Source organism: Bacteroides clarus (assembly GCF_015555825.1).
In the GTDB taxonomy this organism is placed as follows: Bacteria; Bacteroidota; Bacteroidia; order Bacteroidales; family Bacteroidaceae; genus Bacteroides; species Bacteroides clarus.
On sequence record NZ_JADNLF010000016.1, the window covers coordinates 1 to 57671 of the forward strand.

Below are 57671 nucleotides of genomic sequence, written 5' to 3' on the forward strand. Positions count from 1 at the left end.
TCCGAACAGAGAAGTTAAGCTCAGTCACGCCGATGGTACTGCGTAACAGTGGGAGAGTAGGTAGTCGCCGTTTTTTTAGAGAAGCCCCCGTATCGATAGAAAGATACGGGGGCTTTATTGTTTTTGTCCCTTTGGGAACTTTCCTTTACCTCATTCTATTCCTTTGATGAAGGGAATATTACAATGATTAAAAGTCTTTAAAACCAGGTAATTATCCCATTGTTTTATATCTCTGTTTCATTCTTTTTTTGTACCTTTACTTCATATTAAAAGGTATGATAAAACCTTTAATCAATGAACATTTTTATTGGTTGACAAAAGAAAACAGCTATTTGGTGAAACTAAATGCAATCAGTTTATGTTTATTATGTAGATTTGTTGAACGACATGAAAACAACTGTAAAGACATTTTGGATTAGCATGCTACTGATACTCACTTGCAGTATTAGTGGAAAAGCTGTTGACTTTGCCCAAATCGGTGTAAAGTCTGCTGAAGCATGTAAAACTTCTGCTACGTTGTCTTCATGTTCATCGACCTCATCTAAAAAAATTAAACAGGAAAACTCAAGATTTGCGGATATCAGCTATTCATGGACAACAGATGTTGAGTTGGGTACCAAGCCTATTTCTGAAATTTACTCTTCTCACCAGCAGCGTATACGCAGAGTGATAGAAGATAATATATTCCTTAGAAACATATTCCTGATATTGTCCAACCATGAGAACTTGCTTGTACATGGTCGGAGCAAACAATACTTTTCGGACAAAGACCCGTACTATGCTGTGACGGGTAGTGATTACTACATCTACACGCTTCGGCGGATTTTGATTTAGCCACTGACTTCCCTTTCTAATTTCCCCCTTTTTCTTCCTTTTTCACTTGTGAAGGGAAGTAAGAGTAGGTGACCTGTGTGCGCATATGTGCTGACTGAGGTTGCAAGGATGAATTACGCCCTATTGGTCCGTAAGAGGGAAGTTATACCCCTACGCTTTATTCTCAAAATCAATTTTAATACCAACAATTAAACTTTTAATCATGGAAACAACTCAAAAAAAAGCAGCCTCTTTTAAAGGCATCAAGTCCGCCGGTTGGGTAATCGTAATTTGCTTTATCATCGCCGTGCTTATTTTTAATTTTGTTCTTGGAAATCCTTCCAACTTCATGAACAATGACCCGAACAACCATCCGTTACCCGGAAACTTCCTGGGCACTATATATAAAGGTGGCTTTATTGTTCCGGTGATTCAAACTCTCTTGCTTACCGTTATTGCTTTGAGCATCGAACGCTACATTGCTATTCGCGCCGCCTTCGGTAAAGGCTCTCTGGTGAAGTTTGTTGCTAATATTAAAGCTGCTTTGGCGGCTGGCGATATGAAAAAGGCCCAGGAAATCTGCGATACGCAACGTGGTTCCGTAGCCAATGTAGTAAACGCTACTTTAAAGAAGTATGCCGAAATGGAGAATGACACGGAGATGGCTAAAGACCAAAAATTGCTTGCCATCCAGAAAGAGCTGGAAGAAGCTACCGCATTGGAGTTGCCGATGATGGAACAAAACCTGCCGATTATCGGTACTATCACCACTTTGGGTACATTGATGGGATTGCTGGGTACGGTTATCGGTATGATCCGTTCGTTTGCCGCTTTGGCTGCCGGAGGCAGTGCAGACTCTATGGCATTGTCACAAGGTATTTCCGAGGCGTTGATTAATACAGCTTTCGGTATCTTGACCGGTGCTTTGGCGGTTATCTCTTATAACTATTATACCAATAAGATTGATAAGTTGACTTACAGCCTTGATGAGGTTGGCTTCTCTATTGTGCAGACTTTTGCCGCTACGCATAAATAAATTGGGATGTGAGATTTCTCAATTATTAATTCTCAATTTCTAATTTGAAAATTATGGGTAGAGCAAAAATAAAAAAGAAAAGTACGTTCATCGACATGACGGCCATGAGTGACGTAACCGTATTGTTGCTTACTTTCTTCATGCTGACTTCTACGTTTGTGAAGAAAGAGCCGGTACAGGTAACCACTCCGGCATCCGTTTCCGAGATTAAGATACCGGAAACGAATGTTCTCCAAATATTGGTCGATCCGAACGGAAAAGTATTTATGAGCCTGGACAAGCAGTCCGACTTGCGCAATGTGCTGGAAGCTATGGGGCAAGAATACGGGGTGACTTTTACTCCCGAGGAAACGAAAAAGTTTATGCTGGCATCCACTTTCGGCGTGCCGATGAAGAGCATGAAGCAATTCCTCAATTTGCCGCAAGACCGGCAGGACGCTGTGTTAAAGAATGAGGGAATACCTACCGACAGTATCGACAATCAGTTCAAAGCCTGGGTGCGTAATGCCCGTGCCACGAATTCCGATTTGCGTATTGCCATCAAGGCGGATGCCAACACTCCTTATTCCGTAATCAAGAATGTTATGAACTCACTTCAGGATCTTAGAGAGAACCGGTATAACCTGATTACTTCCCTAAAGACCACATCTGAAGACTAACGAAAGGAAATATTATGGCCGAAATACAAGAAAACGGTAATAAGAAAGGTGGAAAAAGCAAGCAAAAGAAAATGACCGTACGGGTGGATTTCACGCCGATGGTGGATATGAATATGTTGCTGATTACTTTCTTCATGCTGTGTACTTCACTGAGCAAACCTCAGACAATGGAGATAAGCATGCCGAGCAATGACAAGAGCATCACCGAAGAACAGCAAAGTAAAGTGAAAGCGTCGCAGGCAATCACACTGTTACTGGGAGATGCCGATAAATTGTATTACTACGAAGGAGAGCCCGACTATAAAGACTATACTTCACTGAAGGAGACTTCCTATCAGGCTGACGGTCTGCGGGCTATGCTCTTGAAACGTAATAGGACTGCTGTAAATGAGGTGAACAAGCTGAAACAGCAGAAACTGGAACTTAAAATATCAGAGGATGATTTCCGTAAACAGCTTTCCGAGATAAAGAGCGGAAAAGACACGCCTACGGTTATCATCAAGGCTACCGATGCGGCCTCGTACAAGAATCTGATTGATGCCCTCGATGAAATGCAGATATGTAATATAGGCAAGTATGTGATAACGGACATTGCCGATGCCGACCGGTTCCTGATGAAGAACTATGAAAGCAAAGGCGAGCTGTCGCAGAATATCGCCGAATAGTAACACCTAAAAACAGAAGAATATGGCTAAAGTAGATTTAAGTTCTTTGGAATGGTGTGACCTTATATTCAACGGTAAGAATAAAGCGTACGGCGCCTATAAGATGCGTGAGAATTCTCCACGCCGTCACAACATAGCCGTGATACTGGTGATAGTGATAGCCTTGATAGGTTTCAGTATTCCCACCCTGATAAAGATGGCGACTCCGAAGCAAAAGGAAGTGATGACCGAGGTAACCACCCTGTCGCAGTTGGAAGAACCCGAAGTGAAACAGGAAGAGATGAAACGTGTAGAGCCTGTTGCTCCGCCACCGCCGGCTTTGAAGAGTTCCATCAAGTTCACGGCTCCTGTCATCAAGAAAGATGAAGAAGTGAGAGATGAAGATGAAATCAAGAGTCAGACCGAATTGACGGAGACGAAAGTCGCCATCTCCATTGCCGATGTGAAAGGCAATGACGAAGCCAACGGCAAGGATATCGCCGACTTGAAGCAGGTAGTGACACAAGCTCCCGTGGAAGAGGAGAAGGTTTTTGATATGGTAGAGCAGATGCCGACGTTCCCCGGTGGTGCCGGTGAGCTGATGAAATACATTGCCGATCATTTGAAGTATCCGACGATTGCGCAGGAAAACGGTGTGCAGGGACGGGTAATCTGCCAGTTTGTGGTAGGCAGTGACGGTAGCGTACGAGATGCCAAAGTTGTAAAGACCCTGGATCCCTACTGTGACAAAGAGGCTCTTCGCGTAATTATGTCGATGCCCAAATGGATACCCGGCAAGCAGAACGGTAAGGCGGTGTCTGTGAAATATACGGTTCCTATTGTCTTTAGGTTACAATAAATTGTGTGTTATGAAAACGGTGAAGCGACTTCAGCTTTCAGGCTTGATAGTAATGCTGGTTCTGGCCTCTGCCTGCCGGCAAAAGCCCAAGGACGGATTGACGGATACCTATACTTCCGGCGTCATAGCAATTGCCGCCGACGAGAGTTTCCGGCCGATTGTGCAGGAAGAGATAGACGTGTTCGAAGGTTTGTTCCCTCTGGCGGGGATTGTGCCCCGTTACGTGACGGAAGTGGAAGCCGTCAATCTTTTGCTTAAGGACAGTTTGCGGTTGGCAATAACCAGCCGCAGGCTGACTCCGGAGGAGATGAACTCCTTCAACAGCCGCAAGTTTTTCCCGCAAGAGATAAAGATTGCGACGGATGGACTGGCATTAATCACCAATCGGAGCAATCCGGATACCTTGATTAGCGTGAAGGATTTTCGCCGTATTCTTACCGGGGATGCCGGGCGGTGGAAGGATATTTATCCGTTGTCCCGCCTGGGAGATATTCGTCTGGTATTCGATAACAAGAATTCCAGTACCGTACGTTTTGCTGTGGACTCCATAGCCGGAGGAGCACCGCTTTCGAACCAAGTGAAGGCGCTGAAAACAAACAGGGAAGTCATAGACTACGTGGCGCGCACGCCGGATGCCATGGGTGTAATCGGAGTGAATTGGCTGAGCGACCGCAACGACAGTACGGGGCTTTCTTTCAGCAAGGAAGTGCGGGTGATGTCTGTCAGCGCTGCCGACAAGGCTACGCCGGCCGACAGTTACAAGCCTTACCAGGCATATCTGTTTTACGGCGATTATCCGCTGGCGCGCAGCATCTATGTTCTATTGAATGATCCGCGGAGCGCACTCCCGTGGGGTTTTGCTTCTTTCCTCGCTTCCGACCGGGGACAGCGGATTATATTGAAGTCGGGATTGGTACCCGCCACTCAACCGGTGCGTGTGGTAAACGTCAAAGATGAATAACTAAAATGAATGCTAACATGAAACGTAAATTATTATTTTGTATGGGAGCGCTGCTGTTATCCGGTACGCTTGCTGCACAAACGCCTGTACCCGAATGGCAGGCCGGGGTAGATAAAGTAAAAAGTCTGATAAAGACGAATCCCGAACAAGCGTCCGAAACGGCCGGAGAATTGCTGAAAGGGAAAAACAAGAAAAATGTGTCGCTGATTGTCTCTGTAGCCCGCGCCTATCTGGATGCCGGTAAGCCGGCAGAGGCGGAAAACTATCTGAAAGCAGCCAAAAAGGCGGATAGCAAGGATGCAAGCGTGTCCGTACTGGAAGGAGACATTGCGCTTGCCGGAAAGGATGTGGGACGTGCCTGCCAGCTTTACGAACAGGCCATTTACTTTAATCCCGATTGCAAGGAAGCTTATCTGAAATATGCCCGTGCCTATAAGTCGGCCAGTCCCTCGCAGGCTATCGACAAACTGCAACAGTTGAAATCACTGGCTCCGGACTATTTGGAAGCGGATAAAGAACTTGCCGGGGTGTATTATGCCACCAACCGTTTCGGCAAGGCGGCAGAAACCTATGCCAAGTTCATAGACACTCCTGTTGCTACGGAAGACGATATCTTGAAATATGCTTTTGCCCTGTTCCTGAACCATGATTTTGAGAAATCACTGGAAGTGGTTCGGAAAGGTTTGCAAAAGAACGGACGTCATGCGGCATTCAACCGTCTGGCCATGTACAACTATACCGACTTGAAACGTTATGATGAAGCGGAGCAAGCTGCCAATGCTTTTTTTAACGCTTCGGACAATGCCGACTATTCGTACTTGGACTACCGATACTACGGAGCTTTGCTGAGCGCTCTAAAGAAGTACGACCAAGCCGTTGCGGAATATGGCAAGGCGCTTGAGAAGGATAGCGACCAGGTCGATATCTGGCGCGAAATAGCCGATGCGTACGAATTGAAGAATGACTATGCTCAGGCCATTACCGCCTATCAAAAGTATTATGACGCTTTAAGTCAAGATAAAAAGACGGCTGAGTCCCTGTTCCAGCTCGGACGTCTCTATTACGGCCAGGGCACATCTTCGGATACGCTCTCCGTTCGGCCTGCCGACCGTGCAACGGCATTGCAGGCTGCAGACTCTGTGTTTGCGCTGGTTGCCCGACAAGCTCCCGACAGCTATCTGGGTGATATGTGGCGCGCCCGTACCAATTCCGCCATGGACCCGGAGACTACCGAGGGGCTGGCAAAACCTTATTATGAAAAGGTGGCGGAAATGTTGCTGGCTAAGAATGAGCCGAGGTATAACTCTGCACTGATTGAGTGTTACAGCTATCTGGGATACTACTATCTGCTGAAGAGCGATTATCCGGTTTCAAAAGAGTATTGGAATAAAATTCTGGCTATCGACCCCACCAATGCCACAGCTAAAAAGGCGTTGGACGGCATCAAATAGCAATAATTTTAGTTGTTTGTCGTGTCGGGAGGAGTGGAGAGTGATTCTTAGCTCCTCTCATTTTTTATAGATATCCCCGTTCCTTGGGGTGATTTTGTGTTTGAGAAGGGGATAAAATGAAAAAAGACCGCCGGATTGACGATCTTCTTTAGTTGCGGAGGCCTGACTCGAACAGACGACCTTTGGGTTATGAGCCCAACGAGCTACCAACTGCTCCACTCCGCGATGTTTTGTGGGTGCAAAGGTACGGCTTTTATTTGAATATGCAAATAAAAGCCGGATTATTTTTCATAAAAAATGCACTAATATACATAATAGGCTGATAAATAGTCCGATAAAATATAAAACATTTCTATTCGCCAATCGGCTTGACTGTTAATAAAATGTGCTTTTGTTTGTGATATATGCGGAAATATCTTACTTTTGCACAAATTATTAAGCAATGTGCAATTAGTCTATGGCCGTATCGAAGACAAAAGCTAAATTAGTGGATGTAGCCCGTCAGTTGTTTGCTAAAATGGGTGTTGAGAATACCACGATGAATGATATTGCCCTCGCTTCTAAAAAAGGTAGGAGAACGCTTTATACCTATTTTAAGAGCAAGGAAGATATCTATATGGCTGTTGTCGAATCGGAACTGGATATGCTTTCGGATATGATGAAGCGTGTGGCGGAGAAGAACATATCGCCGGACGAGAAGATGATTGAGATGATATACACACGTCTGGACGCAGTGAAAGAGGTGGTATTCCGCAACGGCACGCTTCGGGCCAATTTCTTTCGCGACATTTGGCGGGTAGAGAAAGTGCGCAAGCGGTTTGATGCCAAGGAGATACTGCTGTTTAAGGATGTATTGCGCGAAGGAGTGGAGAAAGGCGTGTTCAGAATAGACGATATCGACATGACCGCCGAGCTGGTGCATTATTGTGTAAAAGGGATTGAAGTGCCCTATATCCGCGGCCATATCGGCGCAAAGCTGGATGACGAGACCCGCGACAAATACGTTGTGAACCTTGTGTTTGGCGCACTGCATAGAACATAAAAACATTTAATCAATAATTTAAAAACAGTATGGGATTATTAGACGGAAAAACAGCCATTGTAACCGGAGCCGCTCGCGGCATTGGTAAGGCCATCGCTTTAAAGTTCGCTCAAGAAGGAGCTAATATAGCATTCACCGATTTGGTGATTGACGAAAATGCTGAAGCTACGGCAAAAGAAATCGAAACGTTGGGCGTAAAAGCCAAAGCGTATGCTTCCAATGCGGCAAGCTTTGAAGATACCGCTAAAGTGGTAGAGGCTATCCATGCAGACTTCGGTCGCATCGATATTCTGGTAAACAACGCAGGTATCACCCGTGACGGTTTGATGATGCGCATGACCGAACAGCAATGGGATATGGTTATCAACGTGAACCTGAAATCGGCTTTCAACTTCATTCACGCTTGTACTCCGATTATGATGCGCCAGAAAGCCGGCAGCATTATCAATATGGCTTCTGTTGTAGGTGTTCACGGCAATGCAGGCCAGGCCAACTACTCTGCTTCCAAGGCCGGTATGATTGCATTGGCGAAATCCATCGCACAAGAACTGGGTTCTCGCGGCATCCGTGCCAACGCCATCGCTCCGGGCTTCATTATGACGGCCATGACAGATGCCCTGTCCGAAGAAGTAAAGGCCGAATGGTGCAAGAAGATACCTTTGCGTCGCGGCGGTACACCCGAAGACGTTGCCAACATTGCTACCTTCCTGGCTTCTGATATGTCTTCTTATGTATCAGGACAGGTAATTCAGGTAGACGGTGGTATGAATATGTAACATCCAAATCACTGAATAGATGACTGTCGTATACGAGGACAATCATATCATTATAGTAAACAAGACCGCTTCCGAGATAGTTCAGGGAGACAAAACGGGCGATACGCCGCTTTCGGAGACCGTAAAGCTGTATCTCAAGGAGAAATACCAAAAGCCCGGCAATGTCTTTATCGGTGTCACGCACCGTCTGGACCGCCCCGTAAGCGGTCTTGTTATTTTTGCCAAAACCAGTAAGGCGCTTACCCGTCTGAACGAGATGTTCAAGAACAGCGAGGTGAAGAAAACCTATTGGGCAGTGGTGAAGAACCAGCCTCGGGAGCAAGAAGGCGAGCTGGTGAACTATTTGGTACGTAATGAGAAGCAAAACAAGAGTTATGCCTACGATAAGGAAGTGCCGAACAGCAAGAAAGCGATTTTGCATTATCGGCTCATAGCCAAGTCACAAAACTACTGTTTATTGGAGATAGACCTGAAAACGGGGCGGCATCACCAGATACGCTGCCAGTTGGCAAAGATGGGGTGTCCCATTAAAGGGGATTTGAAATACGGCTCTCCCCGTTCCAACCCTGACGGAAGCATCTGTCTGCATGCGCGCTTTGTGCGCTTTGTACATCCGGTGTCCAAGGAACTGATAGAGGTGGAAGCCCCTGTTCCTGCCGGTAATCTGTGGAATGGCTTTGAAATGATTTGATAATCTGTTAATAACAAATTCAATGAAAAAGATTCTGATTCTTTCGGGACTGTCCCTGTTTGCGGCGCTCGCAGTCCGGGCGCAGGATAAAGTGACCGAATACAATGTACGTCCTGCCGTTGCGGTGCGTACTCCCATTCAAGGTGACAGCATCAACTTTACAGGAGAGAAATTCACGGTCGATGACCTGCTGAAGACCGACATCAGCCTTGACTTCGACGGGCGTCCTTACGAACGCATGGCGGCGGATACCGCAGGGTATGTACGTGTGGAGAAAGCGGATAAAGATAATCTGTTTTATCTGTTTGCCACCAACCTGCGTGCGGAACGCTTTATGAAAGGAAAGCTGAATATTTATTCTCCCGCACGTTTTGAGGTGTTTGTGAATGGCGTTTCCAAACAATCCAAGACGACTGCGGAAGATAGCTTGTCGCAGGTTTCCCCTTCGGTACTTGGCTTACGTCTGGAGCCGGAAGCGGATTATGAGATAGTCGTTAAATTGTTGTCGACGGCTGCCGATAAGGCCGTTCCCGCATTGAAGTGCGAGTTTGAGAAGGATAAGGAGTTTACCGATGTCGGCTATCGGATTGCACCCGATTTGAAAAGGCGTTTCGCGTTGCACAATACGGCTTTCGGAAGCCGCGTGCGTTCGGTCAGTCTTTCTCCGAACGGCAAGTTTCTGCTTACCTGCTATGCGGATAACTATTCGTTGAAGCGCTCAAGGACACGTAGTGAGTTGACCGAACTGAAGACGGGCAGGGTGATACTGCCCGCTGCCGATGAGAAAATGCGCTGGATGCCCCGCAGCAATAAGCTTTATTATACCGTAACCGGCAGGCAACGGAATGATTTGGTTGTGTTCGACCCGGTTACCATGCGCGAGGAAGTGTTGCTGAAAGATGTTCCCGAAGGATATTTTGCATGGTCGCCCGCGGAAGATTATCTTATCTACTCTCCCGATGATAAGGGGGAAACGGTCAGCGGTCCTTTGAAACGGCTGCTGCATCCCGACGACCGTATTCCCGATGCGCGTTCCCGCAACTATCTCGTTAAGTACGATCCTGCCACAGGTCTTTCCGAACGACTCACTTATGGCAGCCATGCCGTCTATCTGAATGATATATCTTCTGACGGCAGGAAGCTCTTATGCTCCACTTCTAAATCGAATATCACTCAATGTCCTTTCTCCCTCACTTCCATCTTCGAGGTGGATTTGGCTACGTTGCGGGCAGATACGCTGGTGACATGGAATTCTTATGTCAACAGGGCGGCTTACTCTCCCGACGGCGGACAGCTTCTGGTAATAGGCAGTCCGATGGCTTTTGACGGAATAGGGAAGAATTGCGGCGGGCATCCTGTCGCCAATGATTTCGATACCCAGGCGTTCATTATGGACAAAGCCACGAAAAAGGTCAGTCCTATCACACGCGATTTTAATCCCACCGTCGACTTCTTGCAGTGGAACCGTGTAGACGGCTGTATTTACTTCAATACAACGGACGAAGATTGCAGACATGTCTACCGCTATACTCCGAAGACGGACAGTTTTGAAATGCTGCCGCTGCAGGAAGATGTGATTTCTTCCTTCGACCTGGCGGAATACAATCCTGCGGTTGCCGCCTATGTCGGCGGTGGAAATACCAGTGTGGGAGTTGCCTATACGTACGATGTGAAGAAGAAAACGTCTGTCTTGCTTGCCAACCCGATGAAACCCGTTTTGGATAAGATAGATATGGGTGCCATGAAGGAATGGAACTTCACGGCGGAAGACGGTACGGAGATTAAAGGTATGATATGCCTGCCGCCGGATTTCGACCCGGATAGGAAATATCCGCTTATCGTCTATTACTACGGCGGGACTACACCTACCACACGCGGCATCACTTCGCCTTATTGTGCGCAACTGTTCGCGTCACGCGATTATGTGGTTTATGTTATCCAGCCCAGTGGGGCTATCGGTTACGGTCAGGAATTCTCCGCCCGCCATGTCAATGCGTGGGGGGAACGTACCGCTGACGAAATTATCGAGGGAACGAAGAAGTTCTGCGCCGCTCATCCGTTTGTCAACGATAAGCGTATCGGTTGTATCGGAGCGTCTTACGGCGGTTTCATGACGATGTACTTGCAGACAAAGACGGATTTGTTCGCCGCTGCCGTTTCGCATGCGGGCATCAGTAACATCACCAGTTATTGGGGCGAGGGCTATTGGGGCTATTCCTATAACTCCGTTGCCGCTGCCGGGAGCTATCCGTGGAATAATCCCGACCTGTTTACAAAACACGGGGCCTTGTTCAATGCGGATAAAATCAAGACCCCGCTGCTGTTGCTGCACGGTACGGTCGATACGAATGTGCCTGTCGGCGAAAGCATCCAGTTGTACAATGCATTGAAGATATTGGGCAAGCCGGTAGAGTTTATAACGGTGGATGGCGAGAACCACTTCATCAGTGATTATCCCAAGCGCGAGCTGTGGCACAACTCTATCATGGCATGGTTTGCACGTTGGTTGCAGGACAGTCCGGCATGGTGGAATGACCTTTACCCGGAAAGGCATTGGTAAATGAAAGGTAACAAAAAAGCCGTTTCCCGGAATAGACAAGGAGGAAACGGCTTTTTTGTTGTTAGTGCGCTTACTATTATTCGGCCACTTCAAGTTGTGCTTGGGATGCTCTTGGCCATTTGCATCTGTGCTCAGGCCAAGAACGATCCGTCACAAACAAACATAAACAGGGCTGCTACTAATACTAATCTTTTTGTTTTTCATTTACTTTAATAGGTTTATATTCGGTTCAGTCTTAGTTTAGGTAGATTTTGCTTTAATACTGCTGTGGATTGGATATCCACGTGAAATGTACGTCAAATGATGTGCCAGAATTGATAAGGAAATGCTAAGATGCTGGTAATTAGTACGCTAATTTGACCGTGACAGAATGCCGCATCGTAGAAATGTGTGGATTTGTGTGGAAAGTGTGGAACGTGGTGTGGAGTTTTTCCACAATTACAGCTCTATGCCGTATAGCTTAAGTTTGTTGTAGAGCGTTTTCCGGTCTATGCCGAGCAGTTGTGCGGCGCGGCTTTTGTTGTAGCCTGTCTGTTTCAAGGCTTCGATGATTTGCTGCTTTTCTGCTTCTTCGTTACGGAGCGGCATGCCTGCGGACGGAGTGACCTGATTTTGCAGTTCGCTAAGCTCATTCAAGGTAATGAATTTGTCTTGAGCAAGAAGAGTGGCGCGGCGGACGATATTCTTCATCTGGCGCAGATTGCCCGGCCATTGGTACTCCAATAAGGCTTTGGATGCTTTTTCGTCAAAGCCGATGAGGTGCTTGTCCAGTTCACGGTTGGCCTGGTCTAAGAAGAAGTTTGCAAAGAGAAGGATGTCCTCGCGACGGTCTTTCAATTGCGGCATACGCAGGGTAAATTCATTGATACGGTGGTAGAGGTCTTCGCGGAATGTACCTTTCTCGATGGCTTGTTCCAGATTCTCATTGGTGGCGGATACTAAGCGCACGTCTACCTGTATCTCCTTGTTAGAGCCGATGGGACGTATCTTACGTTCTTGCAGGGCGCGAAGCAATTGTATCTGTACCTCGTAGCTGAGGTTGCCTATTTCGTCCAGAAAGATGGTACCGCCGTTGGCTGCGGCGAATGCGCCGGTCTTGTCGGTCAGCGCACCGGTAAAGGAACCTTTTACGTGACCGAAGAATTCGGAAGCGGCCAGCTCTTTGGGGATGGCTCCGCAGTCAATGGCTATGAACGGCTGCCTGGCGCGGCGGCTCAACTTATGGATGCGTTGCGCCACATACTCCTTACCTGTTCCGCTGGCTCCGTTGATGAGGACGGACATATTGGTGGGAGAAACCAGATTTACATAGTTATAAAGTTGTTTGGCGGCATCGCTTTCGCCCTCCAGGTAGTCGGAAGATGCGTCCACCGTGCTGTCGGCGGCAAATGCTTTATCTGTCCCGGATGAATGCGCCGCCTGTTGAGGTGCGGCGGACGAGGGCTTCAGGGCTTCATCCATTTTCTTCAATAATTCATCGGGATTTACGGGCTTTGCGATGTAGTCGCATGCGCCCAGCTTTATGGCTTGTACGGCGGACTGTATGTCGGCATAGCCCGTCATGATGATAAGAGGTATATGCAAGGAATGTTCCCCCAACCATTTCAGCAAGTCTATGCCGTCACGGTCGGGCAGGCGCAAGTCGGACAGTATCAAGTCTACTGTCTCGGCTTCGATATGCTTCTGGGCACGGGATATGCTGCTGACCGAACTGACCTGGAAACCTTTCTTGCCGAGCCACGTTTTCAACATCATACCGTAAGTGATGTCATCTTCTACGATTAATATGGATTTCATCCCTTCTGCTTTTTATCTCTTTTATGATGCAAAGGTAAATCGTTTTGTTCGATTTTAGTATATTTGCAGACTTAAATTAAACAAAAAGACAGATGAAAAGAAATCTCATAGTATTATTAACCATACTGGTTTGCGGTCTGACGGCCTGCAAACCGGGACAAAAGAAAGACGGAAATATGGAAAAAGAAACGAAATTGAAGATTGAAACAAGTGCGGGTGACATCATCGTGAAACTGTATAACGAGACGCCGAAGCATCGCGATAACTTTATCAAGCTGGCCGAGGACGGTACTTATGAGGGTACTCTGTTTCACCGTGTCATCAAGGACTTCATGATACAGGCGGGCGACCCCGAATCGAAGAATGCCCCGAAAGGCAAGATGCTGGGAGCGGGTGATGTGGGATACACGGTTCCTGCGGAGTTTGTCTATCCTAAATACTTCCATAAGAAAGGTGCGCTGTCTGCCGCCCGTCAGGGAGACAACGTGAACCCGAAGAAGGAATCGTCCGGTTGCCAGTTCTATATCGTGACCGGAAAGGTGTATAACGACTCTACGCTTCTCGGCATGGAACATCAGATGAATCAGGCGCGTTTGAACAATGCTTTCAATGCTTTGGCGCAGAAGCACATGAAAGAAATCTACAAGATGCGTAAGGACGGCGACCAGGAAGGTTTGATGAACCTGCAGGATACGCTTATCGCGCAGGCTGAGGCTCAGGTGGCTGATGAACCGGAATTCCGTTTCACGCCGGAACAGGTGAAGGCCTATACCACTGTCGGCGGTACACCGCATCTGGACGGTGAATATACCGTATTCGGCGAAGTGGTTGAGGGCATGGATATCGTAGATAAGATTCAACAAGTAAAGACAGACCGCAGTGACCGTCCGGAAGAGGATGTGAAGATTGAAAAGGTGACTGTGATCGATTAACGAATGAAAATAAATAAGCATTGTTTCCCCAATGGCCTGCGACTGGTGCACTACGAGGATACCAGTACGCAAATGGTGGCGCTGAACATCGTTTATGATGTCGGCGCACGCGACGAGCATCCCGAACATACCGGCTTTGCCCATTTGTTCGAGCATCTGATGTTCGGCGGTTCGGTGCATATTCCCGATTATGATACGCCTTTGCAATTGGCGGGGGGAGAAAATAATGCCTGGACGAATAACGATATTACCAATTATTACCTGACCGTTCCGAAACCGAACGTAGAGACAGCCTTTTGGCTGGAGTCCGACAGGATGCTGGAACTGGCTTTCAGCGAGCAAAGCCTTGACGTACAGCGCGGCGTGGTGATGGAAGAGTTTAAGCAACGCTGTCTCAACCAGCCGTATGGTGATGTGGGGCATTTGTTCCGCCCGTTGGCGTTCCGGGTGCATCCGTACCGCTGGCCTACTATCGGCAAAGAACTCTCCCACATAGAGCAGGCCACGCTGGACGAAGTGAAGAACTTCTTCTACCGCTTCTACGCCCCGAATAATGCCGTACTGGCAGTGACGGGGAACATTTCATGGGATGAAACCGTCAGGCTCACCGAGAAATGGTTTGCGCCCATTCCCCGGCGGGATGTTCCGGCGCGGCAATTGCCGCAGGAACCGGAGCAAACGCGGGAACGCAGGCTGACGGTGGAAAGAAACGTGCCGCTGGATGCCTTGTTCATGGGCTATCACATGTGCAGTCGTGAGAGCGCGGATTATTACGCATTCGATATCCTGTCCGATATTCTCAGCAACGGACGCTCCAGCCGTTTGAACCGCCGTCTGGTGCAGGAGCAGAACCTGTTTTCCGGTATCGACGCATACATCAGCGGTACGCGTGATGCGGGGCTGTTGCAAATCAGCGGTAAGCCTGCGGCAGGCGTGTCGTTGGAACAGGCGGAAGCCGCTGTCCGTAAGGAATTGGAAGAGTTGCGGCAATCTCCGGCAGGCGAACAGGAACTGGAGAAAGTCAAGAATAAGTTTGAATCTACCCAGATATTCGGCAATATCAATTACCTGAACGTAGCCACAAATCTTGCCTGGTTTGAGCTGACGGGAAAGGCGGAAGATATTGACCTTGAAGTAGAGCGTTATCGCTCCGTTACGACGGAGCAACTGCACACTGTGGCGCAGCATACTTTCTGCGAGAACAATACCGTAGTATTATATTATAAGAGTGATAAACAATATTAAAAGGGAACAGTGAGGATGTGCGGAACATCTGTCTGACAGACTGTGGATTTCGTCCGATGAAACAAATTTTAGATAATAAGATGATGAATTTGATAGCCGGCTATAAACAGCATTATAAAGCGTTGATATTTCTGGGACTTCCCATTGTTATCGGGCAGGTGGGCGTAATTGTTCTCGGTTTCGCGGATACCCTGATGATTGGGCATCACAGTACCGAGGAACTGGGTGCGGCTTCTTTCGTAAACAACGTATTTACACTTTGCATCATTTTCAGTACCGGTTTCAGCTACGGACTGACGCCTATTGTAGGCAGTCTTTACGGCAACCGCCGTTTTGCGGAAGCGGGGCAGGCGTTGCGGTGCAGTTTGGTGGCGAATGTCCTGGTGGCTTTGCTTCTTACTTTCATCATGACGGCGGTCTACTTCAATGTGGAGCGTTTGGGGCAGCCCGAGGAACTGATGCCTTTGATAAAACCTTATTATCTGGTATTGCTCGCTTCGCTGGTTTTCGTGATGCTGTTCAATGGTTTCAAGCAGTTTACGGACGGTATCACCGACACCAAGACCGCCATGTGGATACTGCTGGGCGGAAACGCGCTGAACATCATAGGTAATTATATTCTTATCAACGGTAAGCTGGGCTTTCCGGAGTTGGGTTTGCTGGGAGCAGGTATCAGTACGCTGTTCTCGCGTATTATGATGGTCGTGGTTTTCGCGCTGATTGTACTTCGCGGTCGTCGCTTCATTCGTTACCGGCTTGGGTTTTCCCGCATGGGGTGGTCGCTTCCGGTGTTTAAGCGGCTCAATGCGTTGGGCTGGCCTGTCGGCTTGCAGATGGGAATGGAGACGGCTTCTTTCAGCCTTAGCGCCATTATGGTGGGTTGGCTGGGTACCATCGCTTTGGCATCCCATCAGATAATGCTGACCATTTCGCAATTCACTTTCATGATGTACTACGGTATGGGGGCTGCGGTAGCGGTGCGTGTCAGTAATTTTAAGGGGCAGGGCGATATGGAGAATGTACGCCGTTCCACATTTGCGGGCTTCCACCTGATAATGGCTATGGAAGTGGTGCTTATGAGCATTGTTTTTGTGATGCGCGGACAGGTGGGCGGTTGGTTCACGGATAGCGCCGAGGCTTCGGCGCTGGTGGCGTCCTTGTTCTTTCCCTTCCTGATTTATCAGTTTGGCGACGGATTGCAAATCAACTTTGCCAATGCGCTGCGAGGCATATCGGATGTAAAGCCGATGATGATTATTGCATTTATTTCTTATTTTATTATATCTTTGCCCGTAGGATATTTTTGCGGTTTCGTGCTGGGCTGGGGATTGGTCGGTGTCTGGATGGCTTTCCCGTTCGGACTGACCAGCGCCGGACTGATGCTGTGGCTGCGCTTCCGCTATAAAACGGGAACGAGATGATAAAAGAGGCGGTACTCGCTGTCCTGTCACTCTATCACCTTTTTATCACCTATTATGAATAGCGTATCGAAAGTAAAGATAGCTGTCGGATACACTCTGTTGTTAGGAGTGTTGCTTTTTTCCCTGTTCTTCGTGCATAGGGAAATGGAGAATCTTATGCTTTCCGATAATCAGGATGTGCAGTGGACGGACAGTCTCATCACGCTTCTCAGGGAGAAGGACGCGAACACCATTTACATGTTGCGTGTGCTGAGCGAAACGAGCGACAGTATGGTTTCTACCCGGGAGATAGAGAGCATCATCGCTACCCGGCAGGATTCGGTCGTTACCAACCGGCGGGTGCAGCGCCGTATCATTACGCATCGCGACACGGTGGTTACCAAGCCCAAGAAGAAAGGCTTCTTCCGTCGTTTGGGAGAGGTGTTCGTTCCGCCTAAAAAAGATACTGCCATACAGGTAAAGACTTCCCTCGAATATGCTACGGATACGGTGATTGATGTCTACAATCCGGTGGACTCCCTGCAAGAAAAGCTGCGTGCCGTGGCGCAGCAGAAGAAAGAGAATAATGCCATTGTACAACGCCGCAGGCGCACTTTGCAGCGCATGGACAGGATGCTGACCGCCCGTATCGACAGTCTGTTGAAAGGTTATGAACAGGAAACCTTGCAGCGCGCCCGCGAAGAGGCGGAGTATCAGCAATCCGTGCGCCATCACTCCATTAAGATAATCAGCGGTATCGCGGCCGGCGCTGTGTTGCTTTCCGCCTTTTTCCTGATAATCATCGGGCGTGACATTACGCGCAGCAACCGTTATCGCCGCGAATTGGAAGAAGCCCGCCGCCGTGCCGAAGACTTGCTGGCTACGCGGGAAAAGATGATGCTTGCCATTACCCACGACTTTAAGGCGCCGCTCGGCTCCATCATGGGCTATGCCGACCTGCTCTCCCGTCTGACGGTGGACGAACGGCAGCGCTTCTATCTGGATAACATGAAAACCTCATCGGAACATCTGCTGAAACTGGTTGTCGATTTGCTTGATTTTCATCGGCTCGACCTTCATAAGGCCGAGATAAACCGGGTTACTTTCCATCCCGCCCGTCTGCTGGAAGAAATCCATGTCAGCTTCGAACCGCTGACTTCCGCCAAGGGACTGGGCTTACATTGCGATATTGCTCCCGAGTTGGAGAGCACGTATATCAGCGACCCGCTCCGGTTGCGCCAGATTATCAATAACCTGCTTTCCAATGCCGTGAAGTTTACGGACGAGGGCGGCATAACGATAACGGCACGTTACGAGAACCGCCGGCTGGTCGTTGCCATAGCCGATACAGGCAAAGGTATGGAACCTGCCGACAGGGAACGGATTTTTCAGGAGTTCACCCGTCTGCCCGGTGCGCAGGGCAAAGAAGGCTTCGGGCTCGGATTGTCCATTGTGCGCATGCTTGTACAGTTGCTGGAAGGAACGATTGATGTGGACAGTGTACCGGGTAAGGGAAGCACGTTTACATTACGTATCCCTTTGTTCCCCGTGAGGGTATCGGAGAATGCCGGCGGGAAGCGTCAGGAGACGGAAACCGAAGCTTCTGCCGCTCTTTCCGGAGAAATATCCGTTCCTTCACAACGCTCGCTTCGCGTACTTCTGATTGATGATGACCGTATTCAGCTTACGCTCACCGCGGCCATGCTCCAACATAGCGGTATCGCTTCGGTGTCGTGCATGCAATTGGATGAATTGCTGGATGCCCTGCGTTCCGATACCTTCGATGTACTGCTTACCGATGTACAGATGCCTGCCATAAACGGCTTCGACCTGCTGAAACTGCTGCGGGCGTCGAACCTTCCTCAAGCTCAGACCATTCCTGTGATAGCCGTTACAGCCCGTAGCGACATGAAACGGGAGGAGATTAAGGAACACGGTTTTGCCGGTTGTTTGCACAAACCGTTTACGGTAGCGGAGCTTTTCCGGGAACTGAATGCGGAGGGTATCGGACAAGAGCCTGTTCCTGCCCCGCAATGTGAAGAAGCGGTTGCGGCTGAGGCTTCATCTCCGGAGCTTCCTTATAATTTCTCGGCGCTTACCGCTTTCTCCGGTGATGATCCGGAAGCGGCAAAGTCCATTCTTGAGAGTTTCGTCACTGAAACCCGTCTCAATGCCGAACGTTTGCGGCAGGCGGTGGATGCGGCGGACATGGACGGGGTGGCTGCCGTATCGCACAAAATGATTCCTCTCTTTACGCTGATTGGCGCTACGGAACTGGTGTCGGAACTTAAGATACTGGAAAGCCTGCGCGGCGCTCCCTTCACTGCCGAACAGGGACAGCGCGCGCTCCGTTCGCTTGCCCTTATCGAGGATATTGTTCGTTTACCGGCACAGACCGATTTGGGTAAGCGGTCGATATAAGTGGTCATAAACACTGGTGTGGCACAGTATTTTTATTCTTTAGGAACTTTATCTCGAAATTAATTGTTTACTTTGTACAACTTTTAATAGATGACAGTTTGACGTTCCAATGAGAAGAAAATGGTTAAAGGGAGCACTTTGGGTGCTGCTCACTCCTATTATCCTATTTGTAATATTGATGATATTGCTGTATGTGCCGCCCGTGCAGAATTTTATACGGAAACAGGCTACGGCGATAGCGTCGGATGCTACGGGCATGAATATTTCCGTAGAACGGATTGACCTTCGTTTTCCCTTGAATCTGCTTGTGCGTGGCGTACAGGTGGTGCAGTCGGAGAACGACGCCGTCGATATGCAACATCCCGATACCCTGCTGAACCTTGGAAGCCTGAACGTGCGCGTACAGGCGTGGCCTTTGTTGCAGGGCAGGGTAGAGGTGGACGATATTACCTTGCAGCAGGTAGCCGTAAACTCTTCCACCTTGCTGGAAGGTATGCACATCAAAGGAACGCTCGGACGGTTCTTCCTCGAGAGCCACGGCATCGACCTGAAAAAAGAGAATGCCGTGCTGAATAGCGTGGAGTTGAGTAATACCCATGTGCAAGTAATACTTGCCGATACTGCCGAGGCTCCGAAAGATACTGTTGAAACCGCCTTGAACTGGCGGATAGCGTTGCACAATCTGAAACTGAAGAATGTTTCGGTGGATTTGCAGATGCCGCTCGACTCCATGACGTTGGCTGCCAATATAGGAGATGCAAGCATAGAAGATGCCAATGCCGACCTCAAACGTCAGTTCTACGGTTGGCGTAAGTTCGCGCTTACGGGTACTGCCGTAAATTACGATTCGGGTACAGCCGCTCCCGTCGAGGGTTTTGACGCTTCGCATATCGCGTTGCGCGACATCCGTATCGGCATAGATTCGGTGATGTCCTGCGGCCGCGACATGAACGCCGTTATCCGCGAGTTCTCCATGTACGACCGTTCGGGACTGACTGTAACTTCTCTGACCGGACGCCTGTTTGCCGATTCAACCCTTATCCGCGTGCCCCATTTGCAACTTACGACCCCGCATAGTGAAATGAACCTGACGGCTCAGACCTATTGGAAACTTGTCGATATACCTACTACCGGACGTCTGTCCGCCCGCTTTAATGCCAATATCGGCAAACAGGATGTACTGCTCTTTGCAGGCGGATTGCCCGAAACCTTTAAAGAGGCTTATCCTTTCCGGCCGCTGGTGATTCATGCCGGTACGGAAGGGAACTTGAAGCAAATGCAGATTTCACGTTTCACCGCTGAATTGCCGGGCGCTTTCTCGTTGAGCGGCGGCGGTGAGTTGTGGAACCTTACGGACAGCTTGAGGCGTAGCGGAGAGCTTGATTTTGAAATGCAGACGCAAGACCTTAATTTCCTGACCGGACTTACCGGGGTAACTCCCGACGGTTCTATCGTTGTGCCCGACAGTATGAATCTCGTGGCGCGTCTCGGTCTTGACGGGCCGCAATGCAACGCGTTTCTGAAAGTAAAGGAAGGCAAAGGCAGTCTGGATTTGGATGCCGCCTACAACTTGTCTACCGAGGCCTATCATGCAGACCTCGCCATAGATGCTTTGCAACTCCATCATTTCCTGCCTAAAGACTCTGTTTATACACTTACGGCCCATGTTTCCGCCAAAGGCCAGGGAGTGGATATCGCTTCTCATAAGACAATGGCGCGCATAGAGGCCAAGCTGGCGGAATTGCAGTATGCCCGTTGGAATATATCGGGCGTGGATTTGAACGCGGGTTTGAAGTCATCGGTGGCTTCAGTGCGACTGACGAGTGATAATGAGTTATTGAAGATGCAGTCCGAGGCCGACTTACGCCTCGACCGCAAATACATGGACGGCAAGCTGAATATGAATGTCGAGGAGCTGGACTTATATAAACTGGGCGTTGCCCCCAAGCCTTTGGAACATTCGGTTGCGTTTAATCTGGGTGCGGAAGCGCGCCACGATTCCATTAAGTTGCGGATGGATGCCGGCGATATGGACTTGCAGTTCCGTGCCCGCAGCACTTTGAAGGAGCTGTTGGAACAATCGGACGAGTTCGTCGCCATTCTTATGAAGCAGATAGATGAAAGGCGGCTGGACCATGCGGCTTTGCGTCGGGTGTTACCTTCGGCAGGCATGCAGCTGACGGCGGGACAGTCTAATCCGGTCAGCTATTTCCTGAAAACAAAAGATGTGACGTTCAATGACTTTACCCTTCGTTTCGGTACCACGCCGACGCGGGGCATCAACGGGCGGACTGCTGTGCATGGATTGCGTGTGGACTCGTTGCAACTCGATACGATTTTCTTTACCGTGAAGCAGGATACCTCCCGGATGATGTTGCAAAGCGGGGTGATTAACGGGCCGAAGAACCCGCAGTTTGTGTTCCGGAGTACGCTGACAGGCGAGATTCGGAGTGAAGACGCCGAACTGACCGTAAATTATGTGGACGGTGAGGGGCAGACAGGAGTGCTGTTCGGTATAAATGCCCGCCCGCTGACCGAAGGACACGGCAAAGGCAACGGAGTATTGCTGAATCTGACACCTGCCGAACCGGTTATCGCATACCGTAAGTTCCATTTCGTGGATAACAGTAACTGGATATATCTGCATAAGAATATGCGTGTCTATGCCAATATCGATATGGATAGCGACAACGGCTTATGTTTCCGTATGCAGTCGGACAAGAACGACAGTATCTCGTTGCAGAATATGAACGTGGAATTAAGCCGCTTCCAGTTGGGAGAATTAAGCGAAGTGCTTCCTTATATGCCCCGACTGACCGGTTTGTTCTCCGCCGAAGCGCAGTATATACAGACTCCTACTTCCTTACAAGTGTCCGCCGAAGCCAGCATCAATGAACTGACTTACGAGCGGCAACATGTAGGAGACATCGGTATGGGCGCCACATGGCTGCCGGGAGATAAAGGCGCTACGCATTATCTGAATACGTATTTCAGTTACGACAATCAGGAAGTGCTGACCGCAGACGGTATACTGACGCAAAAGAATGGCAGGGATACGCTGGAAGTGACCACCTCTTTTGAGCATTTCCCGATGAAGATTGCCAATGCCTTTATTCCCGACCAAATGGTTTCCTTCACCGGCGACCTTGACGGCGGAATGTATATCTACGGACCGTTGGAGAAACCCAAGATGCACGGAGATGTTACACTGGACAGCGTATCGGTATATGCGCGTCAGGCAGGAGCCCGCTACTGGTTCGACGACCGCCCCGTACAGATTAAGGACAATCAACTGATATTCGATAAGTTCGCTATCTATACCACCAGTAAGAATCCGTTCACCATTAACGGTAAGGTGGATTTCCGTAATCTGGAACGCCCTACGGCGGATTTGAAATTGCTGGCAGAGAACTATACGCTGCTGGATGCGCCGCGTACCCGCGAAAGTCTCATTTACGGCAAGGTATTTGTCGATTTGAACGCAACGGTACGAGGGCCTTTGGATGCCTTGACCATGCGCGGCAATATGAATCTGTTGGGAAATACGGATGTGACCTATGTGCTCACCGACTCGCCGCTGACGGTGGAAGACCGTCTTGAAGGCCTGGTTACCTTTACTTCCTTTGCGGACACGACCTCGGTGAGTGCGGATGAGGCCCCTGCCATGTCTTTGGGCGGTATGGATATGATTATGTCCGTGCATATAGACAATGCCGTACGCCTTCGTGCCGATTTGAGCCCCGACCGCAGTAAGTTTATAGAGTTGGAAGGCGGTGGGGATTTGAATATGCAATACACTCCGCAAGGCGATATAAGCCTTACCGGACGCTATACGCTTTCGGGCGGAATCATGAAGTATTCGCTTCCTATCATTCCGTTGAAGGAATTCCAGATTAACAACGGAAGTTATGTGGACTGGCGCGGCGACCCGATGAACCCGACATTGAACCTGAAAGCGACGGAGCGTATGCGCGCTTCGGTAGCCGACGGTGACGACGGCGGTTCGCGCGTGGTAAACTTCGATGTGTCCATAGCCATAAAGAACCGGCTTGACGCTCCCGAACTTATCTTCGATATAACGGCGCCGGATGACGCCGCCATCGAGAACGAGTTGCAGGCTATGGGTACTGAGGAGCGTAGCAAACAGGCCATTGCCATGCTGGCGACCGGTGTTTATATGAATAGCGGTGTCAAAGGTGGCGGATTCTCTATGGGTAGCGCTCTGAACAGCGTTATCCAAAGTCAGATCAACTCATTGGCAGGTTCGGCTTTCCAAAGCATTAATGCAAGTTTCACGATGGGTATGGAAGACCGTACGGCTGCCGAAACGGGAGATAAGCAAACGGATTATAGCTTCCGCTATTCGCAACGCCTTTTCAACGACCGTGTGCAGATTGTTATCGGCGGTAAAGTAACAACGGGCGCCAATGCCACGAATGATGCGGAATCGTTTATCGATAATATTTCGCTGGAGTACAGGTTGGATACGTCCGGTACGCGCTATGTCCGTGTGTTCTATGACAAGAACTACGAAAGCGTGCTCGACGGGGAAATAACGGAAACCGGAGTCGGTCTTGTGCTTCGCCGTAAGATGGACCGTCTGGGCGAACTCTTTATCTTCAGGAAAAAGAAGAAACAAACTGTAGAATGATATGAAACGACTGATATTATATATAGCGGGTATACTGTTTCTGGCAGGATGTTCCACAACCAAGCATTTGCCGGAAGGTGAAATCCTGTATACGGGACAAAAAACGATGATTGTCGAGAACCGTAGCAAGACTCCGGTAGGCGAAACCGCCATGGAAGAGGTGGAAGCTGCGCTGGCCACTGCTCCGAACAACTCTTTGCTGGGCAGTTCCAGTATCCGCATACCGTTCCCTGTGGGATTATGGATTTACAATGGATTTGTGAAATATGAGAAGGGGTTTGGAAAGTGGATATTCAACCGCTTTGCTGCAAAGCCGGTATTGATGTCGTCCGTCAATCCTGATATCAGGCAGAAGGCTGCTGCTAATCTGTTGCGGGACTACGGCTACTTCAACGGTACGGTCAGTTATAAGACGTTTGTAAATCCGAAAGATTCATTAAAGGCGAAGCTGCAATATACGGTGGACATGCGTAATCCTTATTTTATCGATACGGTCTACTACCACGGTTTCAGTGAACGTACGTCGCGCATTATGAATATGAGCCGCCGCCGTTCGCTCATCAGTCCGGGAGAACAGTTTAATGTGACCGACCTCGACGGAGAGCGTACTCGTATCAGTACTTTGCTGCGTAATGTAGGGTGCTATTATTTCCGTCCCGACTATCTGACTTATCAGGCTGATACGACTTTAGTGCCCGGCGGCCATGTCGTGATGCGTATGGTGCCTGCTCCCGGTATGCCTTCTGTCGCCGAAAAACCGTTTTATGTGGGCAGTAAAGCATTCCACCTCTATGGCAAGCATGGAGAGGCTCCTAACGACAGCATGGATTATAAGGGACTGCGCATCTATTATCATGATAAATTGCGGGTACGTCCCAACATGATTTACAGGTGGCTCAACTATCAGGCATATCGTCAGAAACGCCAGGTGCAGGACAGTACGGGTATCTCCCGCAGACGTTCCATGCAAAGCCTTTACAGTTTATATCGTCAGACCCGTGTGCAGGAGCGTTTGAATAATGTGGGCATCTTCCGCTATCTCGAAATGCAGTATACTCCGCGCGATACGACATTCGCGTGTGATACGCTGGATGTAAATATCCATGCGGCTCTCGACAAACCCTACGATGCCGAACTGGATTTCAACGTGAAGATGAAAAGTAATAACCAGACCGGACCGGGAGCTTCGTTCACCGTAACGAAAAACAACGTGTTTGGCGGCGGTGAGGCATGGAATGTGAAACTGGACGGTTCGTATGAGTGGCAGACAGGTAAAGACCGGTCTTCGTTGATGAACAGTTATGAGGTGGGATTGTCTACTTCGCTGATGTTCCCACGTGTGGTCTTTCCCCGTTTCGGCGATAAGGAGTACGACTTTCCGGCCACTACCACCTTCAAGTTGTACATCGACCAGTTGAACCGCGCCAAGTATTATAAACTGTTGGCGTTTGGTGGAAACGCTACGTATGATTTCCAGCCGAAGCGTACGACCAAACATAGTTTCACGCCGTTTAAACTTACGTTTAATGTGCTTCGTAACCCGACGGAAGCCTTTAAGGAATTGCAGGCGGAGAATCCTGCGCTCTACGTCAGTCTGCGCGACCAGTTTATCCCTGTCATGGAATATATGTACACGTATGATAACGCTTCTTTACAACGTGTGCGCAATCCCATTTGGTGGCAGACGACGGTAAGCTCGGCAGGTAATCTGACTTCGTGTATTTATCGTGTCTTCGGCAAACCGTTCAGCGAGAAGGATAAAAAACTGCTGGGTGTACCTTTTGCGCAGTTCCTGAAGGTTAACAGTGAATTCCGCTATCACTATAAGATAGATAAAAACCAGATGATTGCTTCACGCATTGCCGGAGGAGTGATATGGTCGTACGGAAATGCGCTGTCGGCTCCTTATACCGAGCAGTTCTATATCGGCGGCGCCAACAGCGTACGTGCTTTCTCCGCCCGCAGCATAGGCCCGGGCGGTTATGCTCCGGATAAGGAAAGTAAGTATTCTTTCATCAACCATGTGGGCGACATACGTATGGAAGCTAATGTTGAGTATCGTTTCCGTATCATCGGCGACTTGCATGGAGCGGTGTTCTTGGATGCCGGTAATGTGTGGCTGATGCGTAAGGATGATTCCCGCCCCGGTGGAGAACTTACTTTAAAGAACTTTGCCAAGCAGGTGGCTTTGGGTACGGGAGCGGGTTTGCGCTATGATATGGATTTTCTGGTGTTCCGTTTGGACTGCGGAGTAGGACTGCACGACCCGTATGATACCGGTAAGTCGGGATACTACAATATTCCTAAGTTCAAGGACAGTCTTGCTTTGCATTTCGCCATCGGTTATCCGTTCTAAGAGATTCTGCCGGCTTTGCAGACAATAGTGAATCGTATTTGCCCAAAAACGGACTCAATGCGGAAGTACCGGTCAATAAGGTGGAGTTTTGTACGATTATAGAAAAGAATGGACTAAAATCTCCCCTTTTCTGATATAAATTTTACTACTTTTGCATCTGTTATCAACCATGATACACTAACCTTTTTAAATAATAACTAATATGAAACCAACTTTATTCTTATTGGCAGCCGGTATGGGCAGCCGGTACGGTGGCTTGAAACAGTTAGATGGACTGGGCCCCAATGGCGAAACTATTATGGATTATTCTATTTACGATGCTATCAATGCCGGATTCGGTAAGCTCGTTTTCGTTATCCGTAAAGACTTTGAGCAGGACTTCCGCGATAAAATCATTTCCAAATACGAAGGACATATTCCGTGCGAACTGGTGTTCCAGGAACTGGATGCGCTTCCCGAAGGATTTACTTGCCCGGCAGACCGTACCAAACCATGGGGTACTAACCATGCCGTAATGATGGGCGCCGATGTGATAAAGGAACCGTTCGCCGTTATCAATTGCGATGATTTCTACGGTCGCGATTCTTTCCGGGTAATGGGTAAATTCTTGTCAGAACTTCCCGATGGTTCCAAGAATAAATATTCGATGGTGGGTTTCCGTATTGGAAATACATTAAGTGAAAGCGGCACGGTATCTCGCGGTCTTTGCGGTACGGATGCCGATAATCTGCTGACTTCCGTTGTAGAACGTACCAAGATTCAACGTATGGACGGTGAGGTGAAGTATATCGATGATAATGGCGAGTGGACTGCTACCCCCGACACTACTCCGGTCAGCATGAACTTCTGGGGCTTTACTCCCGACTATTTTGCTTATAGCCAGGAGTTCTTTAAGACATTCCTCAGCGATCCGAAGAATATGGAAAATTTGAAGAGCGAATTCTTTATTCCTTTGATGGTGGATAAACTGATTAATGACGGTACTGCTACGGTAGAGGTACTCGATACGAATAGTAAATGGTTCGGCGTGACTTATCCGGAAGACCGTCAGAGTGTGGTTGATAAGATTCAGGCGTTGGTAGATGCCGGAGAATATCCCGCTAAGTTATTCTAAGGGAATATCCGAGCGGTTTACTTTATAAAAATATCCCCTCTTTTCCTTCTTTTGTTCTCCAGGTTGGTTGGACGTAAAGGGAGAGAGGGGATTTTTTGTAAAGGTTTATGAGTTGTAAGAGAGTTTTTGTAACTAATTGATTATCAGTTTGATTTATAAAGCGTGATTAAGTATGGGACTGAGCCTGTCTCAGTATACGACTGAGGTACCCTGAGTATGGGACTGAGCTTGCCTCAAAATACATCTGAATGCGATAAACATCGCATTGTAACTATAAAATCCTCGACAGACGGTTCGCCATATCATTTGATACGTCATATGCAAGCATTGAAATTTAAATGAATGTAGTTGCGCTTTGAATACACGATTGCGTGAGAATAAAAATAATATCGCTACCTTTGCAGCCTTAAACGATTAATTCATTGACACTATGATATCTGTAGAAGGACTGAAGGTGGAATTTAACGCTACCCCTCTGTTCGAAGACGTTTCTTATGTTATTAATAAGAAAGACCGCATAGCTCTTGTCGGTAAGAATGGGGCGGGTAAGTCCACCATGCTCAAAATATTGGCCGGCATTCAGCAACCCGCTTCCGGTGTTGTGGCCGTTCCCCGTGAATGTACGATCGGGTACTTGCCTCAGGTGATGATACTCAGTGATGAGCGTACCGTCATGCAAGAGGCGGAACTTGCTTTTGAGCATATCTTTGAGATGCAGGCTGATATAGAGCGTATGAACCGGCAGTTGGCCGAACGCACCGATTATGACAGTGAAGATTATCAGAAATTGATAGACCGTTTTACCCATGAAAACGAGCGTTTTCTGATGATGGGCGGTACAAACTATCGTGCCGAAATAGAACGTACCCTTCAGGGACTGGGCTTTAGCCGCGAGGATTTTGACCGTTCTACGAGTGAGTTCTCCGGTGGTTGGCGTATGCGTATCGAGCTTGCCAAGTTGTTGCTTCGCCGTCCGGATGTGTTGCTGCTCGATGAGCCTACGAACCATCTCGATATTGAGAGTATCCAGTGGTTGGAAAACTTCCTCTCCACCCGTGCCAACGCAGTGGTGCTTGTCAGTCACGACCGCGCTTTTCTGAATAATGTCACTACCCGTACGATTGAAATAACTTGCGGGCGTATCTATGATTATAAAGTGAAGTACGATGAGTTTGTGGTACTCCGTAAGGAACGCCGAGAACAGCAGCTTCGTGCTTACGAAAACCAGCAAAAACAGATACAGGATACGGAAGACTTTATCGAGCGTTTCCGCTATAAGGCCACTAAGGCTGTACAGGTACAGAGCCGTATCAAACAACTGGAGAAGATAGAGCGCATCGAAGTGGACGAAGAGGATAATTCTTCCTTACGGTTGAAGTTTGTGTGCAGCAGCCGTAGCGGTAACTACCCAGTTATCTGTGAAGATGTTGCCAAAGCGTACGGAAGCCATGTCATATTTCACGATGTAAATCTCACTATTAATCGCGGTGAGAAAGTGGCTTTTGTCGGCAAAAACGGCGAAGGTAAGTCCACACTTGTAAAGTGCATCATGGATGAGATTACGGACTATACCGGGAAGCTTACTTTGGGGCACAATGTGCAGATTGGTTATTTCGCGCAGAATCAGGCGCAACTGCTGGATGAAAACCTGACGGTTTTCGATACCATCGACCGGGTGGCGGTGGGAGATATCCGGCTGAAGATACGCGATATTTTAGGAGCATTCATGTTTGGCGGAGAGGCTTCGGACAAGAAGGTAAAAGTCCTTTCCGGTGGAGAACGTACCCGTCTCGCCATGATTAAGCTGTTGCTGGAACCTGTGAATTTCCTGATTCTCGACGAACCGACGAATCATCTTGATATGCGTTCGAAAGATGTACTGAAGGAGGCCATCCGTGATTTTGACGGTACGGTGATAATTGTCAGCCATGACCGTGACTTTTTGGATGGACTTGCGACTAAAGTATATGAGTTCGGTGGCGGGTTGGTGAAAGAACACCTTGGCGGTATCTATGATTTCTTGCAGAAAAAGCAGATAGAGAGCTTGAACGATTTGCAGAAGTCTCCTTCATTATCTGTTTCACCGGCTGCGGGGAAAGCGGCTGCCGGCGGTAATGCTGAAGCAGCGCAACCTTCCGCCGCGAAGCTTTCTTACGAGGAACAAAAAGAGCTCAATAAGAAGCTCAAAAAACTGGAGCGTCGTGTAGCGGATTGTGAAGCGGAGATAGAGCAGACGGAGGCGGCTATTGCTATTCTGGAAGCTAAGATGGCTACACCGGAAGGTGCTTCGGATATGACGCTTTACGAACAGCACCAGAAACTGAAAGCCCAGTTAGACCGTGTAATGGAAGAATGGGATTCTGCTTCCTGTGAACTGGAGGAGATGAAAAAGGAGTGATAACGTAATAACATTTATTTTATATAAGTATGAGAGTATTTCATTTTTTACCCATTGCAGCATTTTGCCTGATGGCAGGTGCTTGCGGTACTGGCAAGAACCAGGCTGAACTTACAGCCGGCATTCATCTTGCCGATCTTGACACAACGGCTTTGCCCGGAACAGATTTCTACCAATACGCTTGCGGCGGTTGGATGAAGAACAATCCGATTCCTGCCGAGTACTCACAGTATGGCTCTTTTACCATTCTTGCGGAAAATAACCGTAAGCAGATTCAGGGGCTTATCGAAGAACTGGCTGCCACTCAGCATGAAGCCGGAAGTGTAGCGCAGAAAGTCGGTGATTTGTACAAAATCGTAATGGACAGTGTGAAGCTGAATAAGGATGGTATAACTCCTATTAAGGCTGAACTCGACAGGCTGGGGGATTTAAAAGATAAAAAAGAACTTTATGCCTTGTTGGGCGAGATGCAGAAGAAAGGTATTGTTTCCTATAACGTTCTGTATGTAGGGGCGGATGAAATGAATAGTAGCATGAATGCTGTACAGACCTATCAAACGGGTCTGAGTATGGGTGAGCGTGAATACTATTTGGAAAATGATGCGGCTACCGCTAAGATTCGTGACGCTTTCCGTACGCACGTACAGAAGATGTATCAGTTGGCAGGTTTCGATGAGGCTACTGCCAAAAAAGGTGTGGATGTCGTGATGGATGTGGAAACACGTCTTGCCAAGGCTTTCCGTTCGCGTACGGAGTTGCGCGACCCGCATGCCAATTACAATAAAATGAGCATGGAAGAGTTGAAGAAAGCTTATCCTACCTTCGATTGGGACGCTTATCTTTCTGCTCTGGATTTGAAAGATGTGAAGGAAATTATCGTTGGCCAGCCCGCTTCTTTGAAAGCCGCCGCCGATATTCTGGATACTCTGCCTGTTGACGAACAAGGGCTTTACTTGCAATGGAGATTGATTGACGCCGCCGCAGGTACTTTGAATGATGCCATGGCGGAGCAAAATTTCGATTTCTACCAACGTACGATGAGTGGCACACAAGAGATGCAACCCCGTTGGAAGAGAGCAGTCGGTACTGTAAGTTCCGCTTTGGGTGAAGCCGTAGGCCAGATGTATGTAGAGAAATATTTCCCTGCCGCTGCCAAAGCGCGTATGGTGACTTTAGTGAAGAATTTGCAGGAAAGCTTGGGTGAACGCATCAAAAATCTTGCTTGGATGGGTGATTCTACAAAGGTAAAGGCTTTGGAAAAACTGGCTACTTTCCATGTGAAAATAGGTTATCCTGATACCTGGAAGGATTATTCTACACTGGAAATCAAAGATGATTCATATTGGGCGAACATGGAGCGTGCCAATGAATGGAGTCATGCGGAGATGGTGGCTAAAGCCGGCAAACCGGTGGATAAAGACGAATGGCTGATGACCCCGCAAACAGTGAATGCCTATTATAATCCTACAACGAATGAAATCTGCTTCCCTGCCGGTATTTTGCAATATCCGTTCTTCGATATGAATGCGGATGACGCTTTCAACTATGGTGCCATCGGAGTGGTGATCGGTCATGAAATGACTCATGGATTCGACGACCAGGGACGCCAATATGACAAGGACGGAAACTTGAAAGACTGGTGGACTGAAGAGGATTCCAAACGTTTCGACGAACGTGCCCAGGTTATGGTGAATGTATTCGACAGCATTGAAGTCGCTCCGGGTGTGTATGGCAATGGCCGTATGACTTTGGGAGAAAACATTGCCGACCATGGCGGCTTGCAGGTTTCTTATCAGGCATTCAAGAAAGCTACGGCCGCTAATCCGCTGCCTGTAATGGACGGCTTCACTCCCGAACAACGTTTCTTCCTTGCTTACGCGGGCGTATGGGGAAACAATATCCGTCCGGAAGAAGTGCTGAACCGTACTAAGAGCGATGTGCATGCTTTGGGTAAATGGCGTGTAAACGGCGCTTTGCCGCAAATAGGCGCTTGGTATGAAGCTTTCAATGTGACGGAAAATGATCCGATGTTTGTACCGGTAGAAAAACGGGTTTCCATCTGGTAACAGACCGGTTGCCATAAAAGATTTCAGTCCCGCTGGAGAGGTATGGATGCCTTTTCAGCGGGGCTTTTTTTATGTCATTGTGCGAAGGTGCCGGATTTAATAATAACTTCCTTTTTTAATTATACCTAATTTATTGTGTATGAATGTATGTATGAATAAACAAAATTCGTAACTTTGCACATCAAATAGTAAAATGTACGCATTACTTTAATACGCAAATCCATGTCTGAAACTAAAAGAATCAAAACAGCTCTGGTATCCGTTTACCATAAAGAAGGTTTGGACGAAATCATTACCAAACTGCATGAAGAAGGTGTAGAGTTCCTGTCAACCGGTGGAACCCGTCAATTTATCGAATCTTTGGGCTATCCCTGCAAGGCAGTGGAAGACCTTACCACATACCCTTCCATTCTGGGTGGACGTGTAAAGACTTTGCATCCGAAGATATTCGGAGGTATCCTTTGCCGCCGCGGACTGGAACAAGACATGCAGCAAATAGAAAAATATGAAATACCCGAAATAGACCTCGTAATCGTAGACTTGTATCCGTTTGAAGCGACTGTTGCAAGCGGTGCCGAAGAACCGGCTATTATCGAGAAGATCGATATAGGCGGTATCTCATTGATTCGCGCCGCAGCCAAGAATTACAATGACGTTGTTATCGTTGCTTCCCAAGCCCAGTACCAGCCGCTTCGCGATATACTGATGGAGCATGGCGCCACTACTTCGCTCGAAGAACGCCGTTGGTTTGCTAAGGAAGCCTTTGCCGTATCTTCTCATTACGATTCGGCTATCTTCAACTATTTCGATGGTGAAGAAGGGTCTGCTTTCCGTCAATCCGCCAATAACCAGAAGACTTTGCGCTATGGTGAAAACCCGCATCAGAAAGGTTATTTCTATGGAAATATCGATGCCATGTTCGACCAGATTCACGGTAAGGAAATCTCTTATAACAACTTGCTCGATATCAATGCCGCCGTTGATTTGATTGATGAATTTACGGATACGACCTTCGCTATCCTGAAGCATAACAATGCCTGCGGCTTGGCTTCACGTTCTACTGTACTGGAAGCATGGAACGATGCGCTTGCAGGTGATCCCGTATCTGCATTCGGCGGTGTGCTCATCACAAATGCCGTGATTGACAAGGCGGCTGCCGAAGAAATCAACAAGATATTCTTTGAAGTTATCATAGCTCCCGATTATGACGTGGATGCACTGGAAATTCTCGGTCAGAAGAAGAACCGTATAATTCTGGTTCGCAAGCAGGCTGCTCTGCCTAAGAAACAGTTCCGTTCTTTGTTGAATGGCGTTTTGGTTCAAGACCGTGACTTGAAGATCGAGACTTCCGAAGACTTGAAAACCGTGACGACCAAGGCTCCGACTGCACAGGAAATCGAAGATATGCTTTTCGCGAACAAGATAGTGAAGAACAGCAAGTCCAACGCTATTGTATTGGCTAAAGGCAAGCAGCTGCTGGCAAGCGGTGTAGGTCAGACCAGTCGTGTGGACGCCTTGAAACAGGCCATTGAGAAGGCCAAGAACTTCGGCTTCGACTTGAACGGCGCCGTAATGGCGAGCGATGCTTTCTTCCCCTTCCCCGATTGCGTGGAAATTGCAGGTAATGAAGGCGTTAAGGCTGTAATTCAGCCGGGCGGAAGTATCAAGGATGAACTCTCGTTTGATTATTGCAACGAACATGACATTGCAATGGTGATAACAGGGTTCCGTCACTTTAAACACTAATATTAATGATGAATGAAGAACTAAGAATGAGGAATTGTCTGCGCTGTCTTTGCTTGCGTTGGTATTCCGCATAGTATTCTTAATTCTTCATTCCTAATTTTTCATTTAAGAAACATGGGATTATTCTCTTTTACACAAGAAATAGCGATGGACCTTGGCACTGCCAATACTATCATCACCACAAATGGCAAGATAGTAGTGGATGAGCCTTCGGTAGTAGCTTTGGACCGTCGTACGGACAAGATGATCGCCGTGGGTGAAAAGGCAAAGATGATGCACGAAAAGACCCACGAGAACATACGCACTATCCGTCCGCTTCGCGACGGTGTAATTGCCGACTTCTATGCTTGCGAGCAGATGATACGCGGACTTATTAAAATGGTGAACAACCGCAATCGTCTGTTCTCTCCCTCGCTCCGTATGGTAATAGGCGTTCCTTCGGGAAGTACGGAAGTAGAGCTTCGTGCCGTGCGCGACTCTGCCGAACATGCCGGCGGACGCGATGTTTACCTGATATTTGAGCCGATGGCTGCCGCTATCGGTATCGGTATCGATGTGGAAGCGCCGGAGGGTAATATGATCGTGGATATAGGTGGCGGTTCTACGGAAATCGCCGTTATCTCATTGGGCGGTATTGTTTCCAATAACTCTATCCGTATTGCCGGTGACGATCTGACTGCCGATATTCAGGAGTACATGAGCCGCCAGCACAACGTGAAGGTCAGCGAGCGTATGGCGGAACGTATCAAGATTAATGTAGGCGCAGCCTTGACCGAATTGGGTGAGGATGCTCCCGAAGATTATATCGTTCATGGCCCGAACCGTATCACGGCGCTTCCTATGGAAGTACCCGTATGCTATCAGGAAGTGGCGCACTGTCTGGAGAAGTCTATCTCTAAGATTGAGACCGCTATCTTGAGCGCATTGGAGAATACGCCGCCCGAATTGTATGCCGATATCGTGCACAACGGTATCTATCTGGCCGGTGGCGGTGCGCTGCTTCGCGGATTGGATAAACGTCTGACCGATAAAATTAACATACCGTTCCACATTGCGGAAGACCCTTTGCATGCCGTTGCCAAAGGTACGGGCATTGCATTGAAGAATGTTGACCGCTTCTCATTCCTGATGAGATAGGTATGCGAAATTTACTGAACTTTCTTATTAAATACAATTACTGGTTCCTCTTTCTTCTGTTGGAGGTTACCAGTTTTGTTTTATTGTTCCGCTTCAATCATTATCAGCAGAGTGTGTATTTCACCTCGGCAAACGGAGTGGCAGGGAAAGTTTATGAGATATCGGGAGGCATCAGTTCTTACTTCCATTTGAAATCGGTCAACGAGGATTTGCTCGACCGGAATATGTGGCTGGAACAACGGGTGGCTTTTCTTGAAAGAAGCCTGCAGGAACGAGGTCTGGACTCGGTAAAGTTATATAGCATGGCCCGTCTTGCTCCGGATGATTACCGCATATTCAAGGCGAATGTCATTAAGAACAGCTTGAACAGGGCGGATAATTACATTACATTAGACCGTGGTTCGTCAGACAGCATTCGTCCGGAGATGGGTGTAGTGGATGCAAACGGGGTAGTAGGTATCGTGTATAAGACTTCTCCCCGCTATTCGCTGGTTATTCCGTTGTTGAACAGCAAGTCGAGCATCAGTTGCAAGATTGTGGGCAGTGATTATTTCGGCTATTTAAAGTGGGAAGGCGGAGATTCGCGTTTCGCCTATCTGAAAGATTTGCCTCGTCACGCGGAATTTAACCTGGGTGATACGGTAGTGACAAGCGGTTACTCTACGGTGTTCCCCGAAGGGGTTATGGTAGGGACGGTCGATGATATGTCCGATTCTCATGACGGGCTGTCGTATCTGTTGAAGATAAAGCTGGCTACGGATTTTGGTAAAGTGAGCAATGTGCGTGTCATTTCGCGTAGCGGGCAGGAGGAACAGGACATGCTGGAAAAAGAAGGGGAAAAATGATAATCAATTATTTGCATAAGATAGGGTGGTTTATCGGTTTGGTGTTATTGCAGGTGCTGATACTGAACAATGTGCATATTGCCGGATATGCCACTCCGTTTTTATATATATATCTGATTTTGAAGTTTGAGTCGGATGTGCCCCGTAATGCATTGATGTTATGGGCTTTCTTTCTCGGGCTGGCGGTTGATGTCTTTTCCGATACTCCGGGAATGAATGCGGCGGCTACGGTGCTGTTGGCCTTTTTGCGTCCTACATTCTTACGTTTGTTCGTACCTCGCGATACGCTGGATACATTGGTTCCGGCAGTCCGTACAATGGGAATCTCTCCTTTTCTGAAATATTTGGTTGTCAGTGTCTTGGTACATCACGGGATGCTGCTTACCCTCGAATTCTTCTCCTTTGCCCACATCGGTACGTTGTTGTTGAGAATTGTAACAAGCGCTTTGCTGACTGTAACTTGTATAATGGCGGTAGAGGGTATACGGAAGAAGTAAAAAGAGGTTGCTTGGTTATGTGTATTCGTATTTATAACTCATAGGTCGCGATGGTATGAAGGATTATACGCTGGAGAAACGGAAATATGTGATAGGTATGGCGGCTGTCGTCATTGTCCTTATTTACGTGATTCGTCTGTTCGACTTGCAAATCATGACGGATGATTACAAGAAGAATGCGGACAGCAATGCTTTTTTGAATAAGATTCAATATCCTTCGCGCGGCGCTATCTACGATCGTAACGGTAAACTGCTGGTTTTTAACCAGCCTGCATACGACATCACGTTCGTGCCTCGCGAAGTGACACAGCTTGACACGCTGGATTTTTGTCGTGCGTTGAACATCACGCTCGAGCAGTTTCAGAAGCGGATGAAGGATGTAAAGAACCGTTGGATGAATCCCGGTTATTCCAAATATACGCATCAGGTGTTTATGACACAACTTTCGGCAGAAGAGTGCGGTGTATTTCAGGAGAAACTATTCAAGTTTCCCGGCTTCTACATCCAACGGCGTACTATCCGGCAGTATACCTATGATGCCGCCGGACATGCGTTGGGAGACATAGGCGAAGTATCAAAGAAAGATATTGAAGCGGATAATTACTATATACGGGGAGACTATATAGGCAAGCAAGGTATCGAGAAATCTTACGAAAAGTATCTTCGTGGTGAAAAGGGGGTGGAGATTCTGCTTCGTGATGCGCATGGACGTATCCAGGGGCATTATATGGACGGGAAGCTCGACCGCCCCTCCGTGCCCGGCAAGAACCTGACTTTAGGTATCGATATTGAATTGCAGAGGCTGGGCGAACGTTTGTTGCAACATAAAATCGGAGCTATTGTAGCCATTGAGCCGGCTACGGGAGAGATACTTTGCATGGTTTCTTCTCCTACTTTCGATCCTCACCTGATGATTGGACGCCAGCGCGGAAAGAACCACCGGATGTTGCAAAGAGACAAACGGAAACCTTTGCTGAACCGCGCAATCATGGGAGCATATCCACCGGGCTCTACTTTTAAGACTGCGCAGGCCTTGACATTCTTGCAGGAAGGAATCATTCACGAGGATTATCCGACTTTTCCCTGTGCACACGGATTCAATTATGGAAGCTTACATGTGGGATGTCACGGACATGGTTCTCCATTGCCGCTGATTCCGGCCATAGCTACTTCATGTAACTCTTACTTTTGCTGGGGACTGTTCCGGATGTTCAGCGACAAGAAGTACGGCTCTCCTCAAAATGCCATAACGGTATGGAAAGACCATATGGTTTCCCAAGGATTCGGCTATCGTCTCGGTACCGACCTTCCCGGAGAGCAACGCGGTTTGATTCCTAATGCGAAGTTCTATGATAAGGCATATCGTGGTTCCTGGAACGGGCTTACGGTTATCAGTATCGCCATCGGGCAGGGGGAGATTCTTGCCACTCCGTTGCAGATAGCCAATTTAGGCGCGACCATTGCCAATCGGGGACATTTCATAACCCCGCACATTGTAAAGGAAATACAAGATAATGAACTGGACAGCATCTATCGTATTCCACGTGTCACTTCGGTTGACCGGGAATATTACGATGAGGTCGTGGAAGGCATGCGTGCCGCTGTTACAGGAAGTACGGGTAGTGCGACTTGTCGTATGGTAGGTACAATGCTGCCGGGTGTGGAGGCATGCGGTAAAACCGGTACGGCACAGAACCGGGGTAGAGACCATTCGGTATTCATGGGATTCGCTCCGATGAACGACCCGAAGATTGCGATTGCGGTGTATGTGGAAAACGGCGGTTTCGGTGCGACTTACGGTGTTCCTATCGGTGCAATGATGATGGATCAGTATTTGCATGGCAAGTTATCACCGGAGAACGAGATACGTGCGGAGGAGTTCAGTAACCGTATCATTTTGTACGGAGACGAGGAAAGGTAGTAAACAGTCAAACATTAGCGGTATAAATGGTAAGAAGAGACAATATATGGAAATCATTGGATTGGGTGACGATTGTAATCTACCTGATGTTGATTGTATTCGGCTGGTTTAGCGTTTGCGGGGCAAGTTACGACTATGGTGACCGTGATTTTCTTGATTTCTCCACTCGTGCGGGCAAGCAGTTCATGTGGATTGTCTGTTCATTCGGATTGGGATTCATCTTGCTGATGCTGGAAGATACGCTCTATGATATGTTTTCCTACATTATATATATAGGGCTCATTCTCTTATTGGTTGTAACCATCTTTATCGCTCCTGATACCAAAGGTTCGCGTTCATGGCTTATTTTAGGGCCTGTCAGTCTGCAGCCGGCCGAATTTGCCAAATTTGCCACGGCATTGGCATTGGCCAAGTATATGAGCGCCTACTTGTTTACCATAAAAAGCTGGAAGAATGCGTTGATGCTGGCTTTCCTTATCCTTTTGCCGATGATGCTGATTATCCTTCAGAGGGAAACGGGTTCGGCATTGGTTTATACGGCTTTCTTTTTGATGCTTTATCGTGAAGGCATGCCCGGGGTGGTACTCTTTTCAGGTATTTGCGCTGTGGTATATTTTGTGGTGGGAATTCGCTTTGATCAGGTTTTCATAGCGGATACTCCAACGCCTATCGGAGAGTTTGCAGTATTGTCGATGGTTTTGCTCTTTGCCGGTGGAATGGTATGGGTGTATAAGAAGAAATGGGAGCCTGTCCGTAATATCATCGGCGGTTCTTTTGTCGTGTTGCTTATTGCTTATCTGGTTTCGGAGTATATGACTCCCTTTAATCTGGTATGGGTGCAATGGGGATTATGCGTAGTCGTAACCTGTTATTTATTCTTTCTTGCTTTGAGCGAACGTCATTGGAGCTATTTTCTTATCGGATTGTTTGCCATAGGCTCGATAGGTTTTCTCTATTCCAGCGACTACTTCTTCAATAAAGTATTGGAACCTCACCAGCAGATTCGTATCAAGGTTGTGCTGGGTATGGAAGAGGACTTGGCGGGAGCGGGCTATAACGTAAATCAGTCGAAGATTGCCATCGGGTCGGGTGGCCTGACCGGAAAAGGCTTTTTGAACGGCACGCAGACTAAGCTTAAATATGTCCCCGAACAGGATACGGACTTCATTTTCTGTACCGTAGGCGAAGAAGAAGGCTTTATCGGCTCAACGATTGTGTTACTTTTGTTTCTGACCCTGATACTTCGTCTGATTGCATTGGCAGAACGGCAGCAGTCCGCGTTTGGCAGGGTATACGGATATTCGGTGCTGAGCATCTTTTTGTTTCACCTTTTTATAAATATCGGTATGGTGCTTGGCCTGACACCCGTAATCGGTATTCCGCTGCCTTTCTTCAGCTATGGCGGTTCTTCGTTATGGGGCTTTACAATACTGTTGTTTATATTCCTGCGTATCGATGCGGGGAGAAACAGGAGGCTGGTATAATGTTATCTTTGTAATTTGACTCCCACATCATTGATGCCGGGCAGAATATCGTCAGGCAATGTATAAGCTACTTTGAAAAGATAATCGCCGGGTTTCTCTATTTTGATGCTTCCGGCGGGAAACGCAGACTGATATAAACCGCCCCAACCATCTCCTTTCCATATTCCTTCTTTGTCGGCTAAGACGGCTGTCAGCGTGTCTGCCTGTAACTTTTTAGATTCAGGGCTGTCATAGCAAACGGATAAGTTTATGTTTTGATAAGGATAGGTGTTACGGTTTCGGACTTCCACAGTCAGCTTGTAATAAGTTTGCGAGTCGGGTACGGCGACCTTGAAGAACAGTGTGTCCTGCCGTTTCCAACCCGCTTGCGGAATGGATTGGAACGCGTGATATACAGTCTGTTTATCGCAAGCGCCTGATGCGCTTACGATAAACAGAAGTATGATATATCTCAGAAACTTTATCTTATTCTTGGGCGGGTTTGTCATTTTGAACAGGTTTATCTCCCTGAGGTTTGGGTCTGTTGTTATGAGGACGTTTACGATTGTTGTTATTCCGTTGTGAGCGTCTTTCATCTCCTTGCGGTCGTTTTTCGTCTCCCTGCTGTCTGGGTTGCTCTTGTTGTTGCGGAGCGGCAGACTGTTCACCGCCTTGCGGTCGGTTATTGGGGTTCTTTTTTCTCTTTTTATTCCGGTTACCGCCATTGTTTCCGTTACCGTTTCCATTGTTATTGCCGTCTCCGCCGTTTTTGTTCTTACGGTTGCGGTCGAAACGGGTCAGACTTTCCTGTTCCAATAAGTCTACCGGTTTCTTAGGCTCGGCACGATGTGTCTCTTCCAATAGGTTTTCCGGCTTGATACCTCTCTTGTTCAGACCGATAACTTCAAAAGCCCGTCTGCCACTGATGGTAACCAGATTGGCCGGAATATTCTTGTCTGTGGAGTAAGTTATCTGATTGTTGAGAATATCGGCTTTGAAGAAATAGAATACGCCGTCTTTGGTTTCCAATTCGATTTCTTTGGAAGGCAGGCGTTTTTGCGCTTCTACGTAGCAGTCCACTTCGTAGTTGAGGCAGCATTTCAGTTTGGCGCATTGTCCGGCAAGCTTTTGCGGGTTCAGTGAGATGTCTTGAAAACGGGCGGCGCTGGTTGAAACGGAAACAAAAGACGTCATCCAGGTAGCGCAGCACAGCTCACGGCCGCAAGGTCCGATACCGCCGATACGTCCGGCCTCTTGACGTGCACCGATCTGTTTCATCTCGATACGTACATGGAAAGCGTCGGCAAGCACTTTAATCAGTTGGCGAAAGTCTACGCGTTCATCGGCAATGTAGTAGAAGATCGCTTTGTTGCCGTCTCCCTGATATTCCACATCTCCGATTTTCATGTTGAGGTTGAGGTCAAGAGCTATCTGGCGGGCACGAATCATCGTACTGTGTTCGCGCGCTTTCGCTTCATTATACTTCTCCATATCCACCTGCTTGGCTTTGCGGTAGATACGTTTGATATCTGCTTCCGACTTGATGTTTGCTCTACGCATTTGTAGCGGAACAAGCCGTCCCGTAAGGGTTACTACGCCTATATCATGTCCGGGAGTAGCTTCTACGGCCACTATATCACCTTTTTCCAAAGGAATTTTGTTGCTGTTGCGGAAATAGCCCTTACGGGTATTCTTGAACTGAACTTCCACCATGTCCGATTCTTCGGCATTGCCCGGAATATCGGCGAGCCAGTCGTAGGTGTTCAGCTGTTTGTCTTGCCTGCCGCAGCTTTTGCAGCAGAGACTACCGCTTCCGTTATGTAGTTTAAATTCCATTTCTTTATTTTATTTACGATTCAAATGCTCTTTATATTTATTCTCTTATCTTATTGTTTTATCATCCTGTTATCCGGAAATATCTTCCGATGATATTTTTTCTTACTGCTTCAACAGAACAATCATTTTCAGTGAAAAATCAAAGAATACCATACGGGCATTCACATTCTGTTCGATATGAACCTGCGCTTCACTGAGCTCATCCATGATGCCCATAACATTCCGCTCATTGACGAACGGGGCGAATCGGGTTGCGAAGTTCTGTTCGGGTAGCGTCATATAATTCATCTCTTTCCGATGCAGGTTATAGATGAAGTTTTCCCGTATCATGCGCTGGCAATATTCCAGGAAATTCTTTTGGCGTTCGCGTCCCATGACTGCCAGCTGTTCGCTCCATTGCTTCATTTCCCGTATTTTCCGTTGATAGGAGAGACGCATTAATTTGACGAACAATTCAAAAAAGAGTTCGTTCTCTTCATTCAGGTGGATGGTTTCCAACGCCTTGATGAAGTTCCCGTTCGCCAGATGCGCAATGGTCTGGCTGTCCACCGGTTGTACGCCGTATTTTTGTTGCAGTGCGTTTGCTATGCTCGCTTCTTCTATTTTGCGGATATTGAAACGCTGCGTACGGCTGAGTATCGTGGATAATATCATTTCGGGGGCTTCCGAAACCAAAAGGAAGATTGTTTTCTCTGGCGGTTCTTCCAACAGTTTCAATAGCTTATTGGCGCAGACCTCGTGTAGCTTTTCCGGCAGCCATACAATGGTTACCTTATAGCCGCCTTCACTGGATTTCAAGCTGAGTTTACGGGTGATTTCATCGCTTTCCTTTGCGTAGATAATCGCTTGTCCGTTCTCTGCTCCCATTTCGTTCAGCCAGTGATTCAGTGAGAAATAGGGGGTGTTCAGTACAAAACGTCTCCAGTCTGCTATGTAGTCGTCGCAGACTTCTTTCTTCCCTTTGGCGCTTTTCACAATGGGAAATACGAAGTGTACATCTGGATGTACCAGTTTATTCCACTTCACGCACGAAGGACACGTGCCGCAGGCATCGGTTTCAGTACGGTTCGGGCAACAGATGTAACGGGCATACGCCATAGCCAGCGGAAGTTTGCCTACTCCCGCCGGTCCGCAGAACAATTGCGCATGAGGAATGCGTCCTTCCTGCACTTCTTGTATCAATCGCTGTTTGGCTGCGTCCTGGCCGATTACATCTTTAAAAAACACGGTGCCGCTATTTGGTTAATAAATCTGTTTGGCTACTTCTCTAATGCTGTCTACCGCGCCTATGGAGTAGAAATGGATACTGGGAATACGATGTTCCATCAATTCCCTGCATTGCTGTACGCACCATTCGATACCCACTTGTTGCGCTTCGGCGTCATTTTTGCATTTCAAGACTTCCTTTGTCAGTTCTTCGGGTAAGTCCACTTTGAATGTTTTGGGTATCATGCTGAGCTGTGACAGCTTCTTGAATGGCTTGATGCCCGGTATGATGGGGATGGTAACCCCGGCTTTGCGGGCGCGTTCTACGAAATCGAAATATTTCCGGTTGTCATAGAATAATTGGGTAACGGCATATTCCGCTCCGGTCTCCATTTTCTTCTTCAGCCAGTAAATGTCCGTATCGATATTGGGAGCTTCTTCGTGCTTCTCCGGATAACAGGCCACTCCGTATGAGAAAGGAGTATTGGTGACTTTCATTTCGGAACCGTCTACAAAGATACCCTTATTGAATTGGTTAATCTGCTCTTGCAATTCGATGGCGTGATGATAACCGTTGCCTTCGGGTGTAAAGGCGGATTCGTGCTTCGCCTTGTCTCCGCGCAACACCAAAAGGTCTGTGATATTCAGAAATTGCAGGTCAAGCAATACGTACTCGGTATCTTCACGGCTGAAACCGCTGCAAAGAATATGCGGCACTACCGTTATATTGTATTTGTTCTGGATGGCTGCCGCCACGGATACGGTTCCCGGACGGCGACGAAGCCGGTTGCGTTGAAACAGTCCGTTGCCGAGGTCTTTGTACACGTACTCGCTGCGGTGTGTGGTTATATTGATGTATTTAGGGTCGAATTCCCGTAATGTATCTATCGTTTCGTACAACTTTTCGATGCCTGTACCTTTCAGAGGGGGCAATATCTCAAAAGAAAAAGCTGTTTTTTCGTTACTGTTTATCAGATCGATTACTCTCATTTCTTCTTCGTTGTCTTTGTCTAATTAGCAGAATCCTGCACATTGGGAACAAAAATACGAAAAAGAAATGAGAAATACCCGCCGGGCAGGCTATTCTTTTATGCAGCGAACGGAAAACGCATTATAATAATCTTTGCCTTCCGGTTTGACGGCATTCTTTAAAGCGATGTCGTTATTGCCGCTCGTAAACATTACGACCGTATCCAATTGCTTTTGTGTACTGTTGTACACCCAGTAGGCGGTAGATGAATTTGCGTTTACCAAGGTTGTTTTGTTTTCTCTTTCCAGAAGCAGTCCTCTGGGCTGAATGCCGAATCCGGTTTCATTGGTTGCGGAATAAACGTCGGAGCTCCATGCATCCGCCTTTTTTAGTGCGGAAGCATTCTCCCCCACGTATTCTTTCAACCTGCTCCAATCATTTGGAGCAGGCAGTTTCCAATCCAGCGGAGCCAGCTTCTCGGTCAGGACTGCTTCACCGTTATAAAAGCAGGCGTCACAATCGGCCCATTTGAAGTAACTTTCGCCTCCACCAAGGGTTTTTCCGAGAGGCATGCTTCTGCTATCGTTATAATAGGCGGCTTGTAAATCTTCTTTCATCCAATACTGTGTACCTATTTTCACGATAGGATAGGTTTGTAAAATCCCGTTTCGTATATCTCTGATTACATAGCTGCTGACATTGATAGCCAGCGTTGCAGCGGCAGGTTTTTCAGTGACTATCTTTTTGCTTGCGTCTATATAGAACTTTTCGATAGGTTGGGAGTGCCCGGAGGTGTAGGCCAGTGAGTTTTCCGATTCATTCCAGCTCACCCTGCCGCCGTGTATCATGGCGGTCTTGTCCGGCAGTTGTAAAACGATACCGTTCATTAAGTCCGTCCGCTCATTGTCTTGTACGGGATAGACTACAATCGCTTTGGAATTGACAGCATCGGCAGCGGTTGCGTAAAGGTACTCCCGGCATACTTCTGCCACGGGCTTTCCCTGATGATATATTCTGTAGACGTCGGATGTTTTGAATGACAGTGAGGCTGTATGGATGGCGGTGATGTCATATCTGTTTTCGCTCTCTCCTTGCTCGCTGAATCCCCATTCCTTGATGCCGGCGATAACTCCGGTCAGGGTTTCGCTTGTACTTTGCAGCGCGTTGATACGAATTTCCAATTCCGTATCCTCCTTGATGGCTGCCGACGGGAGAGAGCAGATATAGATTTTGCCGTTCCATTCCAATGTAAAAGCCTGTCCGCTGTCGGAATGTGTCTGCGGAATAACGATAAACTCCTTACCGGATAAAGAGTTACCCTCTTTCTTCCACGTGCCGAAAGGAATAATATCCATTTCGCTGGCATCATCGATATCGGATAATTTATCTGATTGCAGGTCGTATACGGCTTGCGTTTTGAATCCCGTAGCTATGATTCTGGGATTGGCTTTGAGCATATCGTCTGCATCTTCGCCCTCTTTGGGCGTAAGGACTAACTTTATTTTCGCAAACTGGTGCTTATATTCCAGTTTTACGGTTTTCTCGCTGTTGGATACATCCTCGATACGGGCGGTCATGAAATTGGAGAGGCTGTAGTCGGCGGCTTTACTCTGGTCGGCTTGGACAGCAACGTTCAGTAAGGAACTTCCTTTGGATACACTTGCGGTCTGATACGGATAATAACTGATGAAATCCAGTGTGGCATCACCTTCCGGATAGTATACTTCTTTCTTGGGTATCAGCTTACTGCCTTCACCACATTCCAGCAGCAGGTTGTCAATATATCGTTGCTTATCCAAAGAGTTACCCGTCAGCATGGCGAAGATTCCGGTTCTGTCTCCGGTTTCAAAAGTGCTTTTGGCTGCTTTGGTGGTAGTTTTACTTGTTTTGACGGAAAAGGAAATCGGGATATTACCTTCCTTGATTTCATCGTCTATCTTGTTGACGCAAGAGGCTATTAATAAGGCTATAATCAGATATAGCACATTATTAATCCTCTTGAAAGCGTTTTTCATTATACTCATGTCACAGTAGTTTTGTAAGACGAAAAAACTTCGTCTTTGGTTCGTACTCAAAAGCTTATGTGTTATTGATATATCAGATTGGGCAGAACCACAAATGTTATGAGAAAGTTATTTACGCTTCCGGATTTCTATTGTTGGCTGTCACGCTTGATAGCCCGGTACTTTTTCTTCTTCTTTTTATATCTCTATAAGACAAGGGTACAAAAGTATACTAAATCTTTGGAATAATCACAAAAACAGTCGCTCAATTTAAAGTATATACACTGCTTTATTACAAATTTGAGTAATATGCAGCAAGGTGGATTGAATTTTTGCTACCTCAAAAAAACAGGTTGCGTGAAGTATATTCCTAACTTAATCCCATAGCTCTTTATTCCAATAACCTATGGTTATTATTATCGCCATTTCCCAATATGTTCATTTGATGAATCGCTATTTGGTTTAGCTTGACAAGACGTTCCCTTTGTGTCATACCCTGCTCGATAAAAACGGCATTCAGGTTTTCCATGTTCGACAGGCAGATCAGCTCATTGACAGTGGCATAATCACGAATATTACCTTTTAGGTCAGGATTTGTTTCCCGCCATTGTTTTGCTGTCATACCGAACATGGCTACATTCAACACGTCGGCTTCATTGGCATAAATAATACTTGCTTGCGCCGGTGTGACTTCCGGTGGAATAAGGTTTTGTGCGTTCTATCCATTCGGAAGCACTTAGTACAAACGACGGTAGTCCTGCGCTCTTTCTAAAGTGGTCGAATTCGACCACTTTAAAATTAGGATTATGGATGACTTCCCATGTGCCAAGAAATTCAATCGTATAACGGCTTCTTATCCAGTTCTTAATCACATCCGCCGCTCTGCTGTCCCCCTCTTTGGCAGAAGCCATGTCGGTAAGAGATATATAATCTTGTTCTTCAAAATTAAGAACGGTAATCAGTGTGTCTTGAACGATAATTTTCACCATTATGTAATCGATGCTTTGAGTTTCGATCACAAAGGTACTATAATTCATAAGATTATCTCCTTTCCAATGAACTATTTGCAAAAATATGATATGGAGATTCCGATAAAGGATATAATTCAACAAAAACTTCCGCAATTTATTTATATCGCTCTGATTTTTTATCTAACTTTACACGCTAAAATCGTAAACAGTAATTAGTTAAACCATAGAACAGAGCTTATGCCTTTAAATTTACCCGATAAACTTCCCGCGATAGAGCTGCTGAAAGAGGAAAACATCTTCGTTATCGATAATTCACGTGCCACCCAACAGGACATTCGTCCGTTGCGGATTGTCATATTGAATCTGATGCCGTTGAAGATTACGACGGAAACCGATTTGGTGCGTTTGCTGTCCAACACTCCGTTGCAGGTGGAGATTTCGTTTATGAAAATCAAGAGCCATACCTCAAAGAATACTCCGATAGAACATATGAAAACTTTCTACACGGATTTTGAGAAGATGCGTGACGAGAAGTATGACGGCATGATTATCACCGGCGCTCCTGTGGAACAGATGGATTTTGAGGAAGTGACCTATTGGGACGAGATTACCGAGATTTTCGATTGGGCGCGTACGCATGTCACGTCCACCCTTTATATCTGTTGGGCGGCGCAAGCCGGACTTTACCATCATTACGGAGTACCCAAATACCCGTTGGACGCAAAGATGTTCGGTATATTCGAGCATCGTACACTGCAACCTCTCTATCCCATTTTCCGTGGTTTTGACGATGTGTTCCATGTGCCCCACAGCCGCCATACGGAAGTTCGCAAGGAAGATATTCTGAAAGTTCCCGAACTGACACTGCTCTCGGAGTCGAGAGACGCGGGAGTCTACATGGTGATGGCGCGTAACGGACGTGAGTTTTTCGTAACCGGTCATTCCGAATACTCCCCGCTGACGCTCGATACGGAGTACCGTCGCGACTTGGATAAGGGGTTGCCCATCGAGATGCCCCGCAATTACTATGTGGATGATAATCCGGACAAAGGCGTATTGGTGCGTTGGCGCGCGCATGCCAACCTGTTGTTTTCCAACTGGCTGAACTACTTTGTATATCAGGAAACCCCGTTCAACATTGAAGATATCAAATAGCATGATAAAGCAACGGAAAATAGAGCTGTTGGCGCCCGCTAAGAATCTGGAGTGCGGCATTGAAGCCGTCAATCATGGTGCGGATGCGGTATATATAGGTGCTCCGAAGTTCGGCGCACGTGCTGCGGCGGTTAATTCGCTGGAAGACATTGCCGCTTTGACGGCATACGCCCATTTGTACAATGTACGTATCTATGTCACGGTAAATACCATTCTGAAAGAAGAAGAACTGGCGGAAACGGAAAAGATGATTTGGGAGTTGTACCGTATCGGTGTAGATGCGCTGATTGTGCAGGACATGGGCATTACCCGTCTGAACCTGCCGCCCATACCGTTGCATGGCAGTACGCAGATGGACAACCGTACACCGGAGAAAGTTCGTTTCCTGGCGGATGCGGGTTTTCGCCAAGTGGTGCTGGCGCGCGAGCTTTCATTGCAGGAGATACGCAATATCCATGAGGCCTGTCCGGAGACGCCTTTGGAAGTCTTTGTACATGGCGCGCTTTGTGTAAGTTATAGCGGACAGTGCTACGTCAGTCAGGCATGTTTTGGCAGAAGCGCCAACCGGGGAGAGTGCGCCCAGTTCTGCCGCCTGCCGTTCAGTCTGGTGGATGCGGACGGAAAAACCATCGTCCGCGACAAGCACCTGCTCTCTTTGAAAGACTTGAACCAAAGTGAAGTGCTGGAAGACCTGCTGGATGCCGGCGCTTCTTCCCTGAAAATAGAGGGGCGGTTGAAAGACGTTTCTTACGTGAAGAATGTCACAGCCGCTTACCGTCAGAAACTGGATGCTGTCTTTGCCCGCCGCAAGGAGTATGTACGCGCTTCCTCGGGCATTTGCCGTTTCAGTTTCAAGCCACAATTGGACAAGAGTTTCAGCCGCGGCTTCACCCATTACTTTCTGCAAGGCCGCGATCGGGAAATATCCTCTTTCGATACGCCGAAATCCTTGGGCGAGGAGATGGGAACGATGAAAGAGCAGCGTGGCAACTACCTTACCGTGGCCGGAGTGAAACCCTTCCATAACGGAGACGGTGTTTGCTTTCTCGACGAACAGGGACGTTTGCAAGGTTTCCGCATCAATCGGGTGGACGGCAACAAATTGTATCCGGCAGGCGATATGCCCCGCATCAAACCGCGCACCCGTCTTTACCGTAATTTCGACCAGGACTTTGAGCGCGTCCTGGCCCGTAAGTCCGCCGAGCGTAAAATCGGCATAAAATGGGAACTGGCAGATACCCCTTCGGGCTTTGCGCTGACCGCCGAGGACGAGGACGACAATCGTATAACCTTGTCTTTCCCCTCTTCAAAAGAACTTGCGCGTACTCCGCAACAGGACAACCTGCGAACTCAGCTCGGTAAATTGGGAAATACTCCTTTCGAGGTACGGGACAGTGCCCCGGAAGCGGCTCCCGCCATTGCAATCAACCTGTCGCAGAACTGGTTCATACCCGCCTCGGCGATAGCCGACTGGCGCCGCCAAGCGATAGACAGGCTGATTGCCGCCCGTCGTATTACTTACCGCCGTGAGTTGCACGTGTGGAAACCTACCCGCCACCGTTTCCCGATAACGTCCCTGACCTATTTGGGTAATGTGATGAATACTGCCGCCCGCGGCTTTTATCAGGCTCACGGGGTAGCTTCCATAGAACCGGCTTACGAGAAACAGGCCGTGCCCGAAGCCGTACTTATGTTCTGCAAACATTGCCTGCGTTATAGCATGGGCTGGTGTCCTATGCATCAAAAGGGACAGTCCCCGTACCGGGAACCTTATTATCTGGTAGGAACGGACGGCAAACGCTTCCGTCTCGCCTTTGACTGCAAGAACTGCCAGATGAAAGTAAGTGAAGAGAAAGTATGAAGTATAAAATATAAGGTATACAGTATAAGTAAATGCATATAATCAGCTTATACTATCAGTCATCCGGAGCGAAGCGAAGAATCTCTTCCCTCTATACATCTAAAAAAAGAGTATTCTCTCCGCTCTGAATGACAGACTGTACAAGACGATTCAGAATAGGATGATTACGAATGAGTATCGGAAGTGTGTAATATGAAGAAAGAGGAAGTAAACATAAGTAGCTGTAAACGCGACATCACCGTCCGGCGTGTGCCCCGCCCTTTATGCTTCATACCTTATACTTTATACTTCATATTTACTGTTTTTGTTCTTACGTCCTGCCATTACCCCCGTCCCGACTTGGAAAACGGGAAACTGGGAGCAAAGACCCGCGATTCGCTGGCTTATCTGTATGAGCGTCATTATACGTGGAATACGAACTTGGAGGTACAGGATGATTCGGTGACGATAGCCTGTCTGCCTGTAAAGGATTGTTACAACACGCTGTACAAAGGGGATAGGGTGGTAGTGGCGGAGTTTGCCATTCATCCCGCGGACAGCGTGGATAGCGTATGGGTGAAACTCGCCCATTCTCAGGAAGTGCAGGGCTGGCTTCGGGAAAAGGATATGATGCGGGCTTTTGTTCCTACGGACAGTATCTCCCAGGCCATTTACCTGTTCAGCGATACGCATGCGTCCTATTTCATTGTTATTTTCGCCTTGTTCGTGGCGGTATGGCTGTTTCGTGCGTTCCGGCGCAGGCAGTTGCAAATGGTCTGCTTCAATGATATAGACAGTGTATATCCGTTGCTGCTATGCCTGTTGCTGGCGTTCAGCGCCACCGTGTACGAGTCTATGCAGGTATTTGTACCGGAGACGTGGCAGCATTTTTACTTCAATCCTACGCTATCGCCGTTTAAAGTGCCGTTCGTGCTTTCTGTGTTCCTTATGAGCCTTTGGTTGTTTGTCATTGTGCTGCTGGCGGTGCTCGACGATTTGTTCCGTCTGCTGAGTCCGGCGGCGGCAGTGTTCTATCTGTTGGGGCTGGCCTCTTGTTGCATCTTTTGTTATTTCTTCTTTATATTGACTACCCAGATATATATCGGCTATTTGTTTATCGCCGTATTTGTGTGGGTATTCCTCAGGAAACTGCGTTCGTCACTGGCTGCATCCCGCTATCGCTGCGGTAATTGCGGACAGAAGATAGGGGCGAAAGGAGTTTGTCCGCATTGCGGGGCAATCAACGAATAAGTATTTCATCGGTATCGGCGGTTGGTACATTCCGTTCCAAAGGCGGGTATGTTGTCTACCAACGGCCGGTATTCCATGTACCAACGGTTGGTACTCCGCATACCAAAGCGTGGTACCTCATGTACCAATGTGTGGTACTTCCCGTACCAACGGTTGGTATTTCGCGTACCAAAGCATGGTATTACTTTGGTACACGTAACCTGTTTATGGAAAGTGGCTTGCGAAACCTGTTTGCAGACTTGCCGAAAACGTTCGGTTTCATTTGCTAAAATCTGCAGCGCAGCTCGATTCCCGCCTGGATGGGGCGTCCTTTCTGCATGAACCCGTTGCCCATGCTCTCAAAGTAGAAAGCGGCATAATCCTTGTCCAGCGCGTTACGCACCCAGAAATCTATCTGTCCGCGGCCTTTCTGTAAACTGACACGTCCGTTCAGCGTACCGTAGAACGACTGGCTGACGGTATTTTCTTCCGTCCAGTAGACGCGTCCTGCACCGGTATAGCCGGCATTCAGTTGGATGCGGTCCAGCCAATATCCCGGATTGATGCGGAAAATGTACTGCCCGCCTACGGTCAGCGTATGTTTGGGGACGAAAGGTACGTAGTGGCCGTTGTAGCTGATTTCCTGAAGCCGGCCGTTGACGCGGGCGTTGGTTACGTAATCCTTGAAGGTGGCGTACGTATAGCCGTAGCTGGTGTTCAGCGTGAAGTCGGTGGTGATGGCGGCAGCCAGAGCCAGTTCGGCGCCGAGGCTACGGCTCTTGCCCGCGTTGACCGTCTCGCGTCCCAAGCCGCTCGCTCCCGCGAAACGTGAGATTTGCTGGTCGCGCGTCTCCAGCCAGAAGAGTGCGGCGTCGGTGCGCAGACGGTTATTGAAAAGGTTCAGGTGGGCTCCGATTTCATAGTTCCAGGTTTGCTCCGGCTTGTACTCGGTGGCGGAGCGGGCGTCGGGGTTCTCGCCTGCATCGGGGAACTTTTCGCTGATAAAATCTTTGTAAGATGCGCCGGGGGAGTTCTCTATGGCTTTCAGCACTTCTTCTTTCGTCTGTCGCTTCATGTCGTTTTGCAGGCTGGACTGCAACAGGTCGGAGAACATCTGGATGTTATATCCGCCCGAACGGTAGCCCTTGCTTACGGTTGCGTAAACGTTGCCCAGATTGTCTTTGAAATCGTATTGAAGGGCAAACTTAGGCAACAGTTGCAGGTAATCCTTATCGATGGAACCCCGGTAGCGTGACTGTACGGTGAGCGCCGTCTCGGGCATCATCGGTATTTCTTTGATAACCTGTCCGCCCCGTACCATTTCTCCCTTGATACCTACCGTATAGTCCATTGCGGTACCGGAGTCGTAGTTCATCTTCATCTTCTCGTAGTCCAGACGCAATCCGGCTGTGAAGGATAATCCCGTCAGGCCGAATAAGTCCCGGAAAGTGGATTGGTGGAACAGCGCTCCGTTGAGAAGCGGCGTGTCGAAATTGCCGTTAATGAGCAGATTGCCGCTGCCGAGTTGCAAGGACGGCAGGATATTGAGTCCCATGCCCGGCATCATGGTAACTTCTATTTTGGAAGGGATTACACTGCCCAGCATCTGCCCCAGCATATTCATGCCGTCTTCTCTGAAGGTCACCGGTGCGTCGGTTTTCAGCCATTGGTAGAAGCCGAATACACCCGTGGCCCATTGCCAGCGGCCATTGCCTTTGCTTTTCATCACAATCTCTTCGCTCAGGGTATGGATGCGCTGCCTTTGTTCCAGCGTATAAATATCTTTTGCGGTGAAATCCTGGTCGATGAACATGCGGTCTTTCAGGAACTGATAACCCGTTACGGCGCTCAGGGTGAAGCGCTGCGCCTGGTATTCGAGGTTCAGCCCTGTATTCAGCAGATTGCGGTAGTAACTGCTTTCGCGGTTGTTGGAGATTGTACCGATATAGGATTTCATGTCTTCGCTTTGGGCGGCGGGATTGACGCTGCCTGTATAATAGTACGGATAGCCGCCCTGGTCGCTGTATTCGTAGCTTATGTTCAAGTCCGCTTTCCAGTTCTCGGAAGGCAGGTAGATGCCGCGGAAGCGTCCTCCGGCCGACTGCCCTTTATCTATTTTCTTATTGTTCAGCGCCGCGTTGCGGAAGAAGCCGCCTTCGTAGTCATAGAAGCCGCCGGTGGAGAAAGCGAAACGCTCGGACACCCGGTGGTAATGCGTCAGCGAAGTGTTGTAGGCATTGTGCGTGCCCGCGCCCATGCGGAAGTCTGTGCCCTGATAGGAGAAAGGCGATTTGGTGTGAATCTTAATCAGCCCGCCCATCGCGTTGCGTCCGTACAGGGTTCCTTGCGGGCCGCGCAATACGTCGATGCGTTCGATGTCGGAGTAGTCGAAGTCGAAAGCGGATTTGTCGATGTAGGGGATGTTGTCCACATACAGTCCGATGGACGGCGTGTTGATGCGCGAGCCGATGCCTCGGATGTAAACGGCGGAAGTCAGGCGTGAGCCGTAGTCGGGGATGAACATGTTGGGAACAAGTCCTGTCAGGTTCTTGATGGAGCCCACCCGGGCAGCCTGCATGTCTTCCTGCGAAAGCAGGGTGACGGCCGTGGGCAGCTCGCGCAACTTGCGGTTTTCTTTGGGCGCTGCGATGACGAGGATTTCTTCAACGTCCACTACTTTCAGGGTGTCCAGGTCTTCTGCAAGCGCATTGCCGGCAGTGAGGAGCATCAGAATCAGGGTGATAATCTTATATTGTTTCATAACTGGTTTTATTTCGGCTGCAAAGTAACGCGAAATCTCCAGTCCGTGCAATCCTAATTTATGAGGATTATGAGGGGGAAGCGCTTTATTATATCCCGTCGGCGTCAATGTAGCCGTGCATCACGGCGTAAATGGTCAGTCCCGATACGGACTTGATGCCCAGCTTCTCCACGATGTTCTTGCGGTGGGTGATGACGGTGGTGAGGCTGATGTTCAGTTTGTCGGCAATCTCTTTGTTGATGAGCCCTTTGGTGATGAGTACCAGCACTTCTATTTCGCGGGCGGACAGGTCGTGGTCGTCGGCGCCGTTGGCGGCATGGGGCGGCATGGAGGAGCGGGAGCCGTCCGGTTGCTTGCCCGGATGCCCGTGGTGATGGCCGTACCGGTGCAGTTGGAGAATATCTTTGATGAGGCTTTTCTCGTCCTGATAGATGTTCAGGGTAGGTACTCCCGATAGCTGGGGCTGGTTGTCGCCGCCTGCCAGTACGATGGTTTTGGGTTTGCGGGGCAGGAAGAAAGAGGTATGCTCGAAGTATATCCGGGAAGAGATGAAGTAATGGGCGTACATGTCGGGCGTGTCGTCCATGAGTTCGGCGAAAGAACGGAACACGCGGATGGTGGCCATCGGGATAATCTCTTCCAGAAGGTTCTGCAATCCCAAAGAGGTCAGTGTGTTGGGAGCGACGATTGCTATTTCGGGAGTTGTCATAAAGATACAGGGTTTGCCCGCAAAAGTACGGATTATTTTTGTATCATCCTTATAATGCGGGGAAATGAATTTCGCCCGAATGCAGAACTCTGTCACTCTCTTATTTGTTAGTAGTTTATAACTAACTTAAAACCTTAACGTTATGAGATATGATATAGCCATTATCGGCGGCGGGCCTGCCGGATATACAGCGGCCGAGAGAGCGGCTGCCGGCGGTTTGAAGACCGTCTTGTTTGAGAAGAAAGCCATTGGCGGCGTGTGCCTGAATGAAGGATGTATTCCAACAAAGACACTGTTGTATTCCGCCAAGCTGTGGGATACTATGAAAGGAGCCGCCAAATACGGCATAGCCGTTCCCGATGCGGCGGCTTTCGACATGGAAAAGATAATCGACCGCAAAGATAAAGTTGTAAAGAAACTGACGGGCGGCGTGAAGATGACAGTCGGCTCGTATGGCGTCGCCATAGTGGAGCGGGAAGCCGTGATAGCGGGTGAGGAGAACGGAATATTCCGCATCGTGTCGGGCGGTGAAACCTACGAAGCAACCTATCTGCTGGTGTGTACCGGTTCCGATACGGTTGTCCCGCCGATACCCGGCTTGTCCGATACGGATTACTGGACTTCCAAAGAAGCGCTCGAGAGCAAGGAGCTCCCCCAATCGCTGGTTATCATCGGTGGCGGCGTTATCGGCATGGAGTTCGCCTCTTTCTTCAACAGTATGGGGGTGAAGGTGAGCGTTGTGGAGATGATGCCCGAGATACTGGGGGCGATGGACAAGGAAACGAGCGGCATGCTGCGTGCGGAATATCTGAAACGGGGCGTGAACTTCTATCTGAATACGAAAGTAACGGCGGTGTCCCAAGAGGGGGTGACTGTCGAAAAGGACGGCAAGGCTTCCCTGATAGAGGCCGGAAGAGTTTTGGTAAGCGTAGGCCGTAAGGCGAATCTTGATAAGGCGGGATTGGACAAACTGGATATCGAGCTGCTGCGCAACGGCGTGAAGGTGGATGAGCATATGCAAACGTCCCATCCCCGTGTTTACGCCTGCGGCGATATAACGGGGCGCTCCATGCTGGCGCACACCGCGATTCGTGAGAGTGAAGTGGCGGTTAACCATATTCTGGGAGTAGAGGATATGATGAACTACGACTGCATACCGGGTGTGGTCTATACCAATCCGGAAGTCGCCGGAGTGGGGAAGACCGAAGAAGAACTGAAAGCCGCCGGCACCGGCTATCACATACAGAAGCTGCCTATGGCGTATTCCGGACGTTTCGTTGCCGAAAACGAATTGGGAAACGGGCTGTGCAAACTGGTACTGGACGATGACGAACGGATTATCGGCTGCCACCTGCTGGGCAATCCGGCATCGGAGATGGTCGTAGTGGCGGGCATTGCCGTTCAGCACGGCTATACGGTGGAGGAGTTTCAAAAGAGCGTATTCCCGCATCCTACGGTGGGAGAGATATTTCACGAAACACTGTTTGCATGACATCCTGCATAGATAACCGCTGTACGGATGTGTATTTCAATCTGGCGGCGGAAGAGTACCTTCTCAAGAAAAAGAAAGATAATTTCTTTATGGTGTGGCAGTCCGCCCCTTCTGTGGTGATAGGCAAGCACCAGAGTGTACGGAAGGAAACGGATGAGGCGTATCTGCGCGCGAACGATATCGCGTTGGCGCGCCGTTTTTCCGGTGGCGGGGCTGTGTACCACGATGAGGGTAACCTCAATCTGAGCTTTATAGAAACGGTGGAGCGTCCCGACTTTGAGTACTACCTGCGGCAGACTGTGGATTTCCTTGAAACCCTCGGCATTGTGGCGTATACCGACAAGCGGATGGGTATCTATGTAGACGGGCGGAAAGTGTCGGGCAGTGCGCAGTGCATCCATAAGAACAGGGTGATGTATCATTGTACTTTATTGTATTCCACCAATCTGCTGGCACTGGACGCCGCATTATGCGGAAAGGGCGGTGACGGGGATTTATCGCCCGGTTCACGCGTGCTGCGTGCCGTTCCGTCTGTGAGAAGTACGGTAACGAATATCAGTGAGCATCTGTCGCCCGTCCTGCCTCTGAGACGCTTCGCCCGTCTGCTGTTTCACTTCTTCTTTGAGAAGGGAGACAGCCGTATCTATCGTTTCACTCCCGGGGATTTGAAGGAGATTGAACGGCTGAAGGCCGAAAAATACGCCTGCGGGGAGTGGATATACGATAAGGTCGTATCGGTTTCGGTGTGAGGTAAACTTTACTTCCGGGCGATTTGTTTACATAATAAGAACTAATAACCTAAAACTTAACTATATGTCGAGATTTGAGATAAAGATGCCCAAGCTGGGCGAAAGTATAACCGAAGGGACTATTGTCTCCTGGTCGGTACAAGTGGGGGACGTCATCAAGGAAGATGATGTGCTGTTTGAAGTGAATACAGCCAAAGTCAGTGCGGAGATTCCTTCGCCGGTGGAGGGTAAGATAGTGGAGATCTTGTTTCAGGAGGGCGATACCGTTGCGGTAGGTACGGTAGTGGCTGTGGTGGATATGGGTGGAGACGATGAGGTTTCCGAATCTCCTGCCGGTACGGCGGAAAGCGCCAAGGTCGCTGCGGCGGATAATGTTGCGTCCGATGCTTCGGCTGCGGCGCGGGAACTGCCTGAGGCGCAAGCCGCCAAGTCGGAAGATGAGCGCTGGTATTCTCCGGTGGTTCTCCAATTGGCGCGCGAAGCCCGGATATTGCAAGAGGAGTTGGATAAGATTCCGGGTACAGGCTATCAGGGGCGTTTGAGCAAAAAGGATATCAAGCGATATATCATACGGAAACAGAATGGCGGGGCGGGCGTTGCCGTTGCGAAGCCGGATGTGACGCCGGCTCCGAAGGTGAGCGCGGCTGCCGCGCCGAAACCGGTATCGGCGGTATCTCCCGTACAAGGCACATCGGCATCGGTAGCGCCTCGGCCCTCGTCCGCGACTGCAACCTCTTCCGCAGAAGGTATCGAGGTGAAAGAGATGGATCGTGTCCGCCGGATGATTGCCGACCACATGGTGATGTCCAAACATACTTCTCCGCACGTAACCACGCTGGTGGAAGTGGATATGACGAAACTTGTGAAGTGGCGTGAGAAGAATAAGGAGGTTTTCCTTAAACGTGAAGGGGTGAAACTGACCTATATGCCTGCCATTACCGAAGCGACAGCCAAGGCACTGGTTGCCTATCCGCAGGTGAATGTTTCCGTGGAAGGTTATAACATCTTGTTCAAGAAGCATATCAATGTGGGAATAGCCGTATCGCAAAACGACGGTAACCTGATTGTACCTGTTGTGCGCGATGCCGACCGGCTGAACCTGAGCGGACTTGCCATTGCGATAGACGGCTTGGCGGCTAAAGCGCGCGTCAACAAACTGACGCCCGACGATATAGCGGGCGGTACGTTTACGATTACCAATTTCGGCACGTTCAAGTCGCTGTTCGGTACGCCTATCATCAATCAGCCTCAGGTCGCCATATTGGGAG

The 57671-nt window shown here is 48.5% G+C and carries 40 protein-coding genes, 1 tRNA gene and 3 pseudogenes (1 of these 44 running past the window's edge); 34 read left to right on the forward strand and 10 right to left on the reverse strand.

Annotated elements, in window-relative coordinates; all coding sequences use genetic code 11:
• Positions 1–387 precede the first annotated feature (387 nt).
• The 7 genes from I2F54_RS14785 (at position 388) to I2F54_RS14815 (ending at position 6423) form a co-directional block, all read left to right on the forward strand.
• Positions 388–834 (forward strand): hypothetical protein, encoded by a 447-nt coding sequence (locus tag I2F54_RS14785; RefSeq protein WP_229028150.1) that lies wholly within the window; start codon positions 388–390, stop codon positions 832–834.
• Between the two features lie 202 nt (positions 835–1036).
• Positions 1037–1849 carry a MotA/TolQ/ExbB proton channel family protein gene (locus tag I2F54_RS14790; protein ID WP_009122832.1) on the forward strand — a complete coding sequence of 271 codons (813 nt, stop codon included), beginning with the start codon at positions 1037–1039 and terminating at the stop codon, positions 1847–1849.
• Positions 1850–1902: 53 nt separating this feature from the next.
• Positions 1903–2508 carry an ExbD/TolR family protein gene (locus I2F54_RS14795; protein WP_009122833.1) on the forward strand — a complete coding sequence of 202 codons (606 nt, stop codon included), beginning with the start codon at positions 1903–1905 and terminating at the stop codon, positions 2506–2508.
• Positions 2509–2519: 11 nt separating this feature from the next.
• The gene (locus I2F54_RS14800) at positions 2520–3173 is read left to right on the forward strand and encodes an ExbD/TolR family protein (protein ID WP_087413363.1); all 654 of its coding nucleotides are present in this window, start codon (positions 2520–2522) and stop codon (positions 3171–3173) included.
• Positions 3174–3195: 22 nt separating this feature from the next.
• Entirely contained in the window at positions 3196–4011 is an 816-nt protein-coding gene (locus I2F54_RS14805) for an energy transducer TonB (RefSeq protein WP_009122835.1), read from the forward strand.
• Positions 4012–4021: 10 nt separating this feature from the next.
• Positions 4022–4972 carry a PstS family phosphate ABC transporter substrate-binding protein gene (locus tag I2F54_RS14810; protein ID WP_087426618.1) on the forward strand — a complete coding sequence of 317 codons (951 nt, stop codon included), beginning with the start codon at positions 4022–4024 and terminating at the stop codon, positions 4970–4972.
• Between the two features lie 5 nt (positions 4973–4977).
• On the forward strand, positions 4978–6423 hold the full coding sequence (locus I2F54_RS14815; RefSeq protein ID WP_118047005.1) for a tetratricopeptide repeat protein: 1446 nt from the start codon (positions 4978–4980) through the stop codon (positions 6421–6423).
• Between the two features lie 152 nt (positions 6424–6575).
• Here I2F54_RS14815 and I2F54_RS14820 read toward each other — a convergent pair.
• A tRNA-Met gene (locus tag I2F54_RS14820) sits at positions 6576–6648 on the reverse strand.
• 232 nt (positions 6649–6880) lie between these two features.
• Between I2F54_RS14820 and I2F54_RS14825 the strand changes: the two genes are divergently transcribed.
• The 4 genes from I2F54_RS14825 to I2F54_RS14840 are packed head-to-tail and all read left to right on the forward strand — an operon-like array spanning position 6881 to position 11492.
• Complete coding sequence (locus I2F54_RS14825; protein WP_004288944.1) at positions 6881–7465, forward strand: TetR/AcrR family transcriptional regulator; 585 nt, start codon at positions 6881–6883, stop codon at positions 7463–7465.
• 29 nt (positions 7466–7494) lie between these two features.
• A complete protein-coding gene (gene fabG / locus I2F54_RS14830; protein WP_005652328.1) occupies positions 7495–8241 on the forward strand; it encodes a 3-oxoacyl-[acyl-carrier-protein] reductase in 747 nt (248 codons plus the stop codon).
• A 19-nt stretch (positions 8242–8260) separates the two neighbouring features.
• Positions 8261–8932, forward strand: coding sequence for an RluA family pseudouridine synthase (locus tag I2F54_RS14835; protein WP_022219444.1), 672 nt, complete (start codon positions 8261–8263; stop codon positions 8930–8932).
• A 22-nt stretch (positions 8933–8954) separates the two neighbouring features.
• Positions 8955–11492, forward strand: a complete 2538-nt coding sequence (locus tag I2F54_RS14840) for a prolyl oligopeptidase family serine peptidase (protein ID WP_195501672.1) — start codon at positions 8955–8957, stop codon at positions 11490–11492.
• 438 nt (positions 11493–11930) lie between these two features.
• Here I2F54_RS14840 and I2F54_RS14850 read toward each other — a convergent pair whose 3' ends face one another.
• Complete coding sequence (locus I2F54_RS14850) at positions 11931–13289, reverse strand: sigma-54-dependent transcriptional regulator (protein ID WP_118046999.1); 1359 nt, start codon at positions 13287–13289, stop codon at positions 11931–11933.
• A gap of 92 nt (positions 13290–13381) precedes the next feature.
• On the opposite strand from I2F54_RS14850, the gene I2F54_RS14855 reads away from it, so the two are divergent.
• From I2F54_RS14855 to rodA, 15 genes are all read left to right on the forward strand, one after another.
• Positions 13382–14221 carry a peptidylprolyl isomerase gene (locus I2F54_RS14855; RefSeq protein WP_009122842.1) on the forward strand — a complete coding sequence of 280 codons (840 nt, stop codon included), beginning with the start codon at positions 13382–13384 and terminating at the stop codon, positions 14219–14221.
• 3 nt (positions 14222–14224) lie between these two features.
• A complete protein-coding gene (locus I2F54_RS14860) occupies positions 14225–15466 on the forward strand; it encodes a M16 family metallopeptidase (protein WP_195501674.1) in 1242 nt (413 codons plus the stop codon).
• 80 nt (positions 15467–15546) lie between these two features.
• A complete protein-coding gene (locus tag I2F54_RS14865) occupies positions 15547–16887 on the forward strand; it encodes an MATE family efflux transporter (RefSeq protein ID WP_195501676.1) in 1341 nt (446 codons plus the stop codon).
• Between the two features lie 54 nt (positions 16888–16941).
• Positions 16942–19287, forward strand: coding sequence for a hybrid sensor histidine kinase/response regulator (locus I2F54_RS14870; RefSeq protein ID WP_195501678.1), 2346 nt, complete (start codon positions 16942–16944; stop codon positions 19285–19287).
• A gap of 109 nt (positions 19288–19396) precedes the next feature.
• A complete protein-coding gene (locus I2F54_RS14875) occupies positions 19397–23938 on the forward strand; it encodes a translocation/assembly module TamB domain-containing protein (protein ID WP_195501680.1) in 4542 nt (1513 codons plus the stop codon).
• Position 23939: 1 nt separating this feature from the next.
• Complete coding sequence (gene tamL, locus I2F54_RS14880) at positions 23940–26294, forward strand: translocation and assembly module lipoprotein TamL (protein ID WP_009122847.1); 2355 nt, start codon at positions 23940–23942, stop codon at positions 26292–26294.
• Between the two features lie 202 nt (positions 26295–26496).
• The gene (locus tag I2F54_RS14885; RefSeq protein WP_009122848.1) at positions 26497–27408 is read left to right on the forward strand and encodes a nucleotidyltransferase family protein; all 912 of its coding nucleotides are present in this window, start codon (positions 26497–26499) and stop codon (positions 27406–27408) included.
• 430 nt (positions 27409–27838) lie between these two features.
• Positions 27839–29806, forward strand: coding sequence for a ribosomal protection-like ABC-F family protein (gene abc-f, locus I2F54_RS14890; protein ID WP_195501682.1), 1968 nt, complete (start codon positions 27839–27841; stop codon positions 29804–29806).
• 29 nt (positions 29807–29835) lie between these two features.
• A complete protein-coding gene (locus tag I2F54_RS14895) occupies positions 29836–31872 on the forward strand; it encodes a M13 family metallopeptidase (RefSeq protein ID WP_195501684.1) in 2037 nt (678 codons plus the stop codon).
• Between the two features lie 222 nt (positions 31873–32094).
• Positions 32095–33618 (forward strand): bifunctional phosphoribosylaminoimidazolecarboxamide formyltransferase/IMP cyclohydrolase, encoded by a 1524-nt coding sequence (gene purH, locus I2F54_RS14900; RefSeq protein ID WP_009122851.1) that lies wholly within the window; start codon positions 32095–32097, stop codon positions 33616–33618.
• 114 nt (positions 33619–33732) lie between these two features.
• Positions 33733–34755, forward strand: coding sequence for a rod shape-determining protein (locus I2F54_RS14905; RefSeq protein ID WP_004288960.1), 1023 nt, complete (start codon positions 33733–33735; stop codon positions 34753–34755).
• A 2-nt stretch (positions 34756–34757) separates the two neighbouring features.
• A complete protein-coding gene (gene mreC / locus I2F54_RS14910; protein ID WP_009122852.1) occupies positions 34758–35600 on the forward strand; it encodes a rod shape-determining protein MreC in 843 nt (280 codons plus the stop codon).
• Positions 35597–36097 carry a rod shape-determining protein MreD gene (mreD, locus tag I2F54_RS14915; RefSeq protein ID WP_009122853.1) on the forward strand — a complete coding sequence of 167 codons (501 nt, stop codon included), beginning with the start codon at positions 35597–35599 and terminating at the stop codon, positions 36095–36097. The genes mreC and mreD overlap by 4 nt, the downstream gene beginning before the upstream one ends.
• A gap of 55 nt (positions 36098–36152) precedes the next feature.
• Entirely contained in the window at positions 36153–38018 is a 1866-nt protein-coding gene (gene mrdA / locus I2F54_RS14920; protein ID WP_009122854.1) for a penicillin-binding protein 2, read from the forward strand.
• A 26-nt stretch (positions 38019–38044) separates the two neighbouring features.
• The gene (gene rodA, locus I2F54_RS14925) at positions 38045–39502 is read left to right on the forward strand and encodes a rod shape-determining protein RodA (RefSeq protein ID WP_195501686.1); all 1458 of its coding nucleotides are present in this window, start codon (positions 38045–38047) and stop codon (positions 39500–39502) included.
• A gap of 2 nt (positions 39503–39504) precedes the next feature.
• Here rodA and I2F54_RS14930 read toward each other — a convergent pair whose 3' ends face one another.
• From I2F54_RS14930 to I2F54_RS14955, 6 genes and pseudogenes are all read right to left on the reverse strand, one after another.
• Positions 39505–39990, reverse strand: coding sequence for a gliding motility lipoprotein GldH (locus tag I2F54_RS14930; protein ID WP_195501688.1), 486 nt, complete (start codon positions 39988–39990; stop codon positions 39505–39507).
• Positions 39968–41317, reverse strand: a complete 1350-nt coding sequence (locus I2F54_RS14935) for a PSP1 domain-containing protein (RefSeq protein WP_195501691.1) — start codon at positions 41315–41317, stop codon at positions 39968–39970. The genes I2F54_RS14930 and I2F54_RS14935 overlap by 23 nt, the downstream gene beginning before the upstream one ends.
• A 102-nt stretch (positions 41318–41419) precedes the next feature.
• Positions 41420–42544 (reverse strand): DNA polymerase III subunit, encoded by a 1125-nt coding sequence (locus I2F54_RS14940; RefSeq protein WP_195501694.1) that lies wholly within the window; start codon positions 42542–42544, stop codon positions 41420–41422.
• 15 nt (positions 42545–42559) lie between these two features.
• Positions 42560–43513 (reverse strand): methylenetetrahydrofolate reductase [NAD(P)H], encoded by a 954-nt coding sequence (metF, locus tag I2F54_RS14945; RefSeq protein WP_009122859.1) that lies wholly within the window; start codon positions 43511–43513, stop codon positions 42560–42562.
• A gap of 90 nt (positions 43514–43603) precedes the next feature.
• Positions 43604–45517 (reverse strand): fimbrillin family protein, encoded by a 1914-nt coding sequence (locus tag I2F54_RS14950; RefSeq protein ID WP_195501696.1) that lies wholly within the window; start codon positions 45515–45517, stop codon positions 43604–43606.
• A 370-nt stretch (positions 45518–45887) separates the two neighbouring features.
• Positions 45888–46485 (reverse strand): annotated as a pseudogene (locus I2F54_RS14955) (KilA-N domain-containing protein).
• 219 nt (positions 46486–46704) lie between these two features.
• Here I2F54_RS14955 and metA point away from each other — a divergent pair.
• The 4 genes from metA (at position 46705) to I2F54_RS14975 (ending at position 50982) form a co-directional block, all read left to right on the forward strand.
• Positions 46705–47622: a homoserine O-acetyltransferase MetA gene (metA, locus tag I2F54_RS14960; protein ID WP_022219463.1), complete on the forward strand. Its 918-nt coding sequence runs from the start codon at positions 46705–46707 to the stop codon at positions 47620–47622.
• A 1-nt stretch (position 47623) separates the two neighbouring features.
• Entirely contained in the window at positions 47624–49483 is a 1860-nt protein-coding gene (locus I2F54_RS14965; protein ID WP_195501698.1) for a peptidase U32 family protein, read from the forward strand.
• Positions 49484–49675: 192 nt separating this feature from the next.
• Positions 49676–50713, forward strand: a complete 1038-nt coding sequence (locus I2F54_RS14970; RefSeq protein WP_022219465.1) for a hypothetical protein — start codon at positions 49676–49678, stop codon at positions 50711–50713.
• Complete coding sequence (locus I2F54_RS14975) at positions 50683–50982, forward strand: hypothetical protein (protein WP_181993187.1); 300 nt, start codon at positions 50683–50685, stop codon at positions 50980–50982. Before I2F54_RS14970 ends, I2F54_RS14975 begins: the two co-directional genes overlap by 31 nt.
• Here I2F54_RS14975 and I2F54_RS14980 read toward each other — a convergent pair.
• Positions 50979–53453 (reverse strand): TonB-dependent receptor, encoded by a 2475-nt coding sequence (locus I2F54_RS14980; RefSeq protein ID WP_195501700.1) that lies wholly within the window; start codon positions 53451–53453, stop codon positions 50979–50981. The genes I2F54_RS14975 and I2F54_RS14980 overlap by 4 nt on opposite strands.
• A gap of 88 nt (positions 53454–53541) precedes the next feature.
• A complete protein-coding gene (locus I2F54_RS14985) occupies positions 53542–54162 on the reverse strand; it encodes a response regulator transcription factor (protein WP_039951145.1) in 621 nt (206 codons plus the stop codon).
• A gap of 142 nt (positions 54163–54304) precedes the next feature.
• Between I2F54_RS14985 and lpdA the strand changes: the two genes are divergently transcribed.
• The 4 genes and pseudogenes from lpdA to I2F54_RS15000 all read left to right on the forward strand — a co-directional run.
• Positions 54305–55654 (forward strand): dihydrolipoyl dehydrogenase, encoded by a 1350-nt coding sequence (lpdA, locus tag I2F54_RS14990; RefSeq protein ID WP_195501702.1) that lies wholly within the window; start codon positions 54305–54307, stop codon positions 55652–55654.
• A complete protein-coding gene (locus tag I2F54_RS14995) occupies positions 55651–56403 on the forward strand; it encodes a lipoate--protein ligase family protein (RefSeq protein ID WP_195501704.1) in 753 nt (250 codons plus the stop codon). The genes lpdA and I2F54_RS14995 overlap by 4 nt, the downstream gene beginning before the upstream one ends.
• Before the next feature lie 85 nt (positions 56404–56488).
• Positions 56489–56635: pseudogene (locus I2F54_RS16335) on the forward strand (biotin/lipoyl-containing protein); the annotation flags it as partial.
• A 204-nt stretch (positions 56636–56839) separates the two neighbouring features.
• Positions 56840–57671 (forward strand): annotated as a pseudogene (locus I2F54_RS15000) (dihydrolipoamide acetyltransferase family protein) (its annotated part continues 173 nt past the right edge of the window); the annotation flags it as partial.

Bases quoted from the DNA above. Each gene is read 5' to 3' on its own strand.
- I2F54_RS14785 (WP_229028150.1), top strand. From the start codon at position 388: ATGAAAACAACTGTAAAGACATTTTGGATTAGCATGCTACTGATACTC.
- I2F54_RS14790 (WP_009122832.1), top strand. From the start codon at position 1,037: ATGGAAACAACTCAAAAAAAAGCAGCCTCTTTTAAAGGCATCAAGTCC.
- I2F54_RS14795 (WP_009122833.1), top strand. From the start codon at position 1,903: ATGGGTAGAGCAAAAATAAAAAAGAAAAGTACGTTCATCGACATGACG.
- I2F54_RS14805 (WP_009122835.1), top strand. From the start codon at position 3,196: ATGGCTAAAGTAGATTTAAGTTCTTTGGAATGGTGTGACCTTATATTC.
- I2F54_RS14810 (WP_087426618.1), top strand. From the start codon at position 4,022: ATGAAAACGGTGAAGCGACTTCAGCTTTCAGGCTTGATAGTAATGCTG.
- I2F54_RS14815 (WP_118047005.1), top strand. From the start codon at position 4,978: ATGAATGCTAACATGAAACGTAAATTATTATTTTGTATGGGAGCGCTG.
- I2F54_RS14825 (WP_004288944.1), top strand. From the start codon at position 6,881: ATGGCCGTATCGAAGACAAAAGCTAAATTAGTGGATGTAGCCCGTCAG.
- fabG (WP_005652328.1), top strand. From the start codon at position 7,495: ATGGGATTATTAGACGGAAAAACAGCCATTGTAACCGGAGCCGCTCGC.
- I2F54_RS14835 (WP_022219444.1), top strand. From the start codon at position 8,261: ATGACTGTCGTATACGAGGACAATCATATCATTATAGTAAACAAGACC.
- I2F54_RS14840 (WP_195501672.1), top strand. From the start codon at position 8,955: ATGAAAAAGATTCTGATTCTTTCGGGACTGTCCCTGTTTGCGGCGCTC.
- I2F54_RS14850 (WP_118046999.1), bottom strand. From the start codon at position 13,289: ATGAAATCCATATTAATCGTAGAAGATGACATCACTTACGGTATGATG.
- I2F54_RS14855 (WP_009122842.1), top strand. From the start codon at position 13,382: ATGAAAAGAAATCTCATAGTATTATTAACCATACTGGTTTGCGGTCTG.
- I2F54_RS14860 (WP_195501674.1), top strand. From the start codon at position 14,225: ATGAAAATAAATAAGCATTGTTTCCCCAATGGCCTGCGACTGGTGCAC.
- I2F54_RS14865 (WP_195501676.1), top strand. From the start codon at position 15,547: ATGATGAATTTGATAGCCGGCTATAAACAGCATTATAAAGCGTTGATA.
- I2F54_RS14870 (WP_195501678.1), top strand. From the start codon at position 16,942: ATGAATAGCGTATCGAAAGTAAAGATAGCTGTCGGATACACTCTGTTG.
- I2F54_RS14875 (WP_195501680.1), top strand. From the start codon at position 19,397: ATGAGAAGAAAATGGTTAAAGGGAGCACTTTGGGTGCTGCTCACTCCT.
- tamL (WP_009122847.1), top strand. From the start codon at position 23,940: ATGAAACGACTGATATTATATATAGCGGGTATACTGTTTCTGGCAGGA.
- I2F54_RS14885 (WP_009122848.1), top strand. From the start codon at position 26,497: ATGAAACCAACTTTATTCTTATTGGCAGCCGGTATGGGCAGCCGGTAC.
- abc-f (WP_195501682.1), top strand. From the start codon at position 27,839: ATGATATCTGTAGAAGGACTGAAGGTGGAATTTAACGCTACCCCTCTG.
- I2F54_RS14895 (WP_195501684.1), top strand. From the start codon at position 29,836: ATGAGAGTATTTCATTTTTTACCCATTGCAGCATTTTGCCTGATGGCA.
- purH (WP_009122851.1), top strand. From the start codon at position 32,095: ATGTCTGAAACTAAAAGAATCAAAACAGCTCTGGTATCCGTTTACCAT.
- I2F54_RS14905 (WP_004288960.1), top strand. From the start codon at position 33,733: ATGGGATTATTCTCTTTTACACAAGAAATAGCGATGGACCTTGGCACT.
- mreC (WP_009122852.1), top strand. From the start codon at position 34,758: ATGCGAAATTTACTGAACTTTCTTATTAAATACAATTACTGGTTCCTC.
- mreD (WP_009122853.1), top strand. From the start codon at position 35,597: ATGATAATCAATTATTTGCATAAGATAGGGTGGTTTATCGGTTTGGTG.
- mrdA (WP_009122854.1), top strand. From the start codon at position 36,153: ATGAAGGATTATACGCTGGAGAAACGGAAATATGTGATAGGTATGGCG.
- rodA (WP_195501686.1), top strand. From the start codon at position 38,045: ATGGTAAGAAGAGACAATATATGGAAATCATTGGATTGGGTGACGATT.
- I2F54_RS14930 (WP_195501688.1), bottom strand. From the start codon at position 39,990: ATGACAAACCCGCCCAAGAATAAGATAAAGTTTCTGAGATATATCATA.
- I2F54_RS14935 (WP_195501691.1), bottom strand. From the start codon at position 41,317: ATGGAATTTAAACTACATAACGGAAGCGGTAGTCTCTGCTGCAAAAGC.
- metF (WP_009122859.1), bottom strand. From the start codon at position 43,513: ATGAGAGTAATCGATCTGATAAACAGTAACGAAAAAACAGCTTTTTCT.
- I2F54_RS14950 (WP_195501696.1), bottom strand. From the start codon at position 45,517: ATGAGTATAATGAAAAACGCTTTCAAGAGGATTAATAATGTGCTATAT.
- metA (WP_022219463.1), top strand. From the start codon at position 46,705: ATGCCTTTAAATTTACCCGATAAACTTCCCGCGATAGAGCTGCTGAAA.
- I2F54_RS14965 (WP_195501698.1), top strand. From the start codon at position 47,624: ATGATAAAGCAACGGAAAATAGAGCTGTTGGCGCCCGCTAAGAATCTG.
- I2F54_RS14970 (WP_022219465.1), top strand. From the start codon at position 49,676: ATGAAGAAAGAGGAAGTAAACATAAGTAGCTGTAAACGCGACATCACC.
- I2F54_RS14980 (WP_195501700.1), bottom strand. From the start codon at position 53,453: ATGAAACAATATAAGATTATCACCCTGATTCTGATGCTCCTCACTGCC.
- I2F54_RS14985 (WP_039951145.1), bottom strand. From the start codon at position 54,162: ATGACAACTCCCGAAATAGCAATCGTCGCTCCCAACACACTGACCTCT.
- lpdA (WP_195501702.1), top strand. From the start codon at position 54,305: ATGAGATATGATATAGCCATTATCGGCGGCGGGCCTGCCGGATATACA.
- I2F54_RS14995 (WP_195501704.1), top strand. From the start codon at position 55,651: ATGACATCCTGCATAGATAACCGCTGTACGGATGTGTATTTCAATCTG.